Origin of the sequence: Neobacillus sp. GCM10023253 (assembly GCF_042653105.1) — a bacterium.
In the GTDB taxonomy this organism is placed as follows: Bacteria; Bacillota; Bacilli; order Bacillales; family Cytobacillaceae; genus Neobacillus; species Neobacillus citreus.
In genome coordinates this window covers 112,037-168,981 of sequence record NZ_JBHSHV010000012.1, presented here as the reverse complement: position 1 = coordinate 168,981, position 56,945 = coordinate 112,037, and the positions used below count along the sequence as shown (strand labels likewise).

At 40.7% G+C, this 56,945-nt stretch carries 65 protein-coding genes (1 of these 65 cut by a window edge); 60 read left to right on the top strand and 5 right to left on the bottom strand.

Annotation, left to right across the window (positions count from 1 at the left end; genetic code table 11):
• Positions 1 to 65: 65 nt before the first annotated feature.
• Positions 66 to 326 (bottom strand): spore coat protein CotJB, encoded by a 261-nt coding sequence (locus ACFPA1_RS14860; RefSeq protein WP_213120334.1) that lies wholly within the window; start codon positions 324 to 326, stop codon positions 66 to 68.
• Positions 323 to 553 (bottom strand): spore coat associated protein CotJA, encoded by a 231-nt coding sequence (locus tag ACFPA1_RS14855; protein WP_213120335.1) that lies wholly within the window; start codon positions 551 to 553, stop codon positions 323 to 325. The genes ACFPA1_RS14860 and ACFPA1_RS14855 overlap by 4 nt, the downstream gene beginning before the upstream one ends.
• 146 nt (positions 554 to 699) lie before the next feature.
• On the opposite strand from ACFPA1_RS14855, the gene ACFPA1_RS14850 reads away from it, so the two are divergent.
• From ACFPA1_RS14850 to fni, 15 genes are all read left to right on the top strand, one after another.
• Entirely contained in the window at positions 700 to 1,332 is a 633-nt protein-coding gene (locus tag ACFPA1_RS14850) for a CBS domain-containing protein (RefSeq protein WP_213145004.1), read from the top strand.
• Between the two features lie 64 nt (positions 1,333 to 1,396).
• On the top strand, positions 1,397 to 1,753 hold the full coding sequence (locus ACFPA1_RS14845; RefSeq protein ID WP_378583959.1) for a hypothetical protein: 357 nt from the start codon (positions 1,397 to 1,399) through the stop codon (positions 1,751 to 1,753).
• Between the two features lie 22 nt (positions 1,754 to 1,775).
• Positions 1,776 to 2,564, top strand: a complete 789-nt coding sequence (locus tag ACFPA1_RS14840; RefSeq protein ID WP_378583957.1) for a metallophosphoesterase — start codon at positions 1,776 to 1,778, stop codon at positions 2,562 to 2,564.
• 190 nt (positions 2,565 to 2,754) lie between these two features.
• Complete coding sequence (locus ACFPA1_RS14835) at positions 2,755 to 3,336, top strand: adaptor protein MecA (protein ID WP_378583955.1); 582 nt, start codon at positions 2,755 to 2,757, stop codon at positions 3,334 to 3,336.
• Positions 3,337 to 3,562: 226 nt separating this feature from the next.
• Positions 3,563 to 4,840, top strand: a complete 1,278-nt coding sequence (locus ACFPA1_RS14830) for a Glu/Leu/Phe/Val family dehydrogenase (protein WP_213120339.1) — start codon at positions 3,563 to 3,565, stop codon at positions 4,838 to 4,840.
• A gap of 74 nt (positions 4,841 to 4,914) precedes the next feature.
• Positions 4,915 to 5,916, top strand: coding sequence for a YpdA family putative bacillithiol disulfide reductase (locus ACFPA1_RS14825; protein WP_277398389.1), 1,002 nt, complete (start codon positions 4,915 to 4,917; stop codon positions 5,914 to 5,916).
• Positions 5,917 to 5,923: 7 nt separating this feature from the next.
• Positions 5,924 to 6,880, top strand: a complete 957-nt coding sequence (locus ACFPA1_RS14820; protein WP_213145009.1) for an asparaginase — start codon at positions 5,924 to 5,926, stop codon at positions 6,878 to 6,880.
• Between the two features lie 82 nt (positions 6,881 to 6,962).
• Positions 6,963 to 7,652 carry a glutamic-type intramembrane protease PrsW gene (gene prsW, locus ACFPA1_RS14815; protein WP_213145010.1) on the top strand — a complete coding sequence of 230 codons (690 nt, stop codon included), beginning with the start codon at positions 6,963 to 6,965 and terminating at the stop codon, positions 7,650 to 7,652.
• A 204-nt stretch (positions 7,653 to 7,856) separates the two neighbouring features.
• A complete protein-coding gene (gene sleB, locus ACFPA1_RS14810) occupies positions 7,857 to 8,600 on the top strand; it encodes a spore cortex-lytic enzyme (protein WP_213145011.1) in 744 nt (247 codons plus the stop codon).
• A gap of 12 nt (positions 8,601 to 8,612) precedes the next feature.
• A complete protein-coding gene (gene ypeB / locus ACFPA1_RS14805; RefSeq protein WP_378583949.1) occupies positions 8,613 to 9,962 on the top strand; it encodes a germination protein YpeB in 1,350 nt (449 codons plus the stop codon).
• Between the two features lie 102 nt (positions 9,963 to 10,064).
• The gene (locus tag ACFPA1_RS14800; protein WP_213145013.1) at positions 10,065 to 10,244 is read left to right on the top strand and encodes a DUF5359 family protein; all 180 of its coding nucleotides are present in this window, start codon (positions 10,065 to 10,067) and stop codon (positions 10,242 to 10,244) included.
• A gap of 114 nt (positions 10,245 to 10,358) precedes the next feature.
• On the top strand, positions 10,359 to 11,033 hold the full coding sequence (gene cmk / locus ACFPA1_RS14795) for a (d)CMP kinase (RefSeq protein ID WP_213145014.1): 675 nt from the start codon (positions 10,359 to 10,361) through the stop codon (positions 11,031 to 11,033).
• 1 nt (position 11,034) lies between these two features.
• Positions 11,035 to 11,616 (top strand): lysophospholipid acyltransferase family protein, encoded by a 582-nt coding sequence (locus ACFPA1_RS14790; protein ID WP_213145015.1) that lies wholly within the window; start codon positions 11,035 to 11,037, stop codon positions 11,614 to 11,616.
• A gap of 121 nt (positions 11,617 to 11,737) precedes the next feature.
• On the top strand, positions 11,738 to 12,877 hold the full coding sequence (gene rpsA, locus ACFPA1_RS14785; RefSeq protein WP_378583946.1) for a 30S ribosomal protein S1: 1,140 nt from the start codon (positions 11,738 to 11,740) through the stop codon (positions 12,875 to 12,877).
• Between the two features lie 12 nt (positions 12,878 to 12,889).
• Entirely contained in the window at positions 12,890 to 13,942 is a 1,053-nt protein-coding gene (fni, locus tag ACFPA1_RS14780) for a type 2 isopentenyl-diphosphate Delta-isomerase (RefSeq protein ID WP_213145017.1), read from the top strand.
• 155 nt (positions 13,943 to 14,097) lie between these two features.
• Here fni and ACFPA1_RS14775 read toward each other — a convergent pair whose 3' ends face one another.
• Positions 14,098 to 14,244, bottom strand: a complete 147-nt coding sequence (locus ACFPA1_RS14775; RefSeq protein ID WP_378583942.1) for a YpzI family protein — start codon at positions 14,242 to 14,244, stop codon at positions 14,098 to 14,100.
• A 106-nt stretch (positions 14,245 to 14,350) separates the two neighbouring features.
• Here ACFPA1_RS14775 and ACFPA1_RS14770 point away from each other — a divergent pair, with 106 nt between their 5' ends.
• The 29 genes from ACFPA1_RS14770 to ACFPA1_RS14630 all read left to right on the top strand — a co-directional run bounded on the left by ACFPA1_RS14770 (position 14,351) and on the right by ACFPA1_RS14630 (position 39,802).
• Entirely contained in the window at positions 14,351 to 14,959 is a 609-nt protein-coding gene (locus ACFPA1_RS14770) for a hypothetical protein (RefSeq protein ID WP_213145019.1), read from the top strand.
• Between the two features lie 161 nt (positions 14,960 to 15,120).
• Entirely contained in the window at positions 15,121 to 16,431 is a 1,311-nt protein-coding gene (der, locus tag ACFPA1_RS14765; protein ID WP_213145020.1) for a ribosome biogenesis GTPase Der, read from the top strand.
• 19 nt (positions 16,432 to 16,450) lie between these two features.
• Positions 16,451 to 17,500 carry an NAD(P)H-dependent glycerol-3-phosphate dehydrogenase gene (locus ACFPA1_RS14760; protein ID WP_378583938.1) on the top strand — a complete coding sequence of 350 codons (1,050 nt, stop codon included), beginning with the start codon at positions 16,451 to 16,453 and terminating at the stop codon, positions 17,498 to 17,500.
• 303 nt (positions 17,501 to 17,803) lie between these two features.
• Positions 17,804 to 17,989 (top strand): DUF2768 domain-containing protein, encoded by a 186-nt coding sequence (locus ACFPA1_RS14755; RefSeq protein ID WP_213145022.1) that lies wholly within the window; start codon positions 17,804 to 17,806, stop codon positions 17,987 to 17,989.
• 28 nt (positions 17,990 to 18,017) lie between these two features.
• Entirely contained in the window at positions 18,018 to 18,725 is a 708-nt protein-coding gene (locus ACFPA1_RS14750) for a hypothetical protein (protein ID WP_213145023.1), read from the top strand.
• A 308-nt stretch (positions 18,726 to 19,033) separates the two neighbouring features.
• Positions 19,034 to 20,512 carry a stage IV sporulation protein A gene (spoIVA, locus tag ACFPA1_RS14745; RefSeq protein ID WP_213145024.1) on the top strand — a complete coding sequence of 493 codons (1,479 nt, stop codon included), beginning with the start codon at positions 19,034 to 19,036 and terminating at the stop codon, positions 20,510 to 20,512.
• 344 nt (positions 20,513 to 20,856) lie between these two features.
• Positions 20,857 to 21,129 (top strand): HU family DNA-binding protein, encoded by a 273-nt coding sequence (locus tag ACFPA1_RS14740; RefSeq protein WP_213120357.1) that lies wholly within the window; start codon positions 20,857 to 20,859, stop codon positions 21,127 to 21,129.
• A gap of 152 nt (positions 21,130 to 21,281) precedes the next feature.
• Positions 21,282 to 21,848 (top strand): GTP cyclohydrolase I FolE, encoded by a 567-nt coding sequence (folE, locus tag ACFPA1_RS14735; protein WP_213145025.1) that lies wholly within the window; start codon positions 21,282 to 21,284, stop codon positions 21,846 to 21,848.
• 29 nt (positions 21,849 to 21,877) lie between these two features.
• Complete coding sequence (gene mtrB, locus ACFPA1_RS14730) at positions 21,878 to 22,114, top strand: trp RNA-binding attenuation protein MtrB (protein ID WP_213120359.1); 237 nt, start codon at positions 21,878 to 21,880, stop codon at positions 22,112 to 22,114.
• Between the two features lie 224 nt (positions 22,115 to 22,338).
• Complete coding sequence (locus ACFPA1_RS14725) at positions 22,339 to 23,145, top strand: heptaprenyl diphosphate synthase component 1 (RefSeq protein ID WP_213145026.1); 807 nt, start codon at positions 22,339 to 22,341, stop codon at positions 23,143 to 23,145.
• 3 nt (positions 23,146 to 23,148) lie between these two features.
• On the top strand, positions 23,149 to 23,853 hold the full coding sequence (locus ACFPA1_RS14720; protein WP_213145027.1) for a demethylmenaquinone methyltransferase: 705 nt from the start codon (positions 23,149 to 23,151) through the stop codon (positions 23,851 to 23,853).
• Positions 23,854 to 23,892: 39 nt separating this feature from the next.
• A complete protein-coding gene (gene hepT, locus ACFPA1_RS14715; protein ID WP_213145028.1) occupies positions 23,893 to 24,855 on the top strand; it encodes a heptaprenyl diphosphate synthase component II in 963 nt (320 codons plus the stop codon).
• Positions 24,856 to 24,952: 97 nt separating this feature from the next.
• Entirely contained in the window at positions 24,953 to 25,399 is a 447-nt protein-coding gene (gene ndk, locus ACFPA1_RS14710; protein ID WP_213145029.1) for a nucleoside-diphosphate kinase, read from the top strand.
• A 164-nt stretch (positions 25,400 to 25,563) separates the two neighbouring features.
• Complete coding sequence (gene aroC, locus ACFPA1_RS14705) at positions 25,564 to 26,736, top strand: chorismate synthase (protein WP_213145308.1); 1,173 nt, start codon at positions 25,564 to 25,566, stop codon at positions 26,734 to 26,736.
• The gene (gene aroB / locus ACFPA1_RS14700) at positions 26,736 to 27,806 is read left to right on the top strand and encodes a 3-dehydroquinate synthase (RefSeq protein ID WP_213145030.1); all 1,071 of its coding nucleotides are present in this window, start codon (positions 26,736 to 26,738) and stop codon (positions 27,804 to 27,806) included. Before aroC ends, aroB begins: the two co-directional genes overlap by 1 nt.
• 20 nt (positions 27,807 to 27,826) lie before the next feature.
• Positions 27,827 to 28,201 carry a chorismate mutase gene (gene aroH / locus ACFPA1_RS14695; RefSeq protein WP_213145031.1) on the top strand — a complete coding sequence of 125 codons (375 nt, stop codon included), beginning with the start codon at positions 27,827 to 27,829 and terminating at the stop codon, positions 28,199 to 28,201.
• Between the two features lie 44 nt (positions 28,202 to 28,245).
• Complete coding sequence (gene hisC / locus ACFPA1_RS14690) at positions 28,246 to 29,334, top strand: histidinol-phosphate transaminase (protein WP_378583931.1); 1,089 nt, start codon at positions 28,246 to 28,248, stop codon at positions 29,332 to 29,334.
• Between the two features lie 83 nt (positions 29,335 to 29,417).
• Entirely contained in the window at positions 29,418 to 30,524 is a 1,107-nt protein-coding gene (locus ACFPA1_RS14685) for a prephenate dehydrogenase (protein ID WP_213145033.1), read from the top strand.
• A gap of 26 nt (positions 30,525 to 30,550) precedes the next feature.
• Positions 30,551 to 31,840, top strand: a complete 1,290-nt coding sequence (gene aroA, locus ACFPA1_RS14680; RefSeq protein WP_213145034.1) for a 3-phosphoshikimate 1-carboxyvinyltransferase — start codon at positions 30,551 to 30,553, stop codon at positions 31,838 to 31,840.
• Positions 31,841 to 31,944: 104 nt separating this feature from the next.
• The gene (locus ACFPA1_RS14675) at positions 31,945 to 32,844 is read left to right on the top strand and encodes a hypothetical protein (RefSeq protein WP_213145035.1); all 900 of its coding nucleotides are present in this window, start codon (positions 31,945 to 31,947) and stop codon (positions 32,842 to 32,844) included.
• A 23-nt stretch (positions 32,845 to 32,867) separates the two neighbouring features.
• Positions 32,868 to 34,133: a tetratricopeptide repeat protein gene (locus ACFPA1_RS14670; RefSeq protein ID WP_378583928.1), complete on the top strand. Its 1,266-nt coding sequence runs from the start codon at positions 32,868 to 32,870 to the stop codon at positions 34,131 to 34,133.
• 42 nt (positions 34,134 to 34,175) lie between these two features.
• Positions 34,176 to 34,742, top strand: a complete 567-nt coding sequence (locus ACFPA1_RS14665; RefSeq protein ID WP_213145037.1) for a ReoY family proteolytic degradation factor — start codon at positions 34,176 to 34,178, stop codon at positions 34,740 to 34,742.
• Between the two features lie 140 nt (positions 34,743 to 34,882).
• The gene (locus tag ACFPA1_RS14660) at positions 34,883 to 35,347 is read left to right on the top strand and encodes a YpiF family protein (protein WP_213145038.1); all 465 of its coding nucleotides are present in this window, start codon (positions 34,883 to 34,885) and stop codon (positions 35,345 to 35,347) included.
• Positions 35,348 to 35,487: 140 nt separating this feature from the next.
• Positions 35,488 to 35,991 (top strand): ubiquinol-cytochrome c reductase iron-sulfur subunit, encoded by a 504-nt coding sequence (locus ACFPA1_RS14655; protein ID WP_213145039.1) that lies wholly within the window; start codon positions 35,488 to 35,490, stop codon positions 35,989 to 35,991.
• A gap of 3 nt (positions 35,992 to 35,994) precedes the next feature.
• On the top strand, positions 35,995 to 36,669 hold the full coding sequence (gene qcrB / locus ACFPA1_RS14650; protein ID WP_213120374.1) for a menaquinol-cytochrome c reductase cytochrome b subunit: 675 nt from the start codon (positions 35,995 to 35,997) through the stop codon (positions 36,667 to 36,669).
• 62 nt (positions 36,670 to 36,731) lie between these two features.
• Positions 36,732 to 37,508 carry a menaquinol-cytochrome c reductase cytochrome b/c subunit gene (locus ACFPA1_RS14645; protein WP_213145040.1) on the top strand — a complete coding sequence of 259 codons (777 nt, stop codon included), beginning with the start codon at positions 36,732 to 36,734 and terminating at the stop codon, positions 37,506 to 37,508.
• Positions 37,509 to 37,596: 88 nt separating this feature from the next.
• Complete coding sequence (locus ACFPA1_RS14640) at positions 37,597 to 38,190, top strand: DUF1405 domain-containing protein (protein ID WP_213145041.1); 594 nt, start codon at positions 37,597 to 37,599, stop codon at positions 38,188 to 38,190.
• Between the two features lie 78 nt (positions 38,191 to 38,268).
• Complete coding sequence (gene ypjB / locus ACFPA1_RS14635) at positions 38,269 to 39,063, top strand: sporulation protein YpjB (RefSeq protein WP_241114049.1); 795 nt, start codon at positions 38,269 to 38,271, stop codon at positions 39,061 to 39,063.
• Between the two features lie 61 nt (positions 39,064 to 39,124).
• Positions 39,125 to 39,802, top strand: a complete 678-nt coding sequence (locus tag ACFPA1_RS14630) for a zinc metallopeptidase (protein ID WP_213145042.1) — start codon at positions 39,125 to 39,127, stop codon at positions 39,800 to 39,802.
• A 34-nt stretch (positions 39,803 to 39,836) separates the two neighbouring features.
• On the opposite strand, the gene ACFPA1_RS14625 is transcribed toward ACFPA1_RS14630, so the two are convergent.
• Positions 39,837 to 40,709, bottom strand: a complete 873-nt coding sequence (locus ACFPA1_RS14625; RefSeq protein WP_213145043.1) for a YitT family protein — start codon at positions 40,707 to 40,709, stop codon at positions 39,837 to 39,839.
• Positions 40,710 to 40,927: 218 nt separating this feature from the next.
• Between ACFPA1_RS14625 and ACFPA1_RS14620 the strand changes: the two genes are divergently transcribed.
• From ACFPA1_RS14620 to ACFPA1_RS14545, 16 genes are all read left to right on the top strand, one after another.
• Positions 40,928 to 41,254, top strand: coding sequence for a nucleotide pyrophosphohydrolase (locus tag ACFPA1_RS14620; protein ID WP_213145310.1), 327 nt, complete (start codon positions 40,928 to 40,930; stop codon positions 41,252 to 41,254).
• A gap of 5 nt (positions 41,255 to 41,259) precedes the next feature.
• A complete protein-coding gene (gene dapB / locus ACFPA1_RS14615; protein ID WP_213145311.1) occupies positions 41,260 to 42,063 on the top strand; it encodes a 4-hydroxy-tetrahydrodipicolinate reductase in 804 nt (267 codons plus the stop codon).
• 23 nt (positions 42,064 to 42,086) lie between these two features.
• A complete protein-coding gene (gene bshB1, locus ACFPA1_RS14610) occupies positions 42,087 to 42,794 on the top strand; it encodes a bacillithiol biosynthesis deacetylase BshB1 (protein WP_378583922.1) in 708 nt (235 codons plus the stop codon).
• Between the two features lie 3 nt (positions 42,795 to 42,797).
• Complete coding sequence (gene bshA / locus ACFPA1_RS14605) at positions 42,798 to 43,925, top strand: N-acetyl-alpha-D-glucosaminyl L-malate synthase BshA (RefSeq protein WP_213145045.1); 1,128 nt, start codon at positions 42,798 to 42,800, stop codon at positions 43,923 to 43,925.
• Positions 43,926 to 43,937: 12 nt separating this feature from the next.
• The gene (locus ACFPA1_RS14600; protein WP_213145046.1) at positions 43,938 to 45,152 is read left to right on the top strand and encodes a CCA tRNA nucleotidyltransferase; all 1,215 of its coding nucleotides are present in this window, start codon (positions 43,938 to 43,940) and stop codon (positions 45,150 to 45,152) included.
• Complete coding sequence (locus tag ACFPA1_RS14595; protein WP_213145047.1) at positions 45,122 to 46,099, top strand: biotin--[acetyl-CoA-carboxylase] ligase; 978 nt, start codon at positions 45,122 to 45,124, stop codon at positions 46,097 to 46,099. The genes ACFPA1_RS14600 and ACFPA1_RS14595 overlap by 31 nt, the downstream gene beginning before the upstream one ends.
• A gap of 249 nt (positions 46,100 to 46,348) precedes the next feature.
• Positions 46,349 to 47,185 carry a 3-methyl-2-oxobutanoate hydroxymethyltransferase gene (gene panB, locus ACFPA1_RS14590; RefSeq protein WP_213145048.1) on the top strand — a complete coding sequence of 279 codons (837 nt, stop codon included), beginning with the start codon at positions 46,349 to 46,351 and terminating at the stop codon, positions 47,183 to 47,185.
• A complete protein-coding gene (panC, locus tag ACFPA1_RS14585; protein WP_213145049.1) occupies positions 47,182 to 48,030 on the top strand; it encodes a pantoate--beta-alanine ligase in 849 nt (282 codons plus the stop codon). The genes panB and panC overlap by 4 nt, the downstream gene beginning before the upstream one ends.
• Positions 48,031 to 48,059: 29 nt before the next feature.
• A complete protein-coding gene (panD, locus tag ACFPA1_RS14580) occupies positions 48,060 to 48,443 on the top strand; it encodes an aspartate 1-decarboxylase (protein ID WP_213145050.1) in 384 nt (127 codons plus the stop codon).
• A 554-nt stretch (positions 48,444 to 48,997) separates the two neighbouring features.
• Positions 48,998 to 51,796 carry an ATP-dependent DNA helicase DinG gene (dinG, locus tag ACFPA1_RS14575; RefSeq protein ID WP_213145051.1) on the top strand — a complete coding sequence of 933 codons (2,799 nt, stop codon included), beginning with the start codon at positions 48,998 to 49,000 and terminating at the stop codon, positions 51,794 to 51,796.
• A gap of 48 nt (positions 51,797 to 51,844) precedes the next feature.
• Positions 51,845 to 52,693 (top strand): hypothetical protein, encoded by an 849-nt coding sequence (locus tag ACFPA1_RS14570; RefSeq protein ID WP_213145052.1) that lies wholly within the window; start codon positions 51,845 to 51,847, stop codon positions 52,691 to 52,693.
• 138 nt (positions 52,694 to 52,831) lie between these two features.
• The gene (locus ACFPA1_RS14565; protein WP_213145053.1) at positions 52,832 to 53,308 is read left to right on the top strand and encodes a DUF5590 domain-containing protein; all 477 of its coding nucleotides are present in this window, start codon (positions 52,832 to 52,834) and stop codon (positions 53,306 to 53,308) included.
• A gap of 29 nt (positions 53,309 to 53,337) precedes the next feature.
• Positions 53,338 to 54,525, top strand: coding sequence for a pyridoxal phosphate-dependent aminotransferase (locus ACFPA1_RS14560; protein ID WP_378584396.1), 1,188 nt, complete (start codon positions 53,338 to 53,340; stop codon positions 54,523 to 54,525).
• 123 nt (positions 54,526 to 54,648) lie between these two features.
• Positions 54,649 to 55,347: a DnaD domain-containing protein gene (locus ACFPA1_RS14555; RefSeq protein ID WP_213145054.1), complete on the top strand. Its 699-nt coding sequence runs from the start codon at positions 54,649 to 54,651 to the stop codon at positions 55,345 to 55,347.
• Between the two features lie 67 nt (positions 55,348 to 55,414).
• On the top strand, positions 55,415 to 56,077 hold the full coding sequence (gene nth / locus ACFPA1_RS14550; RefSeq protein WP_213145055.1) for an endonuclease III: 663 nt from the start codon (positions 55,415 to 55,417) through the stop codon (positions 56,075 to 56,077).
• Positions 56,070 to 56,429 carry a YpoC family protein gene (locus ACFPA1_RS14545; protein ID WP_213145056.1) on the top strand — a complete coding sequence of 120 codons (360 nt, stop codon included), beginning with the start codon at positions 56,070 to 56,072 and terminating at the stop codon, positions 56,427 to 56,429. The genes nth and ACFPA1_RS14545 overlap by 8 nt, the downstream gene beginning before the upstream one ends.
• Positions 56,430 to 56,557: 128 nt before the next feature.
• Here ACFPA1_RS14545 and ACFPA1_RS14540 read toward each other — a convergent pair whose 3' ends face one another.
• Positions 56,558 to 56,945: the 3' end of a transglycosylase domain-containing protein gene (locus ACFPA1_RS14540; protein WP_378583914.1), read on the bottom strand. 2,171 nt of this gene lie beyond the right edge of the window; the window shows 388 of its 2,559 coding nt (coding positions 2,172-2,559); the start codon falls outside the window, past its right edge; the stop codon is at positions 56,558 to 56,560.

Genomic DNA, 56,945 nt, shown 5'->3' with positions numbered 1-56,945 from the left:
CGCACGAAGGAAAAGCGTTAGCTTTTTCGAGGAGGCCATACGCCGCTAAACGGGCGCTTCCGCTTTTAAATTTGCCAAGGCCAAGGTGAATCGTCCCAATTCCAAGGATGGCCCGAGTAGCTGTTGCCAAACTGCTGAAGGGGGCCAAATTGGCTTTCAAAGGCTTTTTTTATTCTCTTTCTTTCCTTTACATAATGGTTAAATTGGTTTATCGCTTCAAGATCATCATTGTGGGTATCTAAATACAAAGTGAGCTCGACCAGGACAAAGTCGACGGCTTGGAGCTGTTCCATCAATTGATAATACTCGGCAGGAACTTGCTTCATGAAGGGATACCCCCTTCTGCAATTTCATTGGGGCCGTACCAGGGATCATAGAAATCTTTCCAAAGCGTACCTGCTTTAAGAGCCTCAAATGGAGAAAATTGTGGGAGATTTGGCGGTTGAAAACCCATATATAAATGAGGCGGTGTGGAATATTTTTTTTCAAGCATCGGCTTACAGGGGTCGAAAGGACTTACATACGGATGATAGGTCTTGAGATGAGTGTTCATGGAAACCCTCCCTTTATTTCAGCATCAGTTAATCATATGATAATATTCTTATGACATGACATAAAAGTTTAATAAATGAAAGGTTTTCGAACGCTGACATAGAATTATAATGTAGTTGAAGTATTAACCTTAGAGGTGATAGGAAAATGTTCGTAAAAAATATGATGATTCCAAAGCATGACTGTATTACAGCACAGGAAAACGAAACACTTAAAGCAGCCTTGGATCGATTAGAAGCTCAGCAAATTGATGGCCTACCTGTTTTGCAAGGTAATAAATATGTCGGTGTAGTGACCAGATATGGGATTTATGAAAATTATTTTCTTTCCAATAAACCAAAGGAAGAATATTTAACAACGACGAGTGTGAAAGACATTGCTACCCACCAAGAGATGTTTTTAGAAGGTGCGGAACTATTTGAAAGGACGATGCTTGATTTAAAAGATTTTCCTTTGCTTGCAGTAGTAGATGAGGATCGTAATTTTCTAGGGGTGATAACTCGCTCAGATGTTCTGAGCTTCTTTGAGAGTGCTTTTGGAGTCAATCGCCCCGGGGTGAGGATTGCGTTTACATCAGTTGAGACGGAAGGACGGATCGCTCGCTTGTCGGAAATCGCCCATCATTTTCACGAGCATATCATTTCGCTGGTCACCTTTGACGAAACAGATAAGCTGGTTCGAAGAATAGTCATGAAAATTGAAAAGAAAGATAACATTGATAAATTTACGAAAAAACTTGAAGAACATGGCTTTCGTATTTTAAGTATTGAAGAAGTGTAAAAATACTTAATCGTGGAAATAATACCAATCCCTCTCATACATTGTTATGGGGGGGATTTTTTGCATGCTTGCAGTAGGGAGGATTTTGTTTATCTACTTGTTCGGCTATTTATTCATTAAATGGATTTGGATTCCGAAACCATTTGTTTTGGCTGATTTTTTTATTGTTTTAATTGCACACCCGCTTGAGTTTTTGGCTGCCTCCTTAGCCCTGTTCCTTGGTGTCCTTCTTACGGGTGGTCTTATCAAGGATTTCATACATAAATTAAGAGGTGCACAGCAGAAGCATATTCTCTTGAAGATTATAGAAATGGTTTTTCTGATTATCGTATTCACGATTCTTTTTCGATTTGGCTGGGAGCAGGCACTTGTTTTTTTTAGTTTAAGTATCGTTTATGGTACCATTTCATTAGAATCTTAGAGTTTTAAAGGGGTATGTGAATATGGGTTTAATCCCAAGTATCTTGTTGATCGTTCCCATCATTGGGTTATGCCTGCTTTTATATATGCTGCGGGAGGCCTTTTTAAATGATGTTGTCCGGCATGAATTCCTTTTTCAGGATTTTCCTGAAACGTTTGGAAGAATGACCATCTTTTTTATTTCCGATATTCATAAACGGACAATATCTGATAAGGTCATTCAAACGGCCATAGGGAAGGCTGATTTTGTTGTAGTAGGCGGGGATTTGACAGAAAGAGATGTGCCTTTACAAAAGGTAAAGGCAAATTTAATGAAGTTAAGACAAATTGGTCCCGTTTATTTTGTATGGGGAAATAACGATTATGAGGCCAATTTGCATCAGTTACATACGGTGTTTCTAGAAACTGACATAAATGTCTTGGATAACTCAGCCGTCAGCCTGCATTCTAACCAAGGCGAAAAGATTTTTTTACTTGGAGTTGACGATGTCACTTTAGGAAGGGACCGGCTTGAGTTGGCCTTAGACAGAACAGAAGCCAATCACTTTAAAATCTTGGTCAGCCATTCCCCGGATATTATCAAGAAAGTTGGGACAAAGCAGAATATCCGGCTGATTTTAAGCGGACATACACACGGTGGTCAAATCCGTCTTTTTGGATTCAGTCCCGGAGAAAAAGGGGGAATAAAAAGAGTTCAGCAAACAGTGCTTTTCATTAGCAACGGTTATGGAACAACTGCCATCCCCCTTAGATTGGGAGCCCCGGCACAATGCCATTTGATTATTGTTAGAAACGGAACCGATACTCCTTAGTTAGCTAATAAGAAAGTATAAACTTTCTGTCGAAAACTTTATACTTTCTTAACGCATAAATTCAACTACGCCTCATGAACCGTCCTATCGGACTCGCCAATCGGCGAGTTTTCATTTAGGGGAGACAATTCACAACCGCCTCTCTGCTTTCATAATCTAACACAAGAGATGTCTAGCAGGGGGCAAAAACATGCGCTTAGAACGCTTAGCAGCAAATAAAATAAAAATTATTTTAACGTCCGATGATTTGTTTGAAAGAGGGCTTTCCAAGGAGGATATTTGGAAAGAATCCGGCAAATGGAATCAGCTATTTCACGATATGCTTGAAGAGGCAAGTGAAGAATTCGATGTTGATATAAGGGGTTCGGTAGCGGTTGAAATTTTCTCCCTTCAAGCTCAAGGAATTATAATGATTATAACCGTCGACCATACGCGGGAAGATGAGGAAGCATTGGATGATGGTTTAATTGAAATGCAGGTAAGAGTAGGGGGCTGTGAGGACTTTTTATATGAATTTGAAGAATTAGAAGATATAATCGGTCTCGCGAAACGGCTTTCCTTATTAGGTGTTTATGGTGGGAGTCTATATGTATATCGCAGCCGCTACTTTCTTTTGCTGACAAAAATAGAAACCGAACAGAACTCTATTACTGCCTCATTGATGTCGGAGTTTGGCAATGCATCCATATTAAGTCCGTATGTCTTAAAAGAATATGGAAAACTAATCGTCGGTCACGCAGCGATCGAAACCCTTCTCCACTATTTCAAATGAATAATACACATATCTAATAAGGAGGGGGTTAAACCGCTCCTTAAGTTTTTTTACAATGCTATTTGTTATTTTAAAATAGTAAATAAATGCGAATGACCGCCTTTGCATAATCACAATATATAAAAGGAAAGGTGGATTTTTGTTCTTGCATTAATTGCCTAAAGGTGTATACTTGTGACTGATAGCGGACATTAATCGTTTTAGTATTTTCTTAGGAGGTTTATAAATGTCTACCGAAAAAGGTAATGAAAAGACTAATCATGAGGGTAAGCACGATGTGTTAAAATCAACACAGACCGTTATACATAAAGCCCTTGAAAAATTAGGTTACCCTGAAGAGGTATACGAGCTCTTAAAAGAGCCGCTAAGAATGATGACAGTCAAGATTCCAGTTAGAATGGATGATGGATCTGTAAAAATATTTACTGGATACCGTGCGCAGCATAATGATGCAGTAGGCCCAACAAAGGGAGGAATCCGCTTCCATCCAGGTGTAACAGAGACAGAAGTGAAAGCCCTTTCAATTTGGATGAGCTTAAAATGCGGAATCGTTGATCTTCCATATGGCGGCGGTAAAGGCGGGATTATCTGTGACCCGCGCGATATGTCATTCCGTGAGCTTGAAAGATTAAGCCGCGGATATGTAAGGGCAATCAGCCAAATTGTCGGCCCAACAAAAGATATTCCTGCTCCAGACGTATTTACAAACTCGCAAATAATGGCCTGGATGATGGACGAGTACAGCCGGATTGATGAATTTAACAATCCTGGTTTTATCACTGGAAAACCGCTTGTACTTGGCGGTTCCCATGGTCGTGAGTCGGCAACAGCAAAAGGGGTCACCATTTGTATCCGCGAGGCAGCGAAAAAGAGAGGCATCAATATCGAAGGAGCTAGAGTCGTTGTCCAAGGTTTCGGCAACGCTGGCAGCTACTTGTCAAAATTCATGCATGATGCAGGTGCTAAAGTAGTAGGGATTTCAGATGCCTATGGTGCGCTTTATGATCCGAATGGACTAGATATCGATTACCTGCTCGACCGAAGGGACAGTTTTGGAACAGTAACAAAGCTATTCAATAACACAATTACCAATAAGGAACTGCTTGAATTGGAATGTGACATTCTCGTTCCGGCAGCAATTGAAAACCAAATTACTGAAGAGAATGCCCACAATATTCGTGCCGGGATCGTGGTTGAGGCCGCAAACGGACCTACCACATTAGAAGCTACAGAAATTTTAACCGAGCGCGGAATTCTTCTTGTACCTGACGTATTAGCTTCTGCAGGTGGAGTAACTGTTTCATATTTTGAATGGGTACAAAATAACCAGGGTTACTATTGGTCTGAGGAAGAAGTAGAAGAAAAGCTTGAAAAAGTGATGGTCAAATCCTTTAACAATATATATGATACAGCCCAAACTCGCCGAGTTGATATGCGTCTTGCTGCTTACATGGTTGGTGTAAGAAAAATGGCTGAAGCAAGCCGTTTCAGAGGCTGGATTTAAGTTGTTACCATTGAAATATATCTTCAAAACTCCTATCATTAACAGGTAGGAGTTTTTTCATTATATTAAAACAGATGCATGAATGTTTTAAGGAGTGTTCCATTGTGCAAATAGAAGACGTAATTATTATTGGCGGTGGCCCGTGTGGTATGGCGGCTGCGATCGCCTTACAGGAAATAGGGAAAAGCCCGCTTATCATCGAAAAGGGCAATATTGTAAACTCTTTATATAACTATCCAACACATCAAACCTTTTTTAGTACAAGTGAAAAATTAGAAATTGGTGATGTCGCTTTTCTAACCGAAAATTATAAACCAAAAAGAAATCAAGCTCTAGTCTATTATAGAGAGGTTGCAAAAAGAAAAAAGCTTCGTATTAATCCCTTTGAAAAAGTGACGCAAGTGACAAAAGACAATCAATTGTTTACAGTTGTAACAGAAAAAGATACTTATCGTGCCAATCATGTTGTCATAGCCACCGGCTACTATGATAACCCCAATTTTATGAAGGTACCTGGTGAGGATCTGCCTAAAGTGTTTCATTACTTTAAAGAAGCGCATCCCTATTTTGACCAGGATGTCTGTGTTATAGGTGGAAAAAATTCCAGTGTAGATGCGTCCATAGAGCTTGTAAAGGCGGGTGCAAGAGTAACTGTTTTATATCGCGGAAATGAATATTCTCCAAGTATCAAGCCATGGATTCTTCCGGAATTTGAAGCCTTGGTCCGGAATGGAGTCATCCATATGGAGTTTAATGCAAATGTCAAAGAAATAACTGAAAATGAGGTCATTTATGTAAAAGAAGGCCAAGAAAAGACCATAAAAAATGACTTTGTGTTTGCCATGACTGGCTACCACCCTGATCATCAATTCATTAAAAATATGGGAGTGATAATCGACCAAGAATCAGGAAGACCGATTTTTAACTCTGAAACGATGGAAACAAATGTAGAAGGGATTTATATTGCAGGGGTACTAGCGGCAGGCAACAATGCAAATGAAATCTTTATCGAAAATGGAAGATTTCATGGCGGACAAATTGCAGGTTCCATCTTAGAGAAAGAATCAAAAGGGTGATATTACTATGAAAAAGGTTGTTTTGTTAACTACAGGCGGTACAATTGCAAGTAAACCAAATAAAGATTCTGGAAAACTTGCATCTGGTGCTTTAACGGGTGAAGAACTGGCTGCTATGTGCCAATTGCCAAATGATATTGAAGTCATTGTTGAATCTGTCTTTCAAAAAGCTAGTATTCATATTACTTTTGACGATTTACTTTTATTAAAATCAAAAATTGAGGGCTATTTTAAAGATGATACGGTTTGTGGAGTGGTCGTCACACACGGGACAGATACAATGGAAGAAACAGCCTACTTCCTTGATTTAACAATTGCCGATTCCCGTCCTGTTGTAGTAACCGGATCACAGCGTTCCCCAGAAGATTTGGGGAGTGATGTCTACATTAACCTCAGGCATGCCATCTATTCTGCTTGTGCTAAAGATTTGCATGATGCCGGGGCAGTTGTCGTTTTTAATGAGCGGATTTTTGCAGCAAGATACGTCAAAAAGGAACACGCATCCAATATTCAGGGGTTTAACTCCTTTGGATTTGGCTATCTAGGAATCATTGATAACGACCAGGTTCATATTTTTCAAAAGCCTATAAAACGGGAATTTTATAAGGTTCTTACAGCAATCCCCCAGGTTGAGATCATTAAATGCTATATTGGTGCCGATGGAAAATTTATTAAGGCCGCAAGAGAAGCTGGAGTAAAAGGAATCATCCTCGAGGGGGTAGGGCGCGGCCAGGTAGCCCCTAAAATGATGGAAGAAATAGAACTATCAATAAAAGCTGGAATTAAGATGGTCGTTACCACCAGCGCTGAAGAGGGTTCTGTTTATACAACCTATGATTACGAGGGCAGTGCCTATGACCTTTATAAAAAGGGAGTCATCCTTGGCAGCGATAATGACTGCAAAAAGGCAAGAATTAAACTTGCTGTTTCGCTAGCAAGCGGACTAGAAAATATTCAATATTAATGGAAGCTGGAATAAATCTTTCATTTTCCTTACGTCATTTCCATGTTAGACTTAAGAAAATGGAGTTGAAAAGAGGTTCATCATGCTGGGAATCTTATCTGCCGGGATCGCTCCCGGCTTGGCCTTGCTAAGTTATTTTTATTTAAAAGATGAATATGAATCTGAGCCTATTCCCCTTGTTCTTAGAACATTTTTGTATGGTGCGCTGTTGGTATTTCCGATTATGTTTATCCAGCATGTCCTAAAGACAGAGCAATTACTTGATTCAAGCATGATTAACGCATTTATCAGTACCGGTTTTCTTGAGGAATTTTTTAAGTGGTTTATTGTTTTTTATGCCATTTATCAACATGTTGAATTTGATGAACCGTTTGATGGAATTGTCTACGGTGCGGCAGTTTCCCTTGGTTTTGCTACCGTTGAAAATATTTTTTACCTTATTGCTAACGGCATTGAACATGCCATAACCCGGGCGCTGCTCCCGGTCTCCAGTCATGCACTCTTTGGGGTTATAATGGGATTTTATTTTGGCAAGGCAAAGTTTACCGAAGGCAATAAAGCGAAATGGCTTGCTTTGTCGTTGCTACTCCCATTTGTTCTGCACGGCTTCTACGATTTAATCCTGCTATCTTTAGAAAATTGGCTGCTTATCATTTTTCCTTTCATGATCTTTCTATGGTGGTTTGGACTTAGAAAAGTGAAAAAAGCGAAATTGTTAAGTGCTAACCATTTTAAAAAACAATATTCACTTGAAAAGACCCTTCATCATTGATGTTGGGTTTTTTCAGCTAATAAGAAAGTGTAAAATTACTCCAAATTTTATACTTTCTTAACGTATAAGTGCAACTACGCCTCATGAACCGCCCTTACAGGCTCGCCAATCGGCGAGTTTTCTTTATTTAATTGGAATAAAAACACCATTTAAACAAAAAATAGGATTAATGCAAAAAGATTTACAAATGGGGGTTAATGTTCCATGTTGAAGAAATCGATATTAATAAATCTGCTAATCTTATCCCTTTTAATAACGCCATTACCATTCGTAAAAACCAATCAGGTTCAGGCTTTTTCGGGACAGGTAATCCAGCATGGTGCGGTCGGCGCCGATGTCATTGAATTACAAGAAAGGCTCAAACATTTAGGTTTTTTCACAGGGACGGTGGATGGAGTTTTCGGCTGGCGGACCTATTGGGCATTACGGAATTTCCAGTATGAATTTGGGATGCCGATTGATGGGATGGCAGGACCGGATACAAAAGCGAAACTCGTGAAGGCGAGCAAAAACTATAAGGCGGGCAATAATTCTGCGGCAAAACCAAATGCAAAACCGCAAGCACCCACCGCCGCAAACACTCCGGCCGGTTTTTCGCAAAATGATATTCGCTTAATGGCCAATGCCGTTCATGGGGAGTCGAGAGGTGAACCATATATCGGCCAGGTAGCAGTTGCTGCAGTTATTCTAAACAGGGTACAAAGTGCGTCATTTCCAAACACGGTTTCTGGAGTTATCTTTGAACCGGGAGCATTTACGGCAGTCGCCGATGGACAGATTTGGCTGACCCCGAATGAAACTTCCAAGAAAGCAGTGATCGATGCGATAAATGGCTGGGATCCTACCGGCGAAGCCTTGTATTATTTTAATCCGGCAACGGCTACGAGCGGATGGATTTGGGGAAGACCGCAAATTAAAAAAATTGGCCAACATATTTTTTGCAAATAGAGGTGAAAACAGTTGATTAGAGGAATATTGATTGGCGTTCTCGCGGTAGCTATTGCGGGTACTGCCTACTGGGGTTACCAGGAACATCAAGAGAAAAACGCGGTGTTATTAAATGCAGAAAACAATTATCAACGGGCGTTCCATAATCTTACTTATCGAATGGACCTTTTAAATGACAAAATTGGCACAACACTTGCTATGAACTCAAAAAGTTCATTATCACCGTCGCTAATTGAAGTCTGGAGACTCACGTCACAGGCTCACAGCGATGTTGGGCAGCTTCCATTGACGCTGCTGCCATTTAATAAAACAGAGGAATTTCTTGCGAATATCGGAAACTTCAGCTATCGGACTGCTGCCAGGGATTTGGATAAGGAGCCCCTTTCTGATCAGGAATACGAAACATTGAAATCCCTTTATAAGCAATCCGGTCAAATCCAGTCAGAGCTTAGAAAAGTCCAGCATATGGTACTAAAGAACAATTTGCGCTGGATGGATGTTGAGCTTGCCCTGGCCTCAGGTAAGGAAAATACAGATAACACGATTATTGACGGTTTCAAAACGGTTGAGAAAACCGTCAGCGGCTATGAAGAAACTGCTCAGGGGCTTAGCTTTACAAACCTGCAAAAAAAGGATGAAAACTATAAAAAAATTAAAGGGAAATCCATTACAAAGCAAGAGGCTGCTGACATTGCGAAAAAATATATGAAAATTGACGGCAATGCGGATGTGAAGGTCACCAAAAATGGCAAAGGGTCTGACTACGGCTTTTACAGTGTTTCCGTAAGGAATAACAAAACTGGTCAGGAAGCTAGTATGGACATTACAAAAAAAGCCGGCCATCCCATTTGGTTTATGAACAACCGCCCGATCGATAAGCAGGCGATCAGTTTGAATGATGCCAATAATAAAGCACTTGCCTTTTTAAAAGAAACCGGCTTTAAAGACTTAGAAACTTTTGAAAGTTTTCAATATGATAATGTTGGTGTCTTTAATTTTGTCACCACTACTAATGGGGTCAGAATCTATCCGGAATCGGTAAAGGTTAAGGTTGCTCTAGATAATGGCGATATTGTCGGCGTCTCTGCGGAGGATTACTTAAAGTCCTTTCAAACAAGAAATTTAGATAAACCAACCATTACACTTGAAGATGCCAGAAAGAAAGTGAATCCAAATCTAAAGGTGATGGAGGACCGGCTTGCTGTAGTCATCAATGATTTAAATGAGGAAGTATTATGTTACGAATTTCTCGGAACAATGGGAGAAGATACTTACCGCATTTTTATTAATGCAAAAACAGGTATGGAAGAAAAAGTGGATAAACTAAAAAATGCGGAAAATATGTATGAAGGTGTTTTATAAGGAAAGGCTAATGCTTTTCCTTTCTCTTTTGGCACACTACCGAGAATAAAATAACGAATCAGCCCCCATAATAGGAATAACTTGGTACCGGGGTGAATGGATTTGGAGAAAATCGAAAAAATTTTAATGAAGATTATCATCATACAGTTTCTGTTTTTACTTCTAACGCAATTTTTTCTTCATCAGCTTGACACGCTGCCGGAATTGCAGCAAATAACCAAATACGAAGGCGTCAACGAAAATTCCATCACCGAAATACTCCAGACCTTTCAAGGAAATTAAGGAAAGAGCAGGCTTGCCTGCTTTTTTTGATTTAATGGATTAAATTAAGGAAGGATTCCATTCTCTTATGGTAAAATAAATATAGACAACTTTAGATATTCATTAGGAGGATTTATGAATAGAAAAATATCCATCGCAATTGACGGTCCTGCTGCTGCCGGTAAAAGCACTGTAGCAAAAATTGTGGCAGAAAACTTATCGTATATTTACATTGATACAGGTGCCATGTATCGGGCGTTGACATATAAAGCAATTGCGAACAATCTTGATCTTGAAGATGAAGACTCCCTAGTGGAAATGCTGCTCAAAACAGAAATAGGACTCCTGCCTTCTGATAACGGGCAAATCGTTTTACTCGATAATCTGGATGTTACTAACGAAATTCGCACATCTGAAGTAACCAATTTGGTTTCCATTCCTTCCAAACACCTAAGGGTAAGGGAAGAAATGGTGAGAAGACAGCAATCGTTTGCGAAAAGCGGCGGTGTTGTCATGGATGGGCGTGACATTGGCACCCATGTTTTACCGAATGCAGAGGTAAAAGTCTTTTTACTCGCCAGTGTGGACGAAAGAGCTGAGCGGCGCCATAATGAAAATCTTCAAAAGGGATTCCCATCAGACTTGGAAAAACTAAAAGAAGAAATTGCGCGTAGAGATAAAATCGACTCTGAAAGAGAAGTAGCTCCTTTGAAAAAGGCCGAAGATGCCATCGAAATTGATACCACCTCTTTGACTATTCCGGAAGTAGTCGATAAAATTATGGCTCTTGTGCACGAAAGGATTGGATGAGTTGACGTTTTATACCTTTGCCAGATCAGTAGTAAACGCAATTTTTAAACCATGGTATCGAGTTGAAACGATTGGAGCGGAGAATATTCCAAAAGATGGCGGCGTGCTTCTTTGTTCCAATCATATTCATAATTTTGACCCCATTATTGTCGGGATTACCGGGAAAAGACCTGTCTATTTTATGGCCAAAGAGGAAATCTTCCAAGTCCCTGTCTTGGGGAACATCGTGCGGAAATGTAACGCTTTTCCTGTAAAAAGAGGAATGAGTGATCGCGAAGCACTAAGAAAAGGAATCAACATCTTAAAGGATGGGCATGTGCTTGGGCTTTTTCCAGAAGGAACGAGAAGTAAAACTGGGGAATTAGGGAAGGGTCTTGCCGGTGCTGGTTTTTTTGCCTTGAAAACAAATTGTGCTGTTGTTCCGTGTGCGATTCTTGGTCCTTACAAAAACCTGCAAAAGTTAAAGGTAGTTTATGGTAAACCTATTCAAATGGACGAACTTAGAACTTCGAAGGCATCTGCGGAAGCAGCCACTGAATTAATTATGGCTGAAATTCATAAACTTATTAAAGAGGATCGATAGGTTTCCGCTTGACAAAAGACATGATTTATAAGAAGTTAAATAATGAGATTCAATTTTGGGCAAATCAGAATTTATAGATAATTATAGATTTTGCTAGTCAATGGATTAAGGAGGATTACATATGTCTGAAGAATTAAATCAGGTAGAAGTGAAAAGCTTTGAAGTTGGCGACCAGGTAACCGGGCAAGTTACTAAAGTAGAAGAAAAGCAGGTGCTTGTAAATATCCAAGGCAGCAAACTTGATGGGATTATTCCAATCAGCGAATTATCAAGCCTGCATATTGAAAAAGCCTCAGATGCCGTTAAAGAAGGCGATGAACTAGAGCTTGAAGTAATGAAGGTTGAGGAAGAAGCATTAATTCTTTCAAAAAGAAAAGTGGACGCCGGCAAGGCTTGGGAAAGTCTTGAGCAGAAATTCCAAAGCGGCGAGGTTATTGAAACTGAAGTAAAAGATGTAGTGAAAGGCGGCCTAGTTGTCGACCTTGGAGTTCGCGGCTTTGTCCCTGCTTCCCTTGTTGAGACATATTTTGTCGAGGATTTTAGCGATTATAAGGGCAGAACGATTACTTTTAAAATTGTCGAACTTGATAAAGATAAAAATCGCTTAATCCTTTCCCACCGTGCTGTTGTTGAACAGGAAAAGGCAAAGCAAAAACTATCCCGTCTTGATGCAATCCAGCCGGGGGATATCATTGAAGGTACAGTTCAAAGGTTGACTGATTTTGGTGCTTTTGTTGATATCGGCGGAATTGACGGACTTGTCCATATTTCCCAATTATCACACGAACATGTCAATAAACCAACTGATGTTGTACATGAAGGCCAAAAGGTTAATGTAAAAGTCCTAAGCGTAGATCGGGGCAGCGAAAGAATCTCATTATCCATTAAAGAGACACTTCCTGGGCCGTGGTCAAACATCTCAGAAAAAGCTCCAAAGGGCAGTGTGTTAACTGGAACCGTTAAGCGATTGGTTTCTTATGGAGCTTTCGTTGAGGTATTCCCAGGTGTTGAAGGCCTTGTTCATATCTCCCAGATTGCCCATAAACATATCGGTACCCCTCATGAGGTGTTAAAGGAAGGACAAGAGGTATCCGTTAAAGTTTTAGATGCAAATGAAGCAGAGCAGCGCTTATCTTTGAGCATCAAGGAGCTTCTTGAAAAAGAGGTTGAGGAAACCTACGATTATGAACTTCCGGAAGAATCAAAAGGATTCCAGCTTGGTGAAATGATTGGAGATAAGTTAAAGAATCTGAGAAAATAATGGTGATAAAACGTGTCTAGATTGGAACGTAAATGGGATCACATCCGCCTAGCTATTGAAAATGGGCACACGCGTTCTTCAGCATTTGATGATATTAAATTTATTCACCAAAGCTTACCGAATATTGGTATTAGTGATGTTCGATTAAATCAAAAAATAGGCGAACTTTATTTAAGTTCGCCTATTTTTATCAATGCAATGACGGGCGGCGGCGGTGAAAAAACCTATTCGATTAATAAGGAACTGGCCATTGCTGCAAGTGAGCTTGAATTGGCGATGGCTGTCGGTTCACAAATGTCGGCTGTTAAGGATCGAACTCAAAGCTATACCTTTGAAGTGGCCCGTAAAGAGAATCCGAAGGGCGTTTTGATTGCCAATCTTGGCAGTGAGGCACAGTTGGATGATGCAAAATATGCGATTGAAATGATTGAAGCCAATGCGCTGCAAATTCATTTAAATGTAATCCAAGAGCTGACCATGCCGGAGGGGGATCGTGACTTTTCCGGAGCCTTAAAAAGAATTGAAACCATCGTAAACGGTGTAGAAGTCCCAGTGATCATAAAAGAGGTGGGCTTTGGTATGTCCCGTGAAACGATTCAAATGCTTTTCTCGATAGGGGTGCAAATTGCCGATTGTGGGGGAGCCGGAGGAACCAACTTTGCGGAGATCGAAAATAAACGCAGAGAGAAATCCCTTCCTTTTTTCACTGATTGGGGCATACCCACTCCTGTTTCTATTGCGGAAGCTTCTTCCATTTCCAACATTTCCATCCTTGGCTCTGGCGGTTTTATGAACGGTTTGGATATCGTCAAAGGAATAGCCTTGGGAGCGGATGCGATTGGGATTGCTGGTCATTTCCTGAGGATTCTTGTAGAAAAAGGGACAGAAGCATTAGTGGATGAAATGCAGGAGCTGCTAATGGAGATTACTCTTATTATGACAGCCTTAGGGGTAAAATCCATTTCGGAATTGAAACGTGTTCCCTTGATTATTTCCGGAGAGACTTATCATTGGTTAACCCAAAGAGGAATTGATACTAAACAATACAGCCAGCGACAAGTTTAAAGCTCCTGCAAATTGCAGGAGCTTTTCTTCTTGTCTGGCTGCAGCGCCTAGGGGCTCGGGGGCATAAGCCAATCCGTCAAGAAGGCTAAAAAACAGCCTTCTCGCCGGCTCGTCTTATGCCTGTCGCCCCTGCTCAAGGCGCTTCCGCTTTTCTTTTAGTAATCGTCCTTCCCATCATTTAAACCTCTTGCCTCATCAGGACCTGACAGCTTCGTGGACCCCTTATAGTGCAAGGCATGATCGCGGTCTGACTCCACTCTTCTGCTTGCTTTTAGCTTTTTCTCTTGGCGGTCTTTTCCCATTTTTCTACACCTCCTCTTTATAAGATGAATCACACAGGAAATATTATTCAGTGAGTATAAAAGTTCATCAGGAATATCAATAATGATAATAATAGGAGGTGTATGTATGGAAGGTGCGACATTTTATTTGATTTTTTGGATGTTTTGGGTTTACCTTACGTTTATTTTACCTAAGGATAATCCGTATCGGCTAAGGGTTGCGGCTGCAGTATTAATCTTGATTATTTTTTCAAACCATCATTTTAGTTTCGGCATGGTTGACGTTTATGCAAGCGGGGTTATCATCTTAGGTTATTCATATTTATTTATAAGCAAAGAAAAGCAGCGGGTTATCATATACCTTCTCATTTGTTCTTTAATTATCACAATTGCCTACGTAACCTTCCATTTGTTCGAAATATTTGACCCAGTTTGGTTAATTTTTAAGAAGGAATGGATGATGGGAATCGGTATCGGCTATTTGGCTATAATCCTGCAAAAAACATTAAAGGGGAGACTGCTGATTATATTTAGCGGAACCATGCAGGGAGAGTTATTGTACGCGTATATTTTAAATAAATTTCAATTTCCGCATTCAATCGGAGATTTTGCTTATTTAGATGTATGTGCGTTGATTTCCGCAGTAACGGTTGGCTGGAGCCTTTTGGAAAATGCAGGAGCAGTACTGCAAAATCATTTTCATTTTTTGGAAAAAACAAAACAAAAATCTTCTTAACAAGATTTATTCCCCCTATCCGTTGCAGGAGGAGATTAACATTTGCTAAGATAGGATAGTTAGACCTTTCTGGGGGTACCCCGAAGGGTTCTTTCATCATTTTTAGTAACTTTACATACTAAAAAAGTTTGATTAACGGATAAGAAAGGATGGCGATTTGAATGGTTAAACCTGTTATTGCCATTGTGGGAAGACCGAATGTCGGAAAATCCACTATTTTTAATAGAATTGTTGGTGAACGAATTTCCATTGTTGAAGATATCCCAGGTGTGACGAGAGACCGAATTTATAGCTCAGGCGAATGGCTCAACCATGATTTTAATATCATCGATACAGGAGGGATTGATATTGGTGATGAGCCGTTTCTGGAGCAAATCCGGCAGCAGGCCGAAGTGGCGATTGATGAAGCTGACGTCATTATCTTTTTAACGAATGGGAGAGAAGGGGTTACGGCTGCCGATGAAGAAGTAGCGAAAATTCTTTATAAAACAAAAAAACCAATTATCCTAGCGGTTAATAAGATTGATAATCCTGAAATGCGGGATATGATTTATGATTTTTACGCACTTGGGTTTGGAGAGCCAATCCCAATTTCGGGGTCTCATGGACTTGGCCTGGGGGATTTGTTGGATGCTGCTGCAAAACATTTTCCAAAGGGCGGAGAAGCAGAGTATGATGAGGATGTTATTAAGTTTTCTTTAATTGGCCGGCCAAATGTCGGAAAATCTTCTTTGGTTAACGCCATATTAAGAGAAGACCGGGTAATTGTCAGCAATATCGCCGGGACAACCCGTGATGCCATCGATTCTCCTTATACGTACGAAGGACAAGAATATGTTATCATCGATACAGCAGGAATTAGAAAAAAAGGTAAAGTATACGAAAGCACCGAAAAATATAGTGTGCTGCGGGCACTTAGGGCCATTGAACGATCAGACGTGGTTTTGGTAGTCATTAATGCGGAAGAAGGAATCATTGAACAGGATAAGAAAATCGCAGGCTATGCCCATGAAGCCGGAAGAGCGGTCGTCATAGTCGTCAATAAGTGGGATGCTATTGAAAAAGATGAAAAAACGATGAAAGAGTTTGAGCAGAAGATCAGAGATCATTTTCTGTTTCTTGATTACGCACCGATCGTTTTCTTATCTGCGAAAACGAAAAAAAGAATCCATACCTTGCTGCCAGTGATTAATTTGGCTAGTGAGAACCATTCTATGCGTGTTGAAACAAGTGTCTTAAACGATATTATTATGGATGCGGTTGCCATGAATCCGACACCAACGGATAAAGGCAAAAGATTAAAAATTTATTATGCAACACAGGTTGCCGTGAAGCCGCCAACCTTTGTCATTTTCGTAAACGAACCAGAATTATTGCATTTTTCTTATGAACGTTTTCTTGAAAACAGGATAAGGGATGCATTTGGCTTTGAGGGCACTCCTATTAAAATTTATGCAAGAGAAAGAAAATAGCCTTGAGGCGGTGATCGTAATGGAAGAGAAACAAAAGGCTGCTGCCGTCGTCGGTGCTGGATCCTGGGGGACAGCCCTGGCGATGGTACTGGCAGATAATGGACTCGGGGTCCGGTTGTGGAGCCATAATGAGGAACAAGTTAAAGAAATCAATCAGTTTCATATAAACAAAAAATATTTGCCCGGAATAGACCTTCCTGAATTAATCGTTGGCTATGCTTCCTTAAGCGATGCCTTGGCAAATATTAAGCATGTTATTTTAGCGGTTCCCACAAAGGCCATTCGCGAGGTCATTCGGAAAATTCAAGCTGTCGTAACTTCTCCGATTATGATAACACATGTAAGTAAAGGGATTGAGCCCGATACTTTGATGAGAATTTCGGAAATCATCAAGGAAGAAATGCCTGAAGAGCTGTTAGATGCTGTCGTTGTTCTTTCTGGTCCAAGCCATGCCGAGGAAGTTAGTCTCAGACACCCGACAACGGTTGCGGTTACTTCGGAAAATATGGAGGCAGCTGAAGAAATTCAGGATTTATTTATTAACCACAATTTCCGTGTCTATACGAATTCCGATGTAATTGGGGTTGAGATTGGTGGTGCCTTGAAAAACATTATTGCCTTGGCTGTAGGAATTACCGATGGTTTGGGCTATGGGGATAATGCCAAAGCTGCCCTAATGACAAGAGGATTGGCTGAAATCGCTCGGCTTGGCACAAAAATGGGAGCTAACCCGTTAACTTTCTCCGGCTTGGCAGGAATAGGCGATTTAATTGTCACCTGCACCAGTGTTCATTCAAGAAACTGGAGAGCAGGAAATTTATTAGGGAAAGGAAAAACTCTAGAGGAAGTACTTGATAGCATGGGTATGGTCGTGGAAGGTGTCAGAACCACGAAAGCTGCTTACCAGCTGGCCGAAAAATATGAAGTAAAAATGCCTATTACCCGTGTGCTCTATGATGTTTTGTTTAATGGCAAAAATGCAAAAGACGGGGTAGAGGTATTAATGGGCCGCAGCAAAACGCATGAGATGGAAGATTTGGTTAATATTTTGGATGAAAGAAATATATAACGAAAAAAATGTGCTATTTCCCTCAAAAAATAGGCATTCTTCTGATACGCTTTAACATGAAAATGCATACAATGCAACGAAGCAACGAAGCAACTTGGTAGTATGACGCTGGAGTATGGGTTATTTAGTCTTGACCTGGCTGAAGTAAAGAACTCGCCCCTCTTTACTTCAGTTTTTTATTTTTATAGGCTTTGTTAAACTGGTCTGTTGATTTCCGCTCCAATCAACAGTAAGCGTTAACTTAGCCTATTTTCAAAAGGACAAGCTATGTTATAATAACATTCGGACAAGGGGGGAATTACGTTGTCACCAGGTATGTTAAAGATGTGGATATCCGTTGGCGGAATGGCTTTAATGTTTCTCGCCATTATTACCATTTATTTGAGCAGGTATAAATTAACAGGAGTACTCCGTTTTGTTACAGCTATTCTTGCCTATCTATTTATGATTGCAGCAGGGCTGACACTGCTTATCGTATTCCTGACATGACGAAAAATATACATATAAAGGTGATTATATGAAGTGGAAGATGCTGGGCTTGTGTGCAGCTTTGGCTTTCCTGTTAACGGGATGTATGTATCCAAAGGAGGAATTGGCAAAGAATCAGATTCCCTACAAGGATCAAATACAAGCAGTTCAAACGGCTGTGGACGATTTTAGAAATGATAATGGCGGTATACTGCCAATCAAAACGAAAGAAGCGGGTACCCCTATTTATCAAAAGTATCCAATTGATTTTAAAAAGATTGCCCCCAAATATATAGCTGAACCACCCGGTAATGCGTTTGAAAACGGGGGTATATTCCAATACGTTTTGGTTGATGTGGAAACCAGTCCAACGGTGAAACTTATTGACTTAAGAATGGCTGAAACGATCCGGGATATGAAATTAAGATTAAAGGCAATGGGGTATCCGCCCTATAAAAAACAAATTGCCAAAAATGTGTTTACTCTAGACTATAAAAAATTGGGATATAAGGAGCCTCCATATGCCGTCAGTCCGTATTCCAATCAAAATTTATCCTTTGTCATCACTGGGAATGCCGAAGTATATATAGATTACAGCCCTGACCTTTATCAGGCAATTAAGAAATCAGACCAGAAGGTGAATCCTGGCGAGGATATCCGGCCTATTCTAGTCAATAACTCTATGTTCGTTCCGGCTTTTTCCCTGCCCTACACCGTAGACCCAAAAACAAATGAACCGGTATTTCTAGAAGAATAAGATTTAAAAGTCATAACCCTTTTCCTGCGAAATATATTGTAGGAGAAGGGTTTTTTTTCAATAAATAAACGCGGTACGGCGAATTCCTAATTCCATCGTATCGATGAACATAAATAGAAACCCTCCATCCATTTTGACCTTACAGGTACTGTAAATACCAGCATTACATGAAATTTTTTTTGAAGGAGGTAAAAAATTTTTAGAAAAGTGTCATAACTGGGTAGGACAACATCATAAACATATACTGTCCAAAAATACCTATATGGATGAAACTATCCCACTTTACTCTATGATCAGGAGGGGATCACTTGGAAAAGGTAGATATTTTTAAAGATATTGCCGAAAGAACGGGCGGCGATATTTATTTAGGAGTAGTCGGAGCAGTACGAACAGGAAAATCAACATTCATTAAAAAATTTATGGAGCTTGTTGTCTTACCGAATATAAACAGCGAAGCAGATAGATCGCGAGCACAGGATGAGCTTCCGCAAAGTGCAGCTGGAAAAACAATCATGACAACTGAGCCTAAATTTGTTCCAAACCAGGCCGCAACTGTTCATGTTGATGAAGGCTTGGATGTCAACATAAGACTTGTGGATTGTGTTGGCTACACAGTACCTGGAGCTAAAGGGTATGAAGATGAAAATGGCCCTAGAATGATTAATACGCCATGGTATGAAGAACCTATTCCGTTCCATGAGGCCGCTGAAATTGGCACAAGAAAGGTCATTCAGGAGCATTCTACAATAGGTGTGCTGGTTACAACAGATGGAACCATTGGAGAGATTCCAAGGAGTAATTATATCGAGGCCGAGGAAAGGGTTATTGAAGAGCTCAAAGAAGTCGGCAAGCCGTTTATTATGGTGGTGAACAGTGCCCAGCCATATCATCCAAGTACAGAGACTCTAAGGTCCAACCTGGCTGAAAAATATGACATTCCTGTCATTGCCATGAGTGTTGAGAGCATGCGGGAAAATGACTGCTTAAATGTACTCCGCGAAGCACTTTATGAATTCCCTGTTCTTGAAGTCAATGTCAATCTGCCAAGCTGGGTAATGGTTCTAAAGGAAAATCATTGGCTGAGAGAAAGCTATCAGGATGCTGTTAAGGAAACGGTAAAAGATATCAAGAGATTGAGAGATGTCGACCGGGTTGTACAGCATTTCAGTGAGTTTGAGTTTATTGACAAGGCAGGACTCGCCGGAGTGGAAATGGGGTCAGGTGTAGCTGAAATCGATTTATTTGCTCCGGATGAATTATATGATGATATTTTAAAAGAAATAGTCGGGGTAGAAATCAGAGGAAAAGACCATTTGCTAGAGCTTATGCAGGATTTTGCCCATGCAAAAGCGGAATATGATCATATTGCAGACGCCCTAAAAATGGTAAAACAGACGGGCTATGGAATTGCTAGTCCAACACTTTCAGACATGAGCCTCGAAGAGCCGGAAATAATCCGTCAGGGTTCCCGTTTCGGTGTTAGATTAAAAGCTGTTGCACCATCCATTCACATGATTAAAGTGGATGTGGAATCAGAATTTGCGCCGATTATTGGAACAGAAAAACAAAGTGAAGAGCTAGTCCGTTACCTAATGCAAGATTTTGAAGATGACCCGCTTTCTATTTGGAATTCTGATATATTTGGCCGCAGTTTGAGTTCCATCGTACGTGAAGGCATTCAGGCTAAGATTTCCTTAATGCCGGAAAATGCTAGATACAAATTAAAAGAAACACTTGAAAGAATTATCAACGAAGGCTCAGGCGGTTTGATTGCCATTATTTTATAAAATTGGACTCCTCTGGAGTCTTTTTTTTATGCGTTTCTACCCAATTATGACCAATAAAGTAGAATTTTGTAGAAGAAAAGAAAAGATTCCCATAATTTCTTGAAATCTTCTTGATATGCTGAATTGATTATGATAATCTTTTAACAGAATTACGTTAGTAGTGCATCAGTCCTTTATTTTAAAAGGTTTTTTCAAAGATTTAGAAATTGCTGCAAATGCGGTAATTTTTATAACTTTTACAATAAAACTGCGCTGTTGAACGTATAGAAATCAGAAAAAGTGTTTAGAAATGTAGATAAGTAATCTTATTTATCTCGATAAACCTTTGGGAGGAGGTGAAAGGCATGAACAAGACAGAACTTATTAATGCAGTAGCGGAAGCCAGCGAACTTTCTAAAAAGGACGCAACTAAAGCGGTTGATGCTGTTTTTGATTCGATTTTAGATGCTTTAAAGAATGGTGATAAGGTTCAACTTATCGGTTTTGGTAACTTTGAAGTACGCGAGCGCGCAGCACGTAAGGGGCGTAACCCTCAAACTGGTGATGAAATCGAAATCGCGGCAAGCAAGGTTCCTGCTTTCAAACCAGGTAAAGCGCTTAAAGACGCAGTAAAATAATTACATAAATTATTGCTTTAAGCGAATGCTTAAGAGCAAAGGCCATGGCAAACACCATGGCCTTTTTCTTTGGCACTGTTAAATTGCCTGCTAAGAAAACAATATGCTAATATGTATTTGACATCTATTAGAGGCAAATAGGAGGAGTTAACATGGCAGAGGTAAATCGTGCCCAAATTGAAGAGGCGGTACGTTTAATATTAGAAGCAGTCGGGGAAGATCCAAATCGGGAAGGACTTCTTGACACCCCTAAGCGTGTGGCAAAAATGTATGAAGAAGTTTTTAGCGGGTTAAAGGAAGATCCTAAAAAGCATTTTGAAACGATTTTCAGTGAGGATCATGAAGAATTGGTATTGGTGAAGGATATTCCGTTTTATTCGATGTGTGAACACCATCTTGTCCCATTTTTCGGGCATGCTCATGTGGCCTATATCCCGCGTAATGGCCGTGTAACGGGCTTAAGCAAGCTGGCAAGAGCCGTCGAAGCTGTTGCCAAAAGACCACAGCTGCAGGAACGAATTACTTCCACCATTGCTGATAGTATTATGGAAAAATTAGAGCCACACGGTGTAATGATTGTGGTGGAAGCAGAACATATGTGTATGACGATGCGTGGAGTGAAAAAACCGGGAGCAAAAACCGTAACAACTGCTGTTCGTGGAACACTTGCCGAGGATGTCAGCGCCCGCTCCGAAGTGCTCTCCTTAATAAAAAATTAACTTTTTCTAAAACTTTAGAGGTGATGATGATGGAAAACCGGCAGCCACAAAGTAGTGATTATATTGTCATTAAAGCAAATGATGATGGAGTTAGTGTCATTGGTCTGACGAGAGGTACTGATACAAGATTTCACCATTCTGAAAAGCTTGATAAAGGTGAGGTATTAATTGCTCAATTTACAGAGCATACTTCTGCTATTAAAATTAGAGGGAATGCCAAAATTCTTACTCAATACGGGGAAATTGAAAGTGAAATAAAAAAATAGAGGACTTTTTGGTCCTTCTGTTTTTTATAAGAGTATTCTTAGTTGATGAGAAATATAATTATTTTGTGAATTCCTGCTCATGGATGTTTATATGTGTTATAATGGTGACTGCCTTGTTTATTGGCAGAGTTTTTCTTACTTAATTATTTAACATGCATTTTCCTTTTGGATTAGGAAATAAGAATACATAATGATACTACTTCGGGGAACAAGGGTGATTAAAAATGCAGGATATTCGACAAAAGTTAATAAGCATTAAGGAAAAAGTCGAAAACCGTGTTTTTGATCCTTACTTGCTACAATTTATTGAGACCCCAATAGTTGACGAGGATAAACTCCTAATTTTAGTTTCCATCATGGACCGGATGGATTTGTCTTATCACGAAATGGAAAACTATGCCCTCTCGACTATGCTGGTACAAATCGCCCTCGATACCCATGAACATATTACCTCAACAAATGAGGAAAAAAACCGGCAGCTTACTGTTTTGGCCGGGGATTATTTTAGCGGATTGTATTATAAGTTCCTAGCCGATTCAGATGACATTTTCATGATAAAAGCACTGTCGGAAGGAATTAAGCAAGTAAATGAACATAAGACTTCAGTATATTTTACCGAGTCAGAGGATATCGAACAGCTGATGAAAAGCATGATGGTCATTGAAACCTCGCTGCTTTCGAAGCTTGCCGAATATTTTAATATCGACCTTTGGAATGATGTTCTAGCCTATTACTTGCTATTCAAACGGTTATTAAACGAAAAGGCTTTATTTCTTCAAACCGGCAGCTCCATTTTATTTGCTGCATTGAAAAAAATAATGGTACCACTCCACGACCATAACAAAGACTTGCCGGATATTCAGAACGATCAGCTTTTAAAGGTATGTGACCGGTATCTTGAACTTTCAAAGCAAATAATTGAAAAAGGGATTCCAAAGCTTCCATTTCTAAATCATTTGCTTGAAGACAGGATTTCCAATTTATTAAATCAATATCAGCCATATGCCAAAACATTTGTGGAAGAAGGGTGAAACATGCAGCAATCGAAAGAACAACGTGTTCATCAAGTGTTCGAAAAAATTTCTGATAGCTACGACAAAATGAACTCTGTTATCAGCTTTCAGCAGCATATTAGATGGCGTAAGGACACGATGAAAAGAATGAATGTACAGCCTGGCTCAAAAGCACTGGATGTCTGCTGCGGGACAGCTGATTGGACAATTGCTATGGCAGAAGCTGTCGGTCCATCCGGAAAAGTGATTGGCTTGGATTTTAGTCAGAATATGCTAAACGTAGGTAAGGAAAAAGTCCGCGAGCTTGGGTTGAATCAAGTTGAACTCATCCATGGCAATGCAATGGAACTGCCTTTTCCTGATAATAGCTTTGATTACGTCACCATTGGCTTTGGTTTAAGGAATGTGCCGGATTACCTGCAGGTACTAAAAGAAATGCAACGGGTTGTAAAACCGGGCGGAATCGGGGTTTGCCTTGAAACATCTCAGCCAACCCTTATTGGTTACAGACAGCTGTTTTTCTTTTACTTCCGCTTTATTATGCCTTTATTCGGAAAGATGTTTGCGAAAAGCTACCAGGAATACTCTTGGCTTCAAGAGTCTGCGCGCGATTTTCCAGGGATGAGAGAGTTGGCTAGAATGTTTGAGCAGGCTGGCTTTCAAAATGTTAAATATAAGCCATACAGCGGCGGTGCGGCTGCTGTTCATATCGGACATAAGAAATAACATGGAACAAAGACAGGATGAAAAGCTAGGTGGATACAAATGAAATTAAAAATGATGTATTCATTTTTGAATTCGGATATTAGTTTAATCGAGAAAAAACTGGAGGAGACGATCAAATCAGAGTCTATCCTCCTGCAGCAAGCTTCGTTGCATACATTACAAGCCGGGGGAAAAAGAATTCGTCCTGTTTTTGTTTTGCTTGCAGGAAAATTTGGCACCTATGATATAAACGTAATGAAGAATGTTGCGGTTGCATTGGAACTAATTCATATGGCCTCGCTTGTTCATGACGACGTCATCGATGATGCTGACTTAAGAAGGGGACAGCCTACTGTCAAAGCAAAATGGGATAACAAGACTGCGATGTATACGGGTGACTTCGTGTTTGCTCTTGCACTCGAATTGATGACTAATATCAAGCATCCTTTAGCCCATAAAATTTTGGCCAATGCCATAGTCGAAGTAAGCGTGGGGGAAATCCAGCAATTTAAGGATAAATATCGTTTTAATCAGAACCTTCGGGACTATCTCCGCAGAATTAAAAGAAAAACGGCTTTGTTAATTGCTGTCAGCTGCCAGCTTGGGGCGGTTGCCGCAGATGTTGAAGAAGCCATTCATAAAAAGCTTTATCGGTTTGGGTATTATGTGGGAATGTCCTATCAGATAATTGACGATATTTTGGACTTTACGGGAACAGAAAAAGAATTAGGCAAGCCTGCTGGCGGTGATCTTCTGCAAGGAAATATCACGGCGCCCGCTCTGTTTGCAATGGAAAATGAGGCAGCCCGGAAAGAAATAGAAAAGGTCCATGCAAACAGCTCAAAAGCCGACATAGAAAGAATTATTTCTTTGATCAAGCAAACCGGTGCAATTGAAAAATCGCTTGCATTAAGTGACCTTTATTTAGAAAAGGCCCTGTCGATTCTAGAGGAACTGCCTGCCAACAAAGCAGGTAAAGCGCTTCGGGATATTGCCAGGAACATTGGCAGAAGAAAATTCTAGTTTGATTATAGTCTTGCCATTTATACCAAACAATGTTAATATTTTCGTGGATTGTTTTCGCTAGCAATCATATACATAATTTTTAGGAGTGGAATAGATGGAAAGAACTTTTTTAATGGTTAAACCAGATGGTGTACAACGTAATTTAATTGGTGAAATTGTTGCCCGTTTCGAGAAAAAGGGCTTCCAATTAGTTGGAGCAAAATTAATGAACATCTCTACAGAACTTGCTTCTGAGCATTATGGCGAGCATAAAGAGCGTCCATTCTTCGGGGAATTAGTTGATTTCATTACCTCCGGACCAGTATTTGCAATGGTATGGCAAGGTGAAAACGTGATTACGACTGCCCGCCAAATGATGGGTTCTACCAATCCAAAGGATGCTGCACCTGGAACAATCCGCGGTGACTTTGGCTTAACGGTCGGCAAAAATGTTATTCACGGCTCTGATTCACCTGCAAGTGCACAACGTGAAATCGGCATTTTCTTCAATGAGGCTGAGTTAGCAGAATACACAAAAATAGTAAACGAATGGATCTATTAATCCAAATATTAAAAGCACTTGTATGACAAATACAAGTGCTTTTTTGTATACGCATTCATAAAGAAAATTTCTTTTTTCTGAATTGTCCTACTATGTTTATTCGGCTGTATATGTTATATTGATACATAATTCTTTAATGAGTTGAAGGGGGAAAGAATATGGGAATGAGGTACTTAACTGCGGGAGAATCCCATGGTCCGCAGTTAACGACAATATTAGAAGGTTTTCCAGCAGGTATGCCTTTAGAGGCAGATGATATAAATAATGATCTTTCAAGAAGGCAAAAGGGCTACGGCCGCGGCAGAAGAATGCAAATTGAAAAGGATACTGCAGAGATTATGTCAGGTGTCCGCCATGGATTGACACTCGGCTCTCCGATTGCTTTAGTCGTTAAAAATAACGATTGGAAGCATTGGACAAAAATCATGGGGGCTCAACCACTTGAAGAAGGCCAGGAGGACGAAGTAAAAAGAAAAGTTAGCCGGCCAAGGCCAGGCCATGCCGACTTAAATGGTGCGATAAAATATGGACATCGTGACATGAGAAATGTCCTTGAACGTTCGTCCGCACGTGAAACAACGGTTCGGGTAGCAGCAGGGGCAGCAGCCAAAAAGCTGTTGTCGTTAGTTGGTGTGGACCTTGTATCACATGTTGTTGAAATTGCTGGGATAAAGGCGAATGTTGACAGTTCAATTACACTGAAGGAATTAAAAGAGCGGGCAGAAAATTCACCAGTACGGACCGGGGACCCAAATGTGGAGCAGGAAATGATGAATGCTATTGATGAGGCCAAGAAAAATGGTGATTCCATAGGTGGCGTAGTGGAGGTCATTGCGACTGGGATGCCGGCTGGCGTGGGCAGCTATGTTCATTATGATCGTAAATTAGATGCAAAATTGGCCGCGGCAATTGTCAGCATTAACGCATTTAAAGGTGTGGAAATCGGCATTGGTTTTGAAGCAGCCTCTAAACCAGGCAGTCAAGTCCATGATGAAATAGCTTGGAATAAAGAGCAAGGCTACCACCGTTTGACAAACCGGCTAGGCGGTTTTGAAGGCGGAATGACAACAGGTATGCCAATTGTTGTCCGCGGTGTCATGAAGCCGATTCCGACCCTTTATAAACCGTTAATGAGCGTTGATATTGAAACAAAAGAACCGTTTTCAGCCAGCGTTGAACGTTCCGACAGCTGTGCCGTTCCAGCGGCAGCTGTGGTGGCGGAAAGTGTCGTAGCTTGGGAGCTTGCAAACGCGTTAGTAGAGCAATTTTACAGCGACCGTTTCGACACCTTTGCGGCAGAAATCGATAAGCAGCGTGCCTATGCGAGGGATTTCTAATGGACACAATTCAAATCCATACAAAGTCAAAAAACTATCCTGTCTTTGTTGGAGAAGGTACCCTTCAAGACATAGGCCCGTTTTTAACGCATCACTTTCCTAAATTGACAAAACTATTCATTATCACGGATGAAACAGTTGCAGGGCTTCATCTAGAGAAGCTTCTGACCGTCTTAGAACCCTTCAAAACGACTGTTTTTACTGCTCCGAAGGGTGAGAAGGCTAAAACCTTTGAGGTCTATTATAATGCCTTATCAACCGCACTTGAGAACCGTCTTGACCGGAAATCCATCGTATTAGCCTTGGGCGGGGGTGCTGTTGGAGACCTGTCAGGATTTGTTGCGGCTTCTTTTATGAGAGGAATTCCATTTATTCAGATACCAACCACAATCCTTGCACACGATAGTGCCGTAGGCGGTAAGGTAGCCATTAATCACCCGCTTGGCAAAAATATGATCGGCGCTTTTTATCAGCCAGAGGCTGTTTTTTATGACTTGGAATTGCTTAAGACTCTGCCAATCCAGGAGATTCGCTCGGGATTTGCGGAAGTGATTAAACATGCCCTTATCAATGATGCTTATTTTTATCAATGGCTTTCCTCCAATATAGATGATTTAAATTCCCTAAAACTGGAGGAATTATCGAAGTCATTAACAAAAGGAATTCGGATTAAAAATGAATTTGTCAGTCAAGATGAAAGGGAAACAGGCGTCCGTGCCTTTTTGAATTTCGGGCACACATTGGGTCATGCCATTGAAGCGGAAATGGGCTATGGGAATTTCACTCATGGTGAATCGATCATGATTGGGATGGTGTTTGCCTTAAAGCTCAGTATCGAGTATAGAGGGCTCTCTTTTCCATTGCCAGAATTCATCCAATGGGTTGAAGGGCTGGGGTATCAAACCAAGATACCTGATCATTTATCTCTTGAGAAATTAGTAACCAAAATGAAACAGGACAAAAAGTCCATTGGGGAAACGATTCATTTTGTATTCCTCGAAGAAATAGGGAAACCGGTACTTCAAGAAGTAAATGATGCTGATATTCTTGAAAGACTCAAAAGTTTTTAAAGCGAAGGGGGAGTTTAGCCATGATTAGAGGGGTGAGAGGAGCGACAACGGTTGACGCAAACACGGAAGAAGCGATTGTATCTGCAACCGAGGAGCTTTTGGCAAAATTGATTGAGGTCAATCATATCGAGCCGGACTCCGTCGCATCCGTTTTTATTTCTACAACTGAGGATGTCAATGCCGTTTTTCCTGCAAAGGCATTGCGTAATTTCGCTGGCTGGACATATGTTCCGGTCGTATGCATGAGAGAGATTCCTGTTCCAGGTTCTTTAAAAATGTGCGTAAGAATCATGATGCACGTCAACACATCTGTTTCCCAAAAAGACATCATTCATGTCTATTTAAAGGATGCAGTGGTACTTAGACCAGACTTAGGCAGCAGTTTGTCATTATAGGGCTCTGTCCATTTTAGAAAAATACAGAAAGGATGTAAATGATCATGAGATGGAAAGAACAATTATTAACTCTTACACCATATCAACCAGGGAAATCCATTGAATCAGTAAAAAGACAATATAATTTAGAGCAAATTATTAAGCTGGCTTCGAATGAAAATCCGTTTGGATGTTCACAAGCGGCTCTTTCAGCACTAAAAGAAAATTCAACAAGCCTTGCTATTTATCCTGATGGGTATGCCACAATTTTAAGAGAAAAGCTTGCTTCCTTCCTACAAGTGGGCGAGGATGAAATTATCCTTGGAAACGGTTCAGATAACCTAATCCAGATGATTTCAAGGGCGCTCCTGCATCCAGGTGCCAGCACGATCATGTCGACCCATACGTTTTCCCAATATAAGCACAACGCTGTAATTGAAGGGGCTGTCATTAAAGAGGTGCCTGACATTGATGGGGAGCATGATTTAGAGGGATTTTTGACGGCCATTGATGATCAAACCAATGTTATTTGGGTGTGCAGTCCGAACAATCCAACTGGTACATATATACCGGAAAATAAACTGATCCCATTCCTTGATCAAGTTCCTGAACATATTCTTGTCGTACTTGATGAAGCCTACTATGAATATGTGGTGGCGGAGGATTACTATGATTCCACAAGTCTCGCACAGAAGTATCCGAACTTGATTGTGCTAAGGACATTTTCAAAAATTTATGGCTTAGCAGCGCTCCGTGTCGGTTATGGGATTGCCAATAGCAGCATTATCAAAGCGCTTGAGCCAGCAAGAGAACCATTTAACGTAAACTCATTAGGGCAGCTTGCCGCAGCTGAAGCTCTTTCCGACCAAGAGTTTGTCGAGCAATGCAAGCAGAAAAATAGACAGGGTCTTGCTCAATATTACGAATTTTGCAAGAACAACAGCCTGAAATATTATCCATCCCAAACGAATTTCGTTTTAATCGATTTTCAAGTAGATGCGAATGAGGTATTTCAGTATTTGTTAGAACGAGGCTATATTGTCCGCTCCGGTAAAGCACTTGGTTTTCCAACAGCAGTTAGAATTACAGTAGGCTCTCCTGAACAAAATGAAGGATTAATCAAGGTTCTAGAGCAATTCCTTTCAGAAAAATAAACAGCAGTGCCTAAGAAAATTGTCCAGCATATGGCGCCGATAGAAAGGCGCCTTACGCTTTTTGTTTTAGGGGGAGTGATCCATTGAAAGGCCGGGTTTTTGTTATTGGATTAGGGTTAATCGGGGGCTCGCTGGCGCTTTGTATAAAAAAGGAGCATCCGGAATCGACCATTATTGGATTTGATATTAATAGAGAACAGGTCAGACTTGCCAAAATGCTGGGTGTCATTGATGAAACAGCGGAGAATATTCCCGATGGCTCACAGAATGCTGATTTAATTATCGTTTCCGCACCTGTAAATGATTCGAAAACGATACTCAAGGCTCTCTCCACATTACCATTAAAACCGGATGTCATTATTACTGATACGGGCAGCACAAAGAAGATAATCGTCGAAAATGCTGCTGATTTAAGGGACAAGGGAATCACTTTTATTGGTGGTCATCCGATGGCGGGGTCGCATAAAAGTGGTGTTTCAGCTGCGAAGGATATCTTGTTTGAAAATGCTTTTTATCTTTTAACCCCTGAAGAAATGGTCGATATAGACAAGGTAGATGAGCTTAAGGGCTGGTTAAAAGGAACAAAGGCAAAGTTTTTGACAATAACACCTGAAAACCATGATTATCTGACAGGCATTGTCAGTCACTTTCCGCATATTATTGCCGCATCCATTGTCCGCCAGACAGAAAAATTATCTGAATCGGAATCCCTAATCCCCCGTCTTGCGGCAGGAGGCTTTAGAGACATTACCAGAATTGCCTCCAGCAGTCCAAATATGTGGAAGGATATTTTGTTGCACAATCGGGAAAATCTAATTGCTCTATTAAATCAGTGGCAGGAAGAAATGGAAGGGGTAAAGGAATTACTCCAAACAGGTAACGAAAGGGATATCTATCAATATTTCTATCAGGCTAAACAATATCGGGACGGCCTGCCAATCAAAGAAAAGGGTGCAATCCCAGCCTTTTATGATTTATATGTTGATATTCCAGACGTTCCCGGGATTGTTTCTGAAGTGACCGGTTATTTGGCGAAGGAAAATATCAGTATCACAAATATTCGTATCCTCGAAACACGAGAGGATATTATCGGAGTCCTTGTCATTAGTTTTCAAACAGAAGGAGACAGGCAAAGAGCCGAGAAGTGTATTCTTACTTATACAAACTACTCCACCTCCAATGGGAGTTAAAAAGATTTAAATTAAAAGGTGATGACATGACTTCATTAAAGCTAGCAACAAATAAAAAAAGTTTAACCGGTGAATTAACGATTCCAGGGGATAAATCAATCTCCCATCGTTCTGTCATGTTTGGTTCGATTGCCCACGGAGAAACGCGGGTCACGAATTTCTTACCAGGTGATGATTGCCTAAGCACCATTTCCTGTTTTCGTAAACTCGGAGTAACCATTGAAGAAAATGGCGGAGACCTCCGCATTCTAGGCCAAGGTTTTGAAGGCTTAACCGAGCCTGACGAAGTTTTAGATGTGGGCAATTCCGGCACAACCATACGATTACTAATGGGAATATTAGCAGGCAGACCATTTTTCTCTACACTTGTGGGTGATGAGTCGATAGCGAAAAGACCTATGACCAGAGTAACAGGTCCATTATCGAAAATGGGTACCGCTATCGACGGTCGGAAAAATGGAGCATTTACTCCCATCTCCATAAGAGGTGGCAAATTAAATGCTATTCATTACGAACTTCCAGTTGCAAGTGCACAGGTAAAATCAGCACTGATTCTCGCCGGTCTTCAGGCCGAAGGCGAAACGACGATTTTAGAACCGGCCGATACTCGTGATCATACCGAGAGAATGATTCGTAAGTTTGGCGGAAAGATTTCTAAAGAAGGTCAAACCATTAGGGTAGAAGGGGGACAAAGGCTGTCTGCAGCAAGTGTAAATGTGCCAGGAGACATATCTTCCGCGGCGTTTTTCCTAGTTGCCGGCGCTGTTGTGCCAAATAGTGAAATCGTTCTGAAAAACGTAGGTTTAAATCCGACCCGGACAGGGATCATTGAAGTTCTGAAAAACATGGGCGCTGAACTAGAGATTATCCAGACCGAGGATGATTCTTTCGAGCCAGCGGGTGATCTTGTGATCAGAACATCAAGCTTGAACGGTACGGTAATCGAGGGCGAGTTAATTCCTAAATTAATCGACGAAATTCCCGTCATTGCTCTTCTTGCCACGCAGGCCGAAGGTCAAACGGTCATAAAGGATGCAGAGGAGTTAAAGGTAAAGGAAACTAACCGGATTGACACAGTTGTTCATGAACTGAAGAAACTAGGTGCGGACATCGAAGCAACAGAGGATGGGATGATTATTCACGGCAGAACCAAACTTCATGGCGGAGTAGTGTCCAGTCACGGGGACCATCGAATCGGTATGATGCTTGCTATCGCTTCTCTCCTTTGTGAAGGTGAGGTCACCTTGGATAACCCAGAAGCAATCGCCGTCTCCTACCCTAATTTCTTTACACATTTAGAAAGTCTAATTCACTAAAAAGCTGCCTTCCGGGGCAGTTTTTCCTTTTTGAGCCTCATGTCCTATCATACTTTTTCAAAAATCTGCATAGCTTGTCTTAAACAGATGAAAAGGGTGAGAGGATGGCGTATATCATTGAAAATGCCAATATCCTAAAAAGGAAAGAGCTGAAAACGTGCTCGTTATTCATACAAGACAACCGGATTGCTTCCATCCAATCAAATTTTAAGTACTACCGTCATATTAAAATGGACCTAGAGCCATATATCATGACCCCTTCATTTGTCCTGTTGAATTCAAACATTCCACTGAAAAACTCGTTTCAAGACATGAAAAAATGGATGATTGATTACTTTCTTACCAAAGGCTCCACTACCTTATTCACTTATGTACAGGCTTCCTTTGCAGAGGAAATACCCGATAAAATCAATGAACTGAAAGTTGCCCTCAGTAGCAGCCCTATTGATTATCTAATCGGAGTAAAAATACCAATGCGACTGATTACCCCTTCAATGATCCGCAAATGTAAAAAAGAAAAAGTGCCTGCCATTTTTGTTGATTTGGATAACCCTGATGAATTAGCGTCCGTACCATGGGGATGGATTAGAGAAGCGTTATTTCCCTACAATTGCCCGTTAATTCCAATTTTTTCTTCAACAGAAAAGAAGGAAGCAAAGGCCGTTCTGTCGAAATGGTTAACTATAATGGAAAAGGAAAAAATACCGGCACTATTAGAGGAATTAGAAGAAAACATACCGCTCTCAGCAACTGTTTTAAATAAGATTGGTTTATTTCCGCATAAAGGCAGCCTGATGAACGGGACAGAACTAAGCTATAATCTATATGAAAAGTCCAGGGAAATCATCAATGTTGATGAAGCTGCTTTATTTCATTATTATGGTGATAGACTAGCAATCACAGTACACAAGGGAAAAATCGTCCGTTCTGGGAAAGAGGTATTATTTAAACCAGGATATGGAGAATATGTAAAGGTGCGAACACCATCGTTTTTTTCCTTGTAAGTAAACGGGAGAGGTATTTGTCAATGGAGCGAATCAAGAAAATTATTACGATGTTAGAAAACGGCCAACATAAAGAGGCCTTAAATGAATATAATGTTGTACTACAAAGCGGCATGCCAGAGGAGAAATTTCTTCTTGGTGAAGAGTTATTCCAATATGGTTTTCTCGATGAAGCAAGGGCCTTGGTAGAGAATTTGTTAAACAGCTATCCTGAAGAAGGAGAACTGCTGATTCTTCTTGGTGAAATTCTGATTGAAGCAGGTGAAGAGGAAGAAGCCATTCTTGTTTTGGAAAGAATCTCCGAACTTGATGTTCATTATGCGCAAAGCCTGCTGCTCATGGCTGACCTTTATCAGCTGCAAGGATTATATGAAGTTTGTGAAAACAAACTCTTAAAAGCAAAGGAAATCTTACCAAATGAAATCATCATTGATTTTGCACTAGGCGAACTTTACAGTGAACAAGGGGAAGTAACAGCAGCTTTAAATGCCTATGAAAAGGTTCTTAAAGAGACAACTGAAGTTGCCAGTGTTAACATTTATGCCCGAATGGCAGACCTGTTAAGTGCATCCGGCGTTTTTGAAGAAGCATTAGTTTATTACGACAAAGCGCTTGAAGAGAAATTAGAAATAAACACACTTTTTGGTTACGCTTTCACAGCCCTGCAGGCAGGCTACAACCGGACAGCTATTGAAAAGTTTATAGAATTAAAAGAACTAGATCCGGAATATCATTCGCTTTACTTACTTCTTGGAAAGGCTTATGAGCGGGAGGAAGAGCTTGAAAATAGCCTCCGGATTGTTCAAGAGGGCATTAAAATTGACGAGTTTAATAAAGATTTATTTTTCTATGGTGGTCAAATTGCCGCCAAGCTAGGGAAACTTCCCGAGGCTGAACAATATTTGCGGGAAGCACTTGTTTTGGACCCAGGATTCACTCAGGCTGTAATGGTGTTGAATAAGCTGTTTTTACAGGAAGAGCGCTTTGAGGATGTTTTACTTCTTCTATCAGATCTTGGATTGACCGACGACGAAGAGCCTCAGCTTTTATGGGACTCAGCCCTTGCTTATCAAAAGTTGGAGTCATATTCAAAAGCATTAGACAAATATAAAAGTGCATATACTTTTTTTAAGAATAACGAAACTTTTTTACAGGATTATGGATATTTTCTAATGGAAGAAGGAAAAACCACCCCTGCCGCCGAAATTTTTAAACAACTGCTCGCATTTGATCCAACCAACAGCGAGTATCTGGATGTGCTTGAACGTCTTGGCGAATTTGAAGAATAAATAAAACAAAAAAGATGAATATGCAGAGGAGGGAATACGACTATGGCAACCCCTGTTTCTGTCAACGAGAAGAAGGATTTTATACGCTGGTTTTTAAATCATTATCAATTAAAAAGAAGAGAATGTGTATGGATTCTAAATTATTTAATGAGTCACGATCAGCTTATGGAAAAAGTTCATTTTGTGGAGCAGGCCCAATATTGTCCGCGCGGCCTGATCATGTCGACTCATTGTGTGGATAAAGTGCCATTCCGCTTTTATAAAGAAAATGTGATGACCACAGATGCCGAAAAGTCCTTCCATGATATTCGCTTGAATCGCGATGAGGACATTTATATTCAATTAAATTTTCATGCTTCTAATCAAGCACACCAGTATGCAGCTGTTTTGGAGGAGAATCCATACGTTCCGAAACACCTCCAGGTAAATGAGAAGGATGGAATCGTAGCAGAGCAATTTTTGCAAAACAGTATCGAGCGCTTTCAGCGGGAAAAACTCCTCCAATTAATAGATGAGGCCCTAGATAAACAAGACCGCCCCGCTTTTGAACGATTAACCAAACAACTAAATAAATTAAAAGCAACCGAACCAAAAGGAAGCCTGCGCTAAGCAGACTTCTTTTTTTTTAATCTAGCTGCAGCTTTTTTATGTTATTTTAAACAAATTTTTTTAGAAGTTTTATTTTCTTTTAAAGTTTTAGGAAATAATGATAATATAGGGGGAGATGAATAAAGGTTGGTGTAACATAGATGAAATGGATATCCCAAGAGGTTGAGACCTACTTAAATGCGAAGGAGTACGTCGATACCGCTGTTGTACCGTTATATTCGGTAGCCATTGGCGGGGAGATGAAAGAATCAGCAGAAGCTGCCGAATTTATTGGCCTGTTGACTACTCATCTCGAAAGACAATTTACAGGAAGAATTTTGCTATTCCCGCCATTTACATATTTAAAAAATGATTCAGGCGAAAAAGTTTTAGGCGAATTAAAGAATTGGGAGGTGAACATATTAGAGGCTGAATTTAAACATGTATTTTATATTACCTCGGATATCGAATGGAGAACACGTGAAAACGAACTTGATGGTGCTGTTATCTGGGTTCCCTCGATACCTCTCGAACAGATGAATGATTCGCAAAAATTAAAAATGATGGACAGCCAAGTAAAGCAGCTTTTAATACTTTTTACACAAAAGTGGCATCAAAAAGCGTAAAAACTATGCATAAACCTTATTTTAAAACAGTATTGATATTGACCTTACTCAGAAGTTGATATATCATTGTTATGTCCTAGTTTTATATGTGTTTAATTAATGTCCGCTGGACTTACTTCGTGAATAGAGGGGGGATAATCATGAGTAAAGAGCGCGTTTCTAGACGTCAATTCTTAAGCTACACATTAACAGGTGTAGGCGGTTTCATGGCTGCCGGCATGTTAATGCCAATGGTAAGATTTGCAGTTGACCCAGTGTTAAAAGCCGAAGCTGGCGGTGATTTCATCGCAACTCCAAAAAAAGTGTCAGAACTTACTGACGAACCGGTTCGTGTAGACTTCACATTCAAGCAGAAAGATGCTTGGTATGAGTCAGAAGTAACCGAATCTGCGTGGGTTTACAAGGACGGAGATAAGATTATTGCACTGTCGCCAGTATGTAAACATTTGGGCTGTACCGTTAACTGGAATTCTGACAAGGAACATCCGGAACAATTCTTCTGTCCGTGCCACTACGGCCGTTACACGAAGGATGGAACCAACATACCAGGTACACCACCACTTCACCCGCTAGATGTATATCCATACAAGGAAAAAGACGGTTTCCTATACTTAGGAAAAGCAAAACCACGGAAGGAGGCGTAATCATTGTTAAACAAAATTTACGATTGGGTAGATGAACGTTTAGATATTACGCCTATGTGGCGCGATATCGCAGACCATGAAGTGCCAGAGCATGTTAACCCTGCCCATCATTTTTCTGCGTTTGTCTATTGCTTTGGCGGTCTGACATTTTTCGTTACTGTAATTCAAATTCTTTCCGGTATGTTTTTAACCATGTATTATGTGCCGGACATCAAAAACGCATGGGAATCTGTTTTTTATCTGCAAAACCAGGTAGCGTTCGGTCAAATTGTCCGTGGAATGCACCACTGGGGAGCAAGCTTAGTATTAGTTATGATGTTTTTACATACGCTTCGGGTCTTTTTCCAAGGAGCCTATAAAAAACCTCGTGAATTAAACTGGATTGTCGGAGTACTGATTTTCTTCGTCATGCTTGGCTTAGGTTTTACAGGCTACCTTTTACCTTGGGATATGAAGGCATTGTTTGCAACTAAGGTAGGTTTGCAAATTGCTGAAGCGACGCCGTTTATCGGTTCCTATGTTAAGATTCTGTTATCCGGACATGAAACCATTGTCGGTGCGCAGACATTAACCCGTTTCTTTGCGATTCATGTATTCTTCCTGCCTGGAGTATTATTCGGTTTAATGGCAGCACACTTTGTCATGATTCGCAGACAAGGTATTTCTGGACCGCTATGATTCAAATTCTAATCTAAACTAGAAAGTTATCATATTACGATGAAAAAGGAGGGGATTGCTCAATGCATCGCGGTAAAGGTATGAAGTTTGTCGGTGATTCACGTGTAGTTGCACCTGAATCACGAAAACCGAAACTTCCTAAAGATTATTCAGAATACCCTGGCAAAACTGAAGCGTTCTGGCCTAACTTCCTTTTGAAAGAATGGATGATAGGTGCAGTTTTCCTTGTTGGCTTTTTATGTTTAACCGTTGCTCATCCGGCTCCGCTTGAAAGGATTGCGGACCCGACGGATACAGGTTATATTCCATTACCAGACTGGTATTTCTTATTCTTGTACCAATTGTTAAAGTATACTTACGCATCTGGGCCCTATACGGTTATTGGTGCAATGATTATCCCAGGACTTGCTTTTGGAGGATTATTATTGGCTCCATTCCTTGATAATGGACCGGAACGCCGTGCAAGTAAGCGTCCAATTGCAACAGGAGCTATGTTATTGGCATTAGCTGCAACTGTGTTTTTAACTTGGCAATCAGTAGCTACACATGACTGGAAAGCTGCAGAACGTCAAGGGAAAATCGTTGAAAAAGTCGATATTGATAAGTCTGCAGAAGGATATCAAATCGCTAAAGATAACACGTGTTTAACATGTCACGGCGAAAATCTTCAAGGCGGTGCCGGTGCACCAACCTTGATCGGTACAGGTTTAAAACCTGAAGAAATTGCTAAGATTGCAAAAGAAGGTAAAGGCGGCAAAATGCCTCCAGGTATCTTTAAAGGTGATGACGAACAGCTGAAAAAGCTATCTGAATTTATCTCTGGTCTTGGCGCAAAATAATGCTGTACTATAAAAGCTGACGGGATTACGTCAGCTTTTTTGTATATTCAGTAACAAGCTAAAAACGAATAATGGAAGGGGAGTCGTTGTGCGCTGGATTTACCCTCTTTTGGCCAATCGGTCGATTCTTAAATTGCTATTAATTGTCAATATAGTAGGAACAATCTATGGGTATTATTGGTATGGATGGCAGTTGGAGAATACCCCGGCTATATTTTTAATTTTTGTACCGGACAGTCCCACTGCAAGTCTCTTTTTTGTCTTTGTTCTTATTGCCTTTTTATTGAGAAAAAATTGGCCGCTGATGGAAGCACTGGCGATTGTCACACTTTTTAAATATGGAATTTGGGCTGTCGTGATGAATATCCTTGTTTTTGTTGTTCAAGGGGAATTGGATCCAGTCGGTTTTATGTTGATTTTCTCTCATTTTGCCATGGCAGTCCAAGGACTGTTATTCGCACCGTTTTATCGTCTTAAACTATGGCATCTAGTAGTGACTGCAATTTGGACACTGCATAACGATATCATCGATTATGTTTTCTTTATGCTGCCAAGCTATCAAATGCTTGACCGCTATATCCCGCAAATCGGCTACTTTACGTTTTGGCTGTCTATTCTTTCCATTGGAATTGCCTATTACCTCTGTATCCGCCAAAAAAGTTTTAAACTTGAAATTAAATAATTCAATACTGTAAATTATGGTCTAACCTTGTCCACCCTTTCATACATTTTATTAGTAACGAAAAGGGGGACAAGGTTAGTGAATATAAAGAAGTTCCTGTTATTAGCAATTATATGTTTACTAATGCCGATATCAGTATATGCGGAAGGACAATCCCCGATGGAGCGGCTTGATGACATTTCCGATGAAGCTCTTCAAATGGTCAAGTTTCATAGATATGATGACGCCAGGAAGTTGCTTGATTATTTTTCTGATCAGTTTAAAGGTGTGACAGTCACCGGACAGCCATTAACAATGGATGAGGTTCGTATCATTAACACTTCCCATGACGAAGCAATGGAAGCGGCAGTAAGTCCAGATATGAAACATGAGGAACGTATTAATAAGTTGACGAAATTCAGGCTGGTTATGGATGCGATTGCCACAAGTCATCAGCCCCTATGGACGGAGATGGAAGGTCCAATCATGACAGCGTTCCATCAAGCCAGGGAAGCGGCTGTGAACGGTAATTCTGCGAACTTTCATGCAAGTTTTAATACGTTTTTATCTCTCTATAACGTCATTTACCCAAGTATGAAAATTGATGTTCCTGTGGAAAATATACAAAGATTAGATGCACGTATCAAATTTATTGATGAATATCGCTCTCAAGTTTTAACTGATTCACAAGGCCGGGTAGAGCTAGATAAACTTGATACAGACCTGCAGAATTTATTTGCCAATATAGAGGATGATGAGGCCGATCCTTCCCTTTGGTGGGTGATCATTTCAACAGGGAGTATTATCATTGCGACATTATCTTATGTCGGCTGGAGAAAGTACCAAGGGGAAAAGGATGTTAGAAAAGACCGGTCCAGAGAGCATAAAGATTGACGCCTCTAATCCCTTTTACTAAAATGTAAATCATCATAGAGCTCTCTTAGGAGGTTTCATCATGTATTTGCTATATTTTGCTTTCATCATTCTGATTCCTTTATGGGCACAGTGGAAAGTAAAAAGTACATTTACAAAATATTCTAGAGTTTCTACCTCAACATATCGTAGAGGTGCAGAAGTGGCGAGGGAAATATTGAATGCCAACGGTTTATATAATGTTGCCGTAGAAGAAGGCCGTGGATTTTTAAGCGATCATTATGACCCAAGAAGCAAAACCGTTCGTTTGTCACCAGAAAATTACCACGGACATTCCATTGCAGCGGCAGCAGTTGCGGCTCACGAATGCGGACATGCCATTCAGGATGCTCAAGGATATGCATTTTTGCGGTTTCGCCATGCCTTAGTTCCAGTTGCAAACCTTGGTTCAAATGCCTCGTGGATTCTTATCATGATCGGCATATTTGCCCATCTGTCAGGAATGCTGCTGTTAGGAATTATTTGTATGGCAGCGGCTGTACTTTTTCAAATTGTAACTCTTCCTGTTGAATTTAACGCCTCAAGCCGGGCGATGAACCAAATTGCCTCACTTAGATTGGTCGGCAGCGGTGAGGAAAGGGAGGCCCGCAAGGTTTTAAACGCGGCAGCCCTTACGTATGTAGCAGCGGCAGCAGTTGCCGTTCTGGAATTACTTAGATTAGTATTAATTTTTACTGGGATGAATCGAAGTGAAGATTAATCAGAAAAGGCTGACTCGTTCCCGAGTCAGCCTTTTAGTCTGTTATCGGCATTTTATTTTCATCCAGCGTAAAGCCTTCCCCGTGGACATCATGGACGATAGAAATGGAGATAAATGCATACGGATCGACTGAAGTAATCAGATTTTTCAAACGCATAATTTCATTCTTAGCGACCACACAATATAGGACGTCCCGTTCATTTTTTGTATAGGAACCGAAACCTTTTAGAGCTGTAACACCGCGTTCCATCTCCTCCATAATTTTAGCGGCAATTTCTTCGTTTTTTTCGGAAATAATCATCGCGCCTCTTGCTGAGTAGGCACCTTCTTGAATAAAGTCAATTACCCTGGCCCCAACAAAAACGGCAACCAAGGTATACATCGCCTGTTTGTAATTCAAATAGGTGATTAAGGAGAGAGTGATGACACAGGCATCAAACAGAAACATCGTTTTGCCCATGTTCCAGCCAAAGTATTTTTGGACTAGCCGGGCAATAATATCAACGCCACCAGTTGTGCCGCCATACCTGAAGATGATCCCTAATCCGATACCGGCAAAAACTCCAGCAAACAGGGCAGCAAGCGTTAAATCATGATTTAATGGCATGTCAATCGCGTTGCGTTGAATAATCCATAGAAAGACGGACACACTGACTGTCCCAATTAGTGTGTAAAAAAAGGCATTACGACCAAGCATCTTCCATCCTATAAAAAATAGCGGGATATTTAAAATCAGGTTGGTATACGACGGATCCCATTTCCAAAGGAAAAATAACAAAAGCGTGATCCCCGTAAACCCGCCTTCCGCCAGTTTGTTCTGCATATTAAAATGAACTAGTCCAAATGAAAATATCGCTGCCCCAAGCAGGATAAATAATATATTTTTTATTTTAAGGCTAAATATCATATCCTTCCTCCTCATCCATATTTTTCTTCCTAATGGCGGATTTAATTATATCGAATAATTTATTGTTGGGCAATCTGGCCAGCGAATTCTAATCATTCCGGTGAAAACATTTGTAAATCAGCCATAATTTAGCTAACATAAAATAGTGAGCAGGAGCATGCCTGCCTGAAAAATAACAGCATCGTTTGGAGTGATAAGGTTTGGCTGATGGGAAGACAATGAAAGAACTTCAAGAAGAAGTTGATGCATATATAAGTCAATTTAAAGAAGGATATTTTAGTCCTTTGGCAATGCTCGCAAGAATGACAGAGGAGCTAGGTGAACTGGCACGGGAAATCAACCATTATTACGGCGAGAAACCGAAGAAATCAACAGAAAGCGAGAAAGCTGTTGATGAGGAGCTTGGCGACCTTTTGTTTGTGTTAATTTGTCTTGCCAATTCCTTAAACATTGATTTGGAAAAAGCGCATGATTATGTGATGAACAAGTTTAATACACGGGATAAGGATCGTTGGACAAGAAAAAATCAGGAAAATATGGAGTGAGAAAAATGGAGCAGATTAATATAATAATCGCAGGTCCTAGAGGCCGAATGGGCAGTGAAGCAGTAAAGCTTGCGGCAATAACTGAACACTTTAACCTAGTGGCTGTCCTTGACCATAAATATGATGGAATGATGCTTAGCGACATTGAGGGGTTTCAATCGATACATAACGTTCCCATTTATACCGATATTGAAAAGTGTCTACAAAATGTTCAGGCAGATGTACTAATCGACTTAACAACGCCAGAGTTTGGCATGCTGCACGCCAAAACAGCACTTAGCTATAATGTACGGCCTGTAGTAGGTACGACTGGTTTTTCAAAAGAAAATCTGGAAGAATTAGAGCGCCTTTGCAAGGAAAAGGAACTAGGCTGTATTATCGCTCCAAATTTTGCTATAGGAGCGGTGCTAATGATGAAATTTTCGCAGCTTGCGGCAAAATATTTTCGTGATGTTGAAATTATTGAATTGCATCATGATAAAAAGCTAGATGCCCCGTCCGGTACAGCAGTAAAAACGGCTGAAATGATATCGGCTGTCAGGGAAGCGAAAAAACAAGGTCATGAAAATGAAAAAGAAACTATAACAGGAGCACGCGGTGCTGAATTTGACGGGATGCATATCCATTCTGTCCGCTTGCCTGGGCTGATTGCCCATCAGCAGGTATTATTCGGTTCAGACGGACAAACCTTAACCATCCGCCATGATTCCTATAACCGTGAATCATTTATGTCCGGTGTAAAGGTCGCTGTTGAAACGGTTATGAAACATAACAGCTTTGTGTACGGGCTGGAAAATATTTTGGACTAAAATAATCAAAGTTGGTGAAGGACATGCAAGGTAAATCACTTGATATTCTTGCATTTGGGGCCCATGCCGATGACGTCGAAATCGGTATGGCAGGAACAATTGCAAAATTAACAGGAGAAGGGTATCGGGTTGGGATATGTGATTTAACGGATGCGGATCTTTCCTCTAACGGAAATGCGGCACTAAGGAAAGCGGAAGCGGCTAAGGCTGCAGATGTTTTAGGGGTCTCATACCGGACCTCACTTGGGTTTCCTGATAGAGGGTTATATTTAAAGGATGAATACATACGAAAGATAGCGGATATCATTCGTCAACATAAGCCGAAACTCGTGTTTGCTCCTTTTTTGGAAGATCGTCATCCGGATCATGGGAATTGTGCCCGTCTCGTCGAAGAGGCGGTTTTTTCGGCGGGAATAAAAAAATATGAAACAGAATCTAGCGAGCCCCATCGGGTAAATAGATTATATTTTTATATGATAAATGGCTTTCACAAGCCGGACTTTACTGTCGACATTTCCATGTCCATGGAGAAAAAGATAGCGGCATTACAATCCTATAAAAGCCAGTTCGACCGGACAGATACAAGCTACGACACACCTCTTGTCAATGGTTATATTGAAACCGTCGAGGCAAGAGAAAGAATGTTTGGGAAGCTGGTCAATGTTACATATGCGGAAGGCTTTAAAACAAAGGTTCCTATTCTATTGAATCGTGATTTGCTGGGAGATTAACGTATGAAAAAATTAAAAATTGGCATTACCTGTTATCCGACTGTCGGAGGTTCCGGGGTTGTCGCGACAGAATTGGGAAAACTCCTGGCGGAGAAGGGGCATGAGATTCACTTCATAACATCAAGCATCCCATTTCGGCTGAACAAAATCTATCATAACATCTATTATCATCAGGTAGAAGTAAACCAATATTCGGTTTTTCAATTTCCACCCTATGACATCGCTCTCGCCAGTAAGATGGCAGAAGTGGCCAATCGAGAGAAACTGGACCTGCTACATGTCCATTATGCTATCCCGCATGCGGTGTGCGCTATTTTGGCTAAGCAAATGGCAGGTAGGGATATAAAAATAGTCACCACCCTGCACGGTACTGACATCACCGTGCTTGGGTATGATCCGTCCCTCACAGATGCAATAAAATTTGGCATTGAAAAGTCAGATGCGGTGACGGCTGTTTCAAGTGCATTAGTCCAGCAGACATATGAGGTCATCAATCCCGACAAGCAAATTGAAACAGTATATAACTTTATTGATGACCGAGTTTATCAAAAAACAGATTCAAACCATTTAAGAGCTGAATTTGGGATAAGGGAAGATGAAAAGGTCATTATCCATGTATCCAATTTCCGCGGCGTCAAGCGCGTCCAGGATGTGGTTAAAACATTTGCCAATATTTCCGCCGTAATGCCGGCGAAGTTGTTACTAGTCGGGGATGGACCCGAAATGACCATCGTTTGCAAGCTAGTCAGACAGCTTGGATTAGAGGATCAAGTCATTTTCCTAGGAAAACAAGAAAACCTCGAAGAGTTATATTCCATCAGTGACTTGATGCTCCTATTGTCGGAAAAGGAAAGCTTCGGTCTTGTTGCCCTAGAGGCAATGGCCTGCGGAGTGCCGGTGATTGGAACCAATGTAGGAGGCATCCCTGAGGTTATTGAGGACGGAAAAACGGGCTATACTTGTAACGTCGGTGATATTGGGGATATTTCTGATAAAGCAATTCGTTTATTGAATGATGGAGCTCTTCATCAGCAATTTTCACAGCAGTCAGAAGTAACAGTCAAAACGAAATTTAAAGCAGAGCAAATTGTCGAGCAATACGAAATGCTTTATTTTAAGCTGCTGAAATAAGGTGAGATAAATATGAAAGAACCCTTTTTATCGGCTGTTCCAGTCATCAAAAGGCTTGAGTCCGCCGGATATGAAGCCTATTTTGTGGGCGGATCGGTTAGGGATTATTTACTTGGAAATAAAATTAGCGATGTCGACATTGCGACGTCAGCCACACCTGATGAAGTGAAAGCCATTTTTCCTAAAACTGTTGATATCGGTATTCAACATGGAACGGTTCTTGTCCTGTTAAAAAACAATTCTTATGAAATTACCACCTTTCGGACCGAAGGAGAATATCAGGATTTTCGGAGGCCTAAGGAGGTTTCCTTTATTCGCAATCTTAACGAAGATCTGATGCGCAGGGATTTTACCATGAATGCCATCGCAATGGATGCAAATGGCAGCATTATTGACCCTTTTGACGGCCAAACAGCCATTAAGGAAAGGGTTATTCGAACTGTAGGAAGCCCGGAGGAACGGTTTCGCGAAGACGCCCTAAGAATGATGAGAGCGGTACGCTTTGTCAGCCAGCTCTCTTTTCATATTGCAGGTGAAACATTACTAGCTTTAAAAAAGGATGCGCACCTGCTCGATAAAATTGCTGTTGAGAGGAAGAGAGCCGAGTTTGAAAAGCTGCTCTCTGGCGACAATCGAAAAAAAGCTTTCAGGATTTTGCTTGAAACGCAGGTTTTTGAATATTTACCTGGGCTCAAGAACCAGGAATTGAAAATTGAAAAATTACTTTCTTATCTATGTGATTCGTTAAATAAGAAAGAAATGTGGGCATTGCTTCTTTATTGTCTAGAACTTAATCAACAAGATAGCGAGGCTTTTCTTCGAAATTGGCGACTTCCTGTAAAGGAAATGAAAGAAATTCAGGACATCTTGCTATATGCCAAACAAAGACTTATAAAAGATTGGTCCCGGTACGATTTGTATACAGCTGGCAGCGAGACAATTCAATCCGCAGAAAAGCTTTATCTTGTTTTAAAAGGCATAAATGATTATGACTCTGTAAAGTATTGGTTAAACACTTACGACCATCTGCCTATCAAGCAGCGGTCTGAACTGGCTGTGACCGGAAGCGACATAATGGCTTGGCGGGAACAGGCAGGTGGCCCATGGCTGAAAGAGCTGCTAACTAGAATAGAACATGCAGTTTTGCAAGATGAAGTTGTAAACGAAAAAGAAAAGATAAAGGAGTGGCTGAAAGCGTGCAGTCAGAAATCAGAAAAAAATTGCTAGATTCCTTTACCAACGCTGGTGAATCCTATTTATCCGGCCAATTTCTTGCTGAATTAATTGGCTGCTCGCGAACGGCAGTCTGGAAGCATATAGAGGAATTAAGAAAAGAAGGCTTTGAACTTGAGGCGGTCAGGAAAAAAGGTTATCGAATTATCAAAACACCTGAAAAAATTACTGCCGATGAAATTAGACTTGGTTTGACTACAGAGTTTATTGGGAAAAACATCCATTACGAAGAAACCGTAGAATCAACCCAAAAGATTGCCCACAGATTATCTTCTGAAAATGTGCCAGAGGGAACAGTTGTAATAGCAGAGGAACAAATTTCCGGCAGGGGAAGAATGAATCGCCCGTGGCATTCACCAAAATATACAGGGATTTGGATGAGCCTTATCCTCCGTCCTAATATTCCATTGACAAAGGCGCCACAGTTAACGCTTTTAACAGCCGTGGCTATTGTCCAGGCAATCGAAGAAGTGACAGGCCTTAATCCGGAAATAAAATGGCCAAATGATATTTTGCTGAATGGGAAAAAAATAACCGGCATTTTGACTGAAATGCAGGCAGAGGCTGATCAGATTCATTCCATCATCATTGGGATGGGCTTGAACGTCAATCAGACAAAGGATGATTTCCCACCTGAATTGCAAAATATTGCAAGCTCTTTGTTGATTGAAAAAGGAGATGCACTTTCACGGGCCAGCATCATAAGAAGTATTTTTACCCATTTTGAAAAATTATATTTGCTCTTCCTCGAAAAAGGTTTTTACCCAATTAAACTGCTATGGGAAGGCTATGCCATAAGTATTGGGAAAATGATCAAAGCTAGAACCTTGACAGGTGTCATTGAAGGAAAAGCCCTTGGGATTACCGATGAAGGCGTTTTAAAGATTGAAGATGCATCCGGTGTGATTCACCATGTTTATTCCGCTGATATAGAACTATAGTCCTAACATTTCATTCTGTACGGAATGGATAATATTTGCTATAATTTTTTATGGGCAGTATCCTGAAGGAACTGCACCTTGGAAGTCTATAAAACTAAAAGGTATCTGCCTAGATCCGTCAAACGGACCGGGACAGAGGGATGGAACAAGAAGTAAAGTAACGAAAATCCTTCTGCCTTCAGAAGGATTTTTTTATTTAGCTTCTTATTTGTTTTATCACCTCTCCCCTAATTTAAGGAGGGAATAAGGATGAAGCAAACGACAGATTTTCTGAAGATGAAAGAAAAGAATGAAAAAATTGTAATGTTAACGGCTTATGATTATCCTTCGGCAAAGCAGGCGGAACAGGGTGGCGTAGATATGATTCTCGTCGGTGACTCTCTCGGAATGGTGGTTCTTGGTTATGATTCTACTATCCCTGTCACATTGAATGACATGATCCACCATACAAAAGCTGTCAAGCGCGGGGCTAAAGAAACATTCATTGTTGTGGACATGCCATTTTTAACCTACCATTTATCGGTCAGGGATACATTAGTGAATGCAGGCAGATTGATTCAGGAAACCGGAGCACATGCTGTTAAGCTTGAAGGGGCGGATGAAGTCATCGAACATATTGCTGCCCTGACGCGGGCGGGAATTCCAGTGTGTGCCCATCTTGGCTTAACACCGCAGTCAGTCGGTGTATTAGGCGGCTACAAGGTTCAAGGCAAAGATGCAGATGCGGCAAAAAAGTTAATTGAAGACGCTAAAAAATGTGAAGATGCAGGAGCATTCGCGCTCGTCTTGGAATGTGTTCCAAAGCAGTTAGCGGAGCAAGTAACAAAAGCATTGTCTATTCCGGTAATTGGCATCGGTGCAGGAATTGATGTCGATGGCCAGGTGCTTGTCTATCATGATATTCTTGGCTACGGTGTTGAACGGGTTCCTAAATTCGTCAAACAGTACCATTCTGTAAGTCCATTTATGATTGAATCGATTCAAGCGTATGCCCAGGATGTGAAAAACAAACAGTTCCCTGAAGATAAGCACAGCTACACCATGAAGGAAGAGCAATTGCTCGTTTTATATGGAGGTAAAGAATGAAGGTTATTACAACCATAAAAGAGATGCAGACTGAAATAAAACAACAAAAAAGTGAGGGTAAATCGATTGGCTTTGTCCCAACGATGGGATATCTTCACGAAGGGCATCTCACTCTTATAAAGCAGGCCCGACAGGAAAATGATATTGTGGTCTTAAGTATCTTTGTCAACCCATTGCAATTTGGACCAACAGAGGACTTTTCCACATATCCTCGCGATTTTGAGCGAGACCGGGCGCTGGCCGAATGTGAACATGTCGACTACATTTTCCACCCAACAGTCAAGGAAATGTATCCAACTGAACCATCGGTGAAAGTCATTGTCCAGGCTCGGACCGATGTGTTATGCGGGAAATCGCGCCCTGGTCATTTTGATGGGGTCGCTACAGTTGTGTCTAAGCTTTTCCATATTGTCATGCCGACAAGGGCTTATTTTGGCAAAAAAGATGCGCAGCAGGTGGCGGTCATTGAAGGATTAGTTTCCGACCTCAATTTTCCACTAGAAGTAGTGGCGGTGGATATTGTCCGCGAAGAAGATGGGCTGGCCAAAAGCTCTCGTAATGTCAATTTGCTGCCCGAAGAAAGAAAGCAGGCAGTTGTTTTGTATAAAAGCCTGCAGGAAGCAAAAAGGGCAATTGATCAAGGCGAACGGAACCCTAACAGTTTAATCATTTTAATGAACGAAATGATTATGAGCAATTCGTCTGGGGTAGTCGACTATGCGGAGATTTATTCCTATCCTCAGTTAAAACCACTGGAAAAATTAGAGGGTAAGATAATCATAGCGCTTGCTGTAAAATTTACAAAGGTTCGTTTAATTGATAATCTCATTCTGGATATAGAGTAGACACTTGAATAGAGGAGGAACCACATTTTATGTTTCGCCACATGATGAACGGAAAAATCCATCGAGCAACAGTCACAGAAGCGAATTTAAACTATGTTGGCAGTATTACAATAGATGAAGATTTATTAGACGCAGTTGGCATGGTGCCAAACGAAAAGGTGCAAATTGTCAATAACAATAACGGAGCTCGTCTTGAAACCTATATCATCCCGGGTGAAAGAGGATCTGGTGTTGTCTGCTTAAATGGGGCAGCCGCCCGCCTCGTACAGCCTGGAGATATTGTGATTATCATTTCCTATGCTCTTGTGGCAGAAGACAAAGTCCCTTACCATAAACCAAAAGTAGCGATTATGGACGAACTTAACCGGATAAAAGAACTTATTCATGCCGAACCGGCCCATACAATTATGTAAAAAACGTCCCCTTTATTTGGGGACCAGATTGTCGAGAAAGAATATTTTTCTCGGCAATTTTTTTCTATTTATTGATTGTCTCTGCTACCGGGCCTGTTGATTTCCGCTACGGGCACTCGCTTTCCGCGGGGAGGTCCTGAAGCCTCCTCGGCGCTTTAGCGCCTGCGGGGTCTCCAGTGACCTCTATATCCCGCAGGAGTCGAGTGCCCTCCACTCCAATCAACAGGGAGGCAATACTACCATTGCAACACAATATCTTCGGTCGCATATGCGATAGCTCCGAGGAGGCTCCCCGGCACGCCCGCGGAAAGCGAAGCGCCTGGAGCGCCAATCAACAGCCTTGTTGAAAATTATTTTAATTAAAAAAGGTGAAACGTTAAAGATAATAAATAAAAGACTATCGAAATTTTTTTGACAGACTGGCCCCCCTTTTATGGGGGGATTTTTCTTTTGAATGAGACTTTATTATAATAAATAGCGAATATATTAATTGTTTTCATTTTTTATTTTTTTATGTTACCGTTTAAGGAATGAAGCTTTGGGGTGTTATGTAAATGTCTAATAAATTTGTTGTAATCGATTTAGAAACTACCGGAAATCTTCCGAAGAAGGGCGACAAAATTATTCAATTTGCCGCTGTTGTAATTGAAGATGGACAAATAACGGAGAAATTTTCGTCACTGATCAATCCCCAAAAATCCATTCCGATATTTATAGAAGAGTTAACTGGAATCAATGATGAAATGGTGAAGAATGCCCCTGTTTTTTCAGAGATTGCTGCGAAGGTTTTTTCCTTGCTGGACGGGGCTTATTTTGTAGCCCATAATGTTTTATTTGATTTATCCTTTCTTCAAGAGGAATTAATCCAAGCCGGATTTGAAGGGTTTTACGGGTCTGTCTTGGATACCGTGGAAATGTCGCGGATTTTATATCCGACAGCGGACGGATATAAACTTACTGATTTGGCTGAAATGCTAAACCTCAAGCACGATCGGCCTCACCAAGCCGACAGTGATGCGGAAGTGACTGCGGAAATTTTCCTGCTGTTGGTCCAGCGTTTACAACAGCTGCCCTTTATTACGCTTAAGCGGCTTTTTCCGTTATCCGGCGGATTAAAAAGCGACCTTGAGCAGCTACTTGAAGAAATGATTGACAGCATGGATGAAAAGTCTGTACATAATGAGGATTTTGAGGCGTTTAGGGACCTCGCCATAAAAAAAGTGCTGCCTCAGCTGGAAACATCGTCAGAATTCCAGGCTTATCATTATCCTCAAGCTGAAGAAGAGAAATTAAGGCTGATGAAAAGCGGCCTTAAATCCTTTGAGAACCGGACAGGGCAATTTAAGATGATGGATGTGGTCTACAAAGCCTTCGTATCCGAGCGTCATACGTTAATTGAAGCAGGAACGGGAGTAGGAAAATCGTTAGGGTATCTGCTGCCAGCTGTCTTCTTTGCTAAACAGAGGAATCGCCCGATCATCGTCAGTACACATACCACTCAGCTGCAGGAGCAAATATTAAGAAAAGAAATGCCACTTCTGGAAAAAATGATTCCTTTTCCGGTAAAGGCTGTGCTCTTAAAAGGCAGGAGCCATTATATCTGTTTGGAAAAATTTCATCAGTCGCTGCTTGATGAAAACGATAACTATGATACCACCTTAACAAAGATGCAGATTCTTGTTTGGTTAACCGAGACAGAAACCGGTGATAAGGATGAACTGAATCTTTCCAGCGGCGGATTCCTTTTTTGGAATAAAATTAAAAATGAGCAAACCGCTTTTTCAAAACATCCTGATTGGCAAGAACGGGATTTTTATTTGCGAGCAAAAAAAGAGGCTAAAGTCTCGGATATTGTTATTACCAATCATTCTCTGTTATTAAGTGATATTAAAGGGAACGGCGCTGTTTTGCCGGAATATGATTTTGTCGTTATTGACGAAGGACATCATTTGGAAAAAGCGGCAGTTCAATTCTTTGGTACCTCCTTGGATTACCTATCTGCAAGAATGCTGGCCGGTCAATTTGGTTTATACGAACAAGAACAGCTTTTTTATGAACTAGAAAAGATTCTTGCTATTTATCCTTTCACGATGGAACCGATTATCCATACATTTGAGCTTAATCAGATGATGATAGACTTTTCGTATGAAATGGATGAATTTTTTAAGTTAATTGCTCTATTTGCTAAAAAGAGGATTAATAACAAAAATGGATATTACCGCACAAAAATCTCTTTTAGTAAAGCTGATAGTTCTAAAGAAAGAATGGCTTTAGTGCATAGTGCGGAAAGGCTATCATTTTTAATAAAGGATTTGCATGCCGCAATTAGTAAAAGGGTGGAATGGATTATTTCCCAAAAGGATGGGTTAACCAGAAAGCAAGAGGGGAAAATCGAGGAAGTCCATGTGTTTCTTATCGAATTAGAGGAATTAAGGGGCAGGGTAATAAACAGCTTTTTAAGGGACACCAATGATGTTAAATGGATTGAAATCGATGTCCGTGCACCGCAGAATATAACAACCTTTATCGCACAGCCGGCCAGTGTAGCGGCTGCTTTAGAAAAATATTTTTTCGCTAGTAAAAAGGCAGCAGTCATTACTTCTGCAACGTTAACTGTTAATAATACCTTTGACTATTATCTCAAGGAAATCGGCCTTGATTCCAGTAATCCGGAAAAGGTAATCATCCCCTCTCCTTTTAATTACAAGGAACAGGTACAGCTGATAATTCCTGATGATTTGCCCGAAATCAATTCGGTTTCCTTGGATGAATTTGTGATTGCTATAACCGAGCACATCATCACGATTGCTGAGGCGACGAAAGGAAGGATGCTGCTTCTTTTTACTGCGTACGACATGCTGAAGAAAACGTACGAATTGATAAAGGAAAGCGGCTTTCTCGATGACTATGTATTAATTGCCCAAGGGATTACGAGCGGGAGCAGAACAAGGTTGACGAGAAATTTCCAGCGCTATGAAAAGGCCATTCTGTTAGGAACGAGCAGTTTTTGGGAGGGTGTGGATATCCCAGGGGAGGATTTATCATGCCTGTGTTTAGTACGGCTTCCCTTCAGCTCACCGGATGAGCCGTTAACAATGGCGAAATGCCAAATAATTGAGGAAAGTGGCGGCAATGCCTTTTTTGAATATTCTCTGCCTGAAGCTGTACTAAGGTTTAAACAAGGCTTTGGCCGGTTAATCCGAACTGAAACAGATAGGGGGATTGTGATTGTTTTTGACAAGCGGATAATCACAACGAAATATGGAAAAGCCTTCTTAAATTCCATTCCGCCAGTCACGATAAAAAAAGAATCGGCCAAAGAAATAGTCAAAATTATTCAATCCTGGTTATGATAAAATTTGGAAGAAATACACATCCTATAGATGACAGGAGGAATGTGTATGCGAATTTTATTCATTCTATTGGCCTTGTTTTGTCCGGCTGTTTCAGTAGTTCAAGCTGAAACGGCTATTTCAGGTAAGGTTGAAAATATAGATTTAAATATAAAGGAACACGAAATGGCCGTTACTTTTATAGGACTGTCCGCTGGCGAGGCTACTTTAATTCAAGGCCCGAACAATGAGAATATTCTGGTCAATGTCGGGGGGCAAAACACGGAAGCGGAATTAGAAGAGTGGCTCAAACTTTATGATGTAAAAAGTATTCAAACCTTAATCATTACTACAGATGAAAATAGCCTGTCTTTTAAAAAAGTAAATAAGCTGATGGACAAATATAACATAGAAAAATTGATTACCACTCCAAAAATATCAGCCCAGGCAGCCTTTGGACTTGATGATCAAAAGCAGGCAGCGGTATCAACATGGAAAGAAGGGACAGCAGAATCACTTTTTCCTGACCTGACGGCCGAAGTCCAATTTGTCGGAAATGAAAAAAACGAAGGGATGGATTTTATCCTTAAGTTTTTCAATCACCGTCTCTTTTTAATGTCGTCGTGCAGCGAAAGGGCGGAGCAGGCATTACTGACAAAAAACCTTGAAGATGTCCATGTTTTAAAAATTCCGGATTACGCAAAGGCTTCTTTTTTATCAACTAACTTTATCCACTATTTGAATCCGGAGATTTCTGTATTGTTTACACCGGAGGAATATCATCCGGACCGTGATATCCTTCAAGGCCTGCACGAAACGTGGTCTGAAGTTTATTTTACAAAAAAGCATGGAACGGTGACGCTAAAGTTCACGGATTCCAAATACGAGGTTTTTACCATCCCAACAGAAGAAGAATAAAAACTTAAAGAAAAATTACGATTCCTTGGTTTCAGATAGGGCATTTTTCCTTTTACCTGTTATAATGATATTTGGTAGGAAACAAGTAACAAGAATTAATTGGAGGAAAAATATCGTACATAAAAGAGTGATTTGAAAGTGAAAAAGTGGATTATAATTGGAGCATGTTTATTACTTGCTGTGGTGATCGGGGTTTCGATAAAAGTATATCATAGTGCAATGGAACCATTAATTACCGCCGAAGAACGTGCTGTTCAGGCTGCTGAAAAAAAGGTTCCATTAAAAAGCGTTGAAGATTTTCATGTTTATAATGGTCAAGAAACCGTTAATGTCATTGAAGGGAAAAATAACAAGGGCGAAGAGATTATTGTCTGGGTTCCCGAAAAGAGCAAAAAGGTTATTGTCCGAAAGGCCAAGAGCGGCCTTACAAAAGAGGAAGCAATTCAAACATTGAATAAAGAAAAAAATCCCCAAAAAATCATTTCAGTCCGGCTGGGAATGGAACAAAACATCCCTTTATGGGAAATTTATTACCGTTCTGATAATAATTTAATAAATTATTATTATCTCCATTTCGAAACTGGCGAGTGGCTGAAGGAAATTGAAAATCTATAGGGTAGAGACAGGAGGAAAACATAATGAAAGTGGAATTGGCAAGCCGGGTGTTGTCCTTAACACCTTCAACAACATTGGCCATTACTGCGAAAGCAAAAGAATTGAAGGAACAAGGTGAAGACGTAATTGGACTCGGTGCAGGTGAACCCGATTTTAATACCCCTCAGCACATTTTGGATGCTGCGGTAAAATCGATGAATGAGGGACAAACCAAGTACACTCCTTCGGCTGGTCTTCCTGCCTTAAAAAAGGCGATTATTAAAAAGTTCGAAACAGATCAAGGCTTAACCTATAAGCCAAATGAAGTGATTGTTGGGAATGGTGCAAAACATGTCCTCTATACGCTGTTTCAGGTTCTTTTAAATGAGGGGGATGAGGTTATTATTCCTACTCCTTATTGGGTAAGCTATCCGGAGCAGGTTAAGTTAGCGGGCGGAGTTCCTGTTTATATCGATGGATTGGAAGAAAACCATTTTAAAATAACACCGGAACAACTGAAAAAGGCGATTACCAATAAAACCAAAGCTGTCATCATTAACTCTCCAAGCAATCCAACAGGGGTCTTATATTCCGAAGAGGAGCTTTTGGAAATTGGTAAGGTATGCTTGGCAGAAAACATCTTGATTGTTTCTGATGAGATTTATGAAAAGCTTGTATACGGCGGTGTAAAGCATGTTTCGATTGCGGAAATTTCGCCGGAGCTTAAAGAACAAACAATTATTATTAATGGTGTTTCCAAGTCCCATTCGATGACAGGCTGGAGGATTGGCTATGCTGCTGGTAATGCTGAACTTATTAAAGCAATGACCAACCTCGCTAGCCATAGCACATCTAACCCGACCACTACCGCTCAATATGCAGCCATCGCGGCTTACAACGGGCCGCAGGAGCCTGTTGAAGAAATGCGGAAGGCATTCGAAGAAAGATTGGAAATTATCTATGATAAGCTGGTTGCCATCCCTGGGTTCACTTGTGTAAAGCCGCAGGGTGCTTTCTATCTGTACCCAAATGTGAAAAAGGCTGCTGAAATGGCTGGCTACAGCAATGTCGACGACTTTGCATCTGCCCTTCTGGTTGAAGCAAAAGTAGCTGTGATTCCGGGTTCAGGATTCGGAACACCTGACAACATCCGTCTATCCTATGCAACATCACTAGACTTATTAGAAAAAGCCGTATCCCGCATGCAACAATTCGTAGAATCAAAAGTTAGGGTATAACCTTTAGTAAAATCAAAAAGTCTGCGACCTGCAGGCTTTTTGATTTCTTTACCAAAACAGGATGCCTAATTCTCTTACTCGAAATCACCTGTTCGTGATATACTTTTTAGGAGGTGTCCTAACATGAAAGATAATATAATAGCTTGGCTAGAAGAAGGTACCATTACCGTACCCTCTTTACTATTTACCGAATATCGCAATTTGAATTTAAACGAAGCAGAATTAGTTCTGTTACTAAATATCATGACGTTTGTAGAGAAAGGTAATGATTTTCCAACCCCTGAAGAGCTTTCCTCAAGAATGACCATTTCGCTATCAGAATGCAGTGACATGCTTAGAAAGCTGATTCAAAGAGGCTTACTTGCCATCATTGATGAATATTCGCAAGACGGCATTCGTTTCGAGAAGTACACAATTAAACCATTATGGGAAAGACTCGTGACACAATTTTTAACAAGCACGCAGAATGTACATGAGAATCAAAAGAAAACGGATGAAACCGATTTATATACGTGTTTTGAAAATGAATTTGGCCGTCCTTTGTCTCCTTTTGAATGTGAGTCTCTTGCGATGTGGATGGATGATGACCATCATGATCCTGTCATTATCAAAGCCGCACTTCGTGAAGCAGTCATGTCAGGTAAATTAAATTTTCGCTATATTGATAGAATTCTTTTTGAGTGGAAGAAGAACGGCATTAAGACACTTGAGCAGGCCAAAAATCAGGGTCGCAAATTCCGGCAGAAACAAGTTCAAAAAGGCAATCCAAGAGAGGATGCCCCGCCATCATCCATTCCATTCTATAACTGGTTAGAGCAATAATTCTCAAATGACGAGTGACAATTCACTCGTTTATTTTCTGTAATAAACATTTAGAGGGGTGAAAACCTTGCTTAATAATACACAAATTCGGCATTGTTTAGATACAATGGGTGAAATGTTTCCAGATGCCCATTGCGAATTAAATCATTCCAATCCTTTTGAACTCGTTATCGCTGTCGCTTTATCTGCCCAATGCACCGATGCACTCGTTAATAAGGTAACTGTTGGTCTATTTAAAAAATACAAGACCCCAGAGGACTACTTAAAAGTCCCTTTGGAGGAATTGCAAAATGATATCCGCTCAATCGGTCTTTATCGGAACAAAGCGAAAAACATTCAAAGCCTTTGCCGTATTTTATTAGATGAATATAATGGGGAAGTGCCTATGGATAGGGATGAATTAACAAAGCTGCCGGGAGTGGGCCGGAAAACAGCCAATGTTGTTGTTTCGGTTGCCTATGGCATTCCCGCCATCGCTGTTGATACCCATGTTGAACGTGTCAGTAAGAGGCTCGGCATTTGCCGTTGGAAGGACTCTGTATTGGAAGTGGAAAAGACGCTGATGAAGAAGGTACCGAAAGAGGAGTGGTCTGCGACACATCACCGCTTAATCTTTTTTGGCAGATATCATTGCAAGGCGCAAAACCCGCAGTGCCCAAGCTGCCCGCTCTTAGGTCTTTGCAGGGAAGGGAAGAAAAGAATGAAAGGAAAGGCTGCTGTAAATGAGTAAGCCTTCAGAGTCTTTAAACGATATTCTTAAAGAATGGGCCAGTACACAGGAGCATCTTGAGAAAGTTTTTCGAAACAGGGACCAAATAGGGGCGAAAGAATGGATGAATAAAGGAATTCAATTATACCTTAGGTTTTTGTTTCTGACGAATGGATTGCCACTTAGCTGCACCGATCCCATTCCATTTGAAAGCTTCGAATACAAGCCTGTCAATCTTAAGGAGCGATTCGCTTTTATCAAGTCCAGACCATCACTCTATCATTCATATCGACAGTTATCAGAACTCATGGTAGAACAAGAAAAACAATATGCCCGGAAAAATATCCAAAAAAACAAGAGGCTGACAACCTAGTGTCAGCCTCTTGTTTTTTTAGCTAATAGGAAATTATAAATTTTCACAAATTTATAATTTCCTAACGCATAAATTCAACTACCCCTTTGTCTTCGTCCTATCGGACTAGCCAATCGGCGAGTTTTCATTTAATGCCCGCTGGAAGGAGTTCCAGGGGTTACGATTGGCGGGATCACGACTCCGCCGGTGTTATTGCCGCTGCCATTACCACTGCCGGTACCAGTTCCGGTACCATTACCGTTCTCATTGTTAGTGCCGTTTCCGTTTCCATTTCCGTCCCCAGTGCCATTATTTCCATTTCCTTGTTCATTATCGATTTCTGCCTGCGGAACCTCAATGGTAGTTGTTGCAGGATCGCTCTTCCGATCTCCGATAATAGCCAGAACAGTAATAGTGTATTTCTCACCCGGCTTAACTGGGAATAGGAATCCTTTTTCTGCCTGCACCACATGATTTGGAGTAGTGCCGTTATCAACGGTAATATCAAACTGAACATTTTGTTGTGCTGTATTTGGA

What these genes read in the sequence shown, in the direction of transcription:
- hisC (WP_378583931.1), top strand. Translation starts at nt 28,246, where the DNA reads ATGAGATGGAAAGAACAATTATTAACTCTTACACCATATCAACCAGGG.
- aroC (WP_213145308.1), top strand. Translation starts at nt 25,564, where the DNA reads ATGAGGTACTTAACTGCGGGAGAATCCCATGGTCCGCAGTTAACGACA.
- ACFPA1_RS14760 (WP_378583938.1), top strand. Translation starts at nt 16,451, where the DNA reads ATGGAAGAGAAACAAAAGGCTGCTGCCGTCGTCGGTGCTGGATCCTGG.
- ACFPA1_RS14600 (WP_213145046.1), top strand. Translation starts at nt 43,938, where the DNA reads ATGAAAGAACCCTTTTTATCGGCTGTTCCAGTCATCAAAAGGCTTGAG.
- bshB1 (WP_378583922.1), top strand. Translation starts at nt 42,087, where the DNA reads ATGCAAGGTAAATCACTTGATATTCTTGCATTTGGGGCCCATGCCGAT.
- ACFPA1_RS14750 (WP_213145023.1), top strand. Translation starts at nt 18,018, where the DNA reads ATGAAGTGGAAGATGCTGGGCTTGTGTGCAGCTTTGGCTTTCCTGTTA.
- ACFPA1_RS14625 (WP_213145043.1), bottom strand. Translation starts at nt 40,709, where the DNA reads ATGATATTTAGCCTTAAAATAAAAAATATATTATTTATCCTGCTTGGG.
- ACFPA1_RS14840 (WP_378583957.1), top strand. Translation starts at nt 1,776, where the DNA reads ATGGGTTTAATCCCAAGTATCTTGTTGATCGTTCCCATCATTGGGTTA.
- panB (WP_213145048.1), top strand. Translation starts at nt 46,349, where the DNA reads ATGAAGCAAACGACAGATTTTCTGAAGATGAAAGAAAAGAATGAAAAA.
- folE (WP_213145025.1), top strand. Translation starts at nt 21,282, where the DNA reads ATGGCAGAGGTAAATCGTGCCCAAATTGAAGAGGCGGTACGTTTAATA.
- ACFPA1_RS14555 (WP_213145054.1), top strand. Translation starts at nt 54,649, where the DNA reads ATGAAAGATAATATAATAGCTTGGCTAGAAGAAGGTACCATTACCGTA.
- ACFPA1_RS14630 (WP_213145042.1), top strand. Translation starts at nt 39,125, where the DNA reads ATGTATTTGCTATATTTTGCTTTCATCATTCTGATTCCTTTATGGGCA.
- hepT (WP_213145028.1), top strand. Translation starts at nt 23,893, where the DNA reads ATGAAATTAAAAATGATGTATTCATTTTTGAATTCGGATATTAGTTTA.
- dinG (WP_213145051.1), top strand. Translation starts at nt 48,998, where the DNA reads ATGTCTAATAAATTTGTTGTAATCGATTTAGAAACTACCGGAAATCTT.
- ACFPA1_RS14860 (WP_213120334.1), bottom strand. Translation starts at nt 326, where the DNA reads ATGAAGCAAGTTCCTGCCGAGTATTATCAATTGATGGAACAGCTCCAA.
- ACFPA1_RS14830 (WP_213120339.1), top strand. Translation starts at nt 3,563, where the DNA reads ATGTCTACCGAAAAAGGTAATGAAAAGACTAATCATGAGGGTAAGCAC.
- panD (WP_213145050.1), top strand. Translation starts at nt 48,060, where the DNA reads ATGTTTCGCCACATGATGAACGGAAAAATCCATCGAGCAACAGTCACA.
- ACFPA1_RS14820 (WP_213145009.1), top strand. Translation starts at nt 5,924, where the DNA reads ATGAAAAAGGTTGTTTTGTTAACTACAGGCGGTACAATTGCAAGTAAA.
- aroH (WP_213145031.1), top strand. Translation starts at nt 27,827, where the DNA reads ATGATTAGAGGGGTGAGAGGAGCGACAACGGTTGACGCAAACACGGAA.
- cmk (WP_213145014.1), top strand. Translation starts at nt 10,359, where the DNA reads ATGAATAGAAAAATATCCATCGCAATTGACGGTCCTGCTGCTGCCGGT.
- ACFPA1_RS14850 (WP_213145004.1), top strand. Translation starts at nt 700, where the DNA reads ATGTTCGTAAAAAATATGATGATTCCAAAGCATGACTGTATTACAGCA.
- ACFPA1_RS14660 (WP_213145038.1), top strand. Translation starts at nt 34,883, where the DNA reads ATGAAATGGATATCCCAAGAGGTTGAGACCTACTTAAATGCGAAGGAG.
- dapB (WP_213145311.1), top strand. Translation starts at nt 41,260, where the DNA reads ATGGAGCAGATTAATATAATAATCGCAGGTCCTAGAGGCCGAATGGGC.
- ACFPA1_RS14620 (WP_213145310.1), top strand. Translation starts at nt 40,928, where the DNA reads ATGAAAGAACTTCAAGAAGAAGTTGATGCATATATAAGTCAATTTAAA.
- ACFPA1_RS14825 (WP_277398389.1), top strand. Translation starts at nt 4,915, where the DNA reads ATGCATGAATGTTTTAAGGAGTGTTCCATTGTGCAAATAGAAGACGTA.
- ndk (WP_213145029.1), top strand. Translation starts at nt 24,953, where the DNA reads ATGGAAAGAACTTTTTTAATGGTTAAACCAGATGGTGTACAACGTAAT.
- mtrB (WP_213120359.1), top strand. Translation starts at nt 21,878, where the DNA reads ATGGAAAACCGGCAGCCACAAAGTAGTGATTATATTGTCATTAAAGCA.
- ACFPA1_RS14855 (WP_213120335.1), bottom strand. Translation starts at nt 553, where the DNA reads ATGAACACTCATCTCAAGACCTATCATCCGTATGTAAGTCCTTTCGAC.
- ACFPA1_RS14775 (WP_378583942.1), bottom strand. Translation starts at nt 14,244, where the DNA reads ATGGGAAAAGACCGCCAAGAGAAAAAGCTAAAAGCAAGCAGAAGAGTG.
- rpsA (WP_378583946.1), top strand. Translation starts at nt 11,738, where the DNA reads ATGTCTGAAGAATTAAATCAGGTAGAAGTGAAAAGCTTTGAAGTTGGC.
- ACFPA1_RS14675 (WP_213145035.1), top strand. Translation starts at nt 31,945, where the DNA reads ATGGCGTATATCATTGAAAATGCCAATATCCTAAAAAGGAAAGAGCTG.
- ACFPA1_RS14725 (WP_213145026.1), top strand. Translation starts at nt 22,339, where the DNA reads ATGCAGGATATTCGACAAAAGTTAATAAGCATTAAGGAAAAAGTCGAA.
- der (WP_213145020.1), top strand. Translation starts at nt 15,121, where the DNA reads ATGGTTAAACCTGTTATTGCCATTGTGGGAAGACCGAATGTCGGAAAA.
- aroA (WP_213145034.1), top strand. Translation starts at nt 30,551, where the DNA reads ATGACTTCATTAAAGCTAGCAACAAATAAAAAAAGTTTAACCGGTGAA.
- ACFPA1_RS14645 (WP_213145040.1), top strand. Translation starts at nt 36,732, where the DNA reads ATGCATCGCGGTAAAGGTATGAAGTTTGTCGGTGATTCACGTGTAGTT.
- ACFPA1_RS14670 (WP_378583928.1), top strand. Translation starts at nt 32,868, where the DNA reads ATGGAGCGAATCAAGAAAATTATTACGATGTTAGAAAACGGCCAACAT.
- ACFPA1_RS14770 (WP_213145019.1), top strand. Translation starts at nt 14,351, where the DNA reads ATGGAAGGTGCGACATTTTATTTGATTTTTTGGATGTTTTGGGTTTAC.
- ACFPA1_RS14740 (WP_213120357.1), top strand. Translation starts at nt 20,857, where the DNA reads ATGAACAAGACAGAACTTATTAATGCAGTAGCGGAAGCCAGCGAACTT.
- ACFPA1_RS14655 (WP_213145039.1), top strand. Translation starts at nt 35,488, where the DNA reads ATGAGTAAAGAGCGCGTTTCTAGACGTCAATTCTTAAGCTACACATTA.
- panC (WP_213145049.1), top strand. Translation starts at nt 47,182, where the DNA reads ATGAAGGTTATTACAACCATAAAAGAGATGCAGACTGAAATAAAACAA.
- bshA (WP_213145045.1), top strand. Translation starts at nt 42,798, where the DNA reads ATGAAAAAATTAAAAATTGGCATTACCTGTTATCCGACTGTCGGAGGT.
- ACFPA1_RS14845 (WP_378583959.1), top strand. Translation starts at nt 1,397, where the DNA reads ATGCTTGCAGTAGGGAGGATTTTGTTTATCTACTTGTTCGGCTATTTA.
- ACFPA1_RS14570 (WP_213145052.1), top strand. Translation starts at nt 51,845, where the DNA reads ATGCGAATTTTATTCATTCTATTGGCCTTGTTTTGTCCGGCTGTTTCA.
- ACFPA1_RS14720 (WP_213145027.1), top strand. Translation starts at nt 23,149, where the DNA reads ATGCAGCAATCGAAAGAACAACGTGTTCATCAAGTGTTCGAAAAAATT.
- ACFPA1_RS14665 (WP_213145037.1), top strand. Translation starts at nt 34,176, where the DNA reads ATGGCAACCCCTGTTTCTGTCAACGAGAAGAAGGATTTTATACGCTGG.
- sleB (WP_213145011.1), top strand. Translation starts at nt 7,857, where the DNA reads ATGTTGAAGAAATCGATATTAATAAATCTGCTAATCTTATCCCTTTTA.
- ACFPA1_RS14545 (WP_213145056.1), top strand. Translation starts at nt 56,070, where the DNA reads ATGAGTAAGCCTTCAGAGTCTTTAAACGATATTCTTAAAGAATGGGCC.
- ACFPA1_RS14835 (WP_378583955.1), top strand. Translation starts at nt 2,755, where the DNA reads ATGCGCTTAGAACGCTTAGCAGCAAATAAAATAAAAATTATTTTAACG.
- aroB (WP_213145030.1), top strand. Translation starts at nt 26,736, where the DNA reads ATGGACACAATTCAAATCCATACAAAGTCAAAAAACTATCCTGTCTTT.
- prsW (WP_213145010.1), top strand. Translation starts at nt 6,963, where the DNA reads ATGCTGGGAATCTTATCTGCCGGGATCGCTCCCGGCTTGGCCTTGCTA.